This window comes from Paraburkholderia ginsengiterrae (assembly GCF_001645125.1).
Taxonomy (GTDB): domain Bacteria; phylum Pseudomonadota; class Gammaproteobacteria; order Burkholderiales; family Burkholderiaceae; genus Paraburkholderia; species Paraburkholderia ginsengiterrae.
Map to the genome: position 1 here is coordinate 1 of NZ_LXKA01000340.1, position 50,111 is coordinate 50,111.

Consider the following 50,111-nt stretch of genomic DNA (forward strand, 5'->3'; position numbering starts at 1 on the left):
CCCATACGCTGATTCGCGGCGCCGACCTCGTGGCGGCGCCGTGGAAGAACGGCGGCGGCGTGACGCGCGAAGTGGCGGCGTTTCCCGAAGGGGCCGGGCTCGACGCCTTCGTGTGGCGTGTGAGCATCGCCGACGTCGCGCAGGCGGGGCCGTTCTCGCGTTTCGCGGGCATCGACCGTACGTTGGTGTTGCTGTCCGGTGCGGGCATGCTGCTCGACGAAACACTCGACGAAACGGTTGCGGACGGCGCGCAGGGTGTAAAGACCCACGCGTTGACGCAACCGCTCGACATGGCGCGTTTCACCGGCGAGGCGCCGATCGACGCGCGCCTTGTGAACGGCGCGACGCGCGACTTCAACCTGATGGTGCGGCGTGGCGCGGCCACCGGCGAGGTGGCGGCGTGGCGCGTTGATACGCAATGCACCTTGTCCGCGGACGTAGTGCTGTTGTATTGCGCGCAGGGTTCGGTCGCGGTCGCACTCGGCGACGTTTCAACACAGCCGCTCGAAACCGGCGACACATTGCGCATCGACACGCCAGACGCGCTGTCTTGCACGGTGAAGGGCACCGGCGCCGTGCTCGCAATCACCATCCGCTACACCTGACGATGACGACGGTTAGCGTGCGCGTCCGTCCTTCGCGACGCGTCCGCTAACCACCACAGACAAGCAACGAGCTGCAAAGAGCACGCGATGAAGCAAACCGTCTGGCATCACCTGAAACTATGCCCTCAGGGCGATCCCCAACATACGCTGCCCGATGCCGCGATTGCCGTTGAAAACGGCACGATCGTGTGGCTCGGCGCGGCTGCCGCATTACCGGCTGAATACGCCGCGTGGCCGCGCGAAGATTTGCACGGCGCGTGGGTGACGCCGGGTCTCGTCGATTGCCATACGCATCTGGTGTATGGCGGTCAGCGCGCCGATGAATTCGCGCAGCGCCTCGCGGGCGTCAGCTATGAAGAAATCGCCCGGCAGGGCGGGGGCATCGTCTCCACGGTGCGCGCCACGCGCGCCGCGGACGAAGCCTCGCTGTTCGCGCAGTCGGCCGCGCGGCTCGAGCCGTTGCTCGCCGAAGGCGTGACGACGGTCGAAATCAAATCGGGCTACGGCCTCGATCTCGCCAGCGAACGCAAGATGCTGCGTGTGGCGCGGCAGTTGGGCGAGCGCTATCCGGTGACCGTCTATACGACGTTTCTCGGCGCGCACGCATTGCCGCCTGAATTCGCCGGCCGCGCCGATGCGTATATCGACGAAGTCTGCAACACGATGCTGCCCGCGCTCGCGGGCGAAGGCCTCGTCGACGCGGTCGACGTGTTCTGCGAACGCATCGGTTTTTCGCTGCAGCAAAGCGAGCGTGTTTTCGAGGCCGCCGAACGCCACGGGCTGCCAGTGAAAATGCACGCCGAGCAGCTCTCGAACGGTGGCGGCACGGCGCTCGCGGCGCGCCATCACGCGCTGTCCGCCGATCACCTCGAATTTCTCGACGAGGCCGGCGTCGCCGCGATGAAGGAAGCCGGCACGGTGGCGGTGTTGCTGCCGGGCGCGTACTACTTCATCCGCGAGACGCAGTTGCCGCCGCTGGAATTGCTGCGGCGCTATCAGGTGCCGATCGCGATTTCCACCGACAGCAATCCCGGCACATCGCCCACCACCTCGCTGCTGCTGATGATGAACATGGCGACCACGCTGTTCCGCATGACCGTGCCCGAAGTGCTGCAAGGCGTGACCACGCATGCGGCGCGCGCGCTCGGCAAAGCGGCGCTGCATGGCTCGCTGGAAGCCGGCCGCGCCGCGGATTTCGCGGTGTGGTCGGTCGATTCGCTGGCCGAGCTGGCTTACTGGATTGGACGTCCGTTGTGCGCGCGGGTCGTGCGCGCGGGCGAGACCGTTTATACACGGCGTGATTTGAGCTAGGGCCAGAGAGATGACGCAAACCCAGACGCAAACGCAGACGCAACTGAATACGCCACCCATGATGCAATCGAATCGATCGCTGTTCGCCGAGCACGCGTACCTGCCGGACGGCTGGCGCCGCAATGTGCTGCTGGAGTGGGACGCCAACGGCACACTGACTGCTGTCACACCCGACACGTCCACGCCGCCCGACGGCGTGCGCAAAGCCGCCGGTCCGGTATTGCCTGGCATGCCGAACCTTCACTCGCATGCGTTCCAGCGCGCGATGGCCGGCCTGACCGAATATCGCGCCTCGGGCGCGGGCGCAACGGATAACTTCTGGAGCTGGCGCGACCTGATGTATCGGTTCGCCGCACGCACCACGCCGGAAGGCCTGGCGAGCGTGGCGCACTGGCTGTACATCGAAATGCTGAAGGCGGGCTATACGTCGGTGTGCGAGTTCCACTACGTGCATCACATGCCTGACGGCAGCCGTTATGCGAATCAGGCGGAACTCGCGCAACGGGTGGTGGACGCGGCCTCGGCAAGCGGCATCGGCATGACCATGTTGCCGGTGCTGTATCAATACAGCGGCTTCGGCTCGCGCGCGCCGCGTGACGACCAGCGGCGCTTCATCAACACGCCGGAAAGCCTGCTCGATCTGCTCGGCACGCTGCGCGCGGCGCGCCCTGAAAACGACGCACTGCGCTACGGCGTGGCGCCGCATTCGCTGCGCGCAGTGTCGGCGGAGTCGTTGCATGCCGTGCTTGGCGGCCTCGATGCCACGGCGCCGGTGCATATCCATATTGCCGAACAGACGGCCGAAGTCGATGCGTGCCTCGAAACCGAAGGTGCGCGCCCGGTCCAATGGCTGCTGGATCGCTTCGACGTCGACAGCCGCTGGTGCCTCGTACATGCCACGCATGTCGACGCGAACGAAACGCTGGCGCTCGCGAAAAGCGGTGCGGTGGCCGGCTTGTGCCTGACCACCGAGGCCAATCTCGGCGACGGCATTTTCCCGGCGCAGGAATATCTCGATGCGCAAGGGCGCATCGGCGTCGGCTCGGATAGCCATATCGGCGTCGACTGGCGCGCGGAACTGCGTCTGCTCGAATACGGCCAGCGTCTCACGCGCCGGCAACGCAACGTGCTGGCCTCGCAGCAGGCCACGCGCGTCGCCGACCGTCTGTTCGACGCCGCGCTCGAAGGCGGCGCGCACGCCACGGGCCGCGCAGTCGGTGCCTTGCAGGCCGGCCGCCGCGCCGACTGGCTCGTGCTCGACCCGGATCATTCGAGCATCGCCGAGCATGCGCAGGACGCCTGGCTCTCCGGCGTTGTATTCTGCGAGCATGGCGAGACGCCGATTCGCGACGTCTACGCGGGTGGCGAGAAGGTCGTCGACAATCGCCGGCATCGCGACGAAGAGGGCGCATACGCGCGCTATCGCACGGCGCTCGCGGACCTGCTCAAATGAGGTGCGCGCTTGCGCCCTCAGCTGACTTGCCGAAACGCTACTTCGAATTCATCGAATCCGGACTGACATGACTGCTTCGAACACACCGCCGATTGTCTCCCTGCATCGAGGGAGTCTGCCGCTGCTTATTTCGATCCCGCATCTGGGCACGCAAATCCCGGCCGACATCGCCGCGACCATGACGCCCGTGGCGCTGCGCACGGACGATTGCGACTGGCATCTGGACCGTCTCTACGCGTTCGCGAAACGCATGGGCGCGTCGATTGTCGCGCCCACTTATGCGCGTTATGTGATCGATCTGAACCGTCCGCCCGATGGCGCGAACCTTTATCCGGGGCAGGACACCACCGGTCTGCTGCCGGTCGATACATTCGACAAGGAGCCGCTGTATCTCGACGGCCATCTGCCGACCGAGGCCGAAATCGCGCGCCGTCGCGACGCTTACTGGAAGCCGTATCACGAGGCGCTGGCGGGCGAACTCGCGGCGCTGAAAGCGCAACACGGCAAGGCGCTGCTATGGGAAGCGCACTCGATCCGCTCGCACGTGCCGCGTTTCTTCGAAGGACGGCTGCCCGATTTCAACTTCGGCACGTCGAACGGCGCCAGCGCGGTGGCGGGATTGGCCGAGGAACTGGCGGCTGTGGTCGGTCGGCACGGCGGCTATTCGGCGGTCGCCAACGGGCGCTTCAAGGGCGGCTACATCACGCGCGAATATGGGCAGCCGTCGCAAGGCGTGCATGCCGTGCAACTCGAACTGTCGCAGATTACGTATATGGAAGAGCAGATGCCGTATGCGTATGACGAATCGCTGGCCGCGAAGGTCGAGCCGTTGCTCGAAGCGCTGGTCGCGACAGCATTGGAGCGTGTCAAGGCCGCGTGAGACGCGCGTCGACGGCCGCCCATCTCCAACCCTCATCTCATCTTCTCCACGCGGTTCACGGGGCTGCGCAGCGCGCGCAGGCCCGTGTCCGCGCCGGCTCGCACCGCCAAGGTGTAACAGCATGTGTCCGCGATTGCATGCTGCCGTTTTCTCGCAGAACGTATAGGGCGCGTACAGCGCATTGCGTGACATCCGACCCCGGTTTCTCCTGCCGGGCAACAAGATGAAAGACCCTGCGATGGAAGATTCCGACGAATTGCTGCTCCCGGTCTGGCGAGCAAACCTGGTGCTGTTGACCCAAGAGGTCGGTGCGGCGACGCGTCTCGCGCGCATGATGACCTTCTCGGCGAGCTATCTGAAACTGATGTTGTCGGGGCAGCGTGAATTCAGCGAGGAGTTCGTGCGTGGCATCGAGGCGGTCACGGGCTTGCCGAACGGCTGGATGGACGTGCCGCACACCGGCGAGGACATACCGCCCAATGCGCGTGAGGCGATCGACAACGAACAGCCGCTCGCGCGATTTCGCGGCACCGCGCATCCGGTGCGAAAGAAGACGGTGCTGCGGCCGCCCGAGCCGATTTTCGGCCAGCCGGGACCGGCCAAACGGCTCGAGGAGGAAACCCTCGATGCCGAAGCGCACCGGCGTCAGGCGCACTTTCGCAAGGTTCGCGATCTGGCGGTCCAGGACGTGCGGCGCTTCGAGCGGCACCTGAGCCATGCGCCGGTCGAGCTGGCGGCGATGCGGGCCAAGGTGGAGGACGTGATCGCCGCCGCCGAGCTCGACGACCGGATCCAGGCCGACCTCGAGGGCCGCCTGGAGCAGATCGAAAAGCATCGCCATGTGCTGCTCAGGCATGTGGAGCGGCTGCAGGCTTTGCTGGGGCAACTCGGCGAAACCGAGTGACCGCGGGAGTGACAGCGCGAGCCCGGGAACCTGGCGCTTACATCGCCTGACACGACGCCTTGCGGCGGGCGTGAAACTCGGCCTCGAGTGTCCACGTCACGCCGTCCTGCGCGAGCGCTACGCCGCTCCAGTGGAACGAATCCCGCGTGATGTCCGTGAAATTCCAGCGGATCGGCGTGCCGTCGGCATGGGTGCCGATCTGCACGAGCTGCTCGCCGATGCGCCGGCCCACCAGCTCGTCACGCTGGCCGGTCCGCGGATTGACGTAAGTGACCCGCCACGCCCGTAGCGCCGGGTCCCAGACTCGCAGGGTCGTGCCGTACATCGCGTCGCCGGGCTCCGGCGCGCCGTGGTGCCCGGCGGGCGGCGGCATGATCCAGACATCCTGGATGGCGCGGCCTTCCAGCACCCAGCCGAAATGAATCTCGCCACGGCGGCGCGCGTTGCGCTGATCGACGCGGTAGTGCAAGACGTCCATCTCCCAGCTGCCGACCAGCCAGCCGTAGACATCGTCGGCGGCGTCGATGTCGGCGGCACGCGCCGGCGCGCTCAAAGCGGTGAGAAAGCCGTCGTGGAGAGTGTGTTCCAGTGCGTTCATCCTGTGGGCTCCTTCGGTTTCGAGTCGGATCGACATCGGCGTTGCCGGCCAAACCGCGCCGGCCGCCAATGTGCTAAAACCACAATACGGACTCTGCCGAGGTGCATCTTGGGGAAAATTGCCGTCACTCTGAAGCAGGCGCTCGCTCAACGCGAACAGGAGGGCGTGCCTGGCGGCACGTCGGCGCGTCCATTGGCCTCGGGCGCGGGCTGGGACGTCGCGGATGTGCTCTGCACCTTCGGCCCGCGTGACCGGCCGTTCGAGGAGCGGCACGACGGCGTTCGCATCGCGATGGTGGTGGCGGGGTCATTCGGCTATCGCGCGGCGCCGGGCCGCGAACTGCTCACGCCCGGTACGCTGCTGCTCGGCAACAACGGCGACTGCTTCGAATGCGGACACCGGCATGGCGCCGGCGACCGCTGCGTTGCGTTCCGCTATGCGCCCGCGTACTTCGAAAAACTGGCCGTGGATGCGGGCCTCGCGAGCGGCAGCTTCGACTTCAAACGCACGCGCGTACCGTCGCTGCGTGCGTTCTCGCCGCTGATCGCGCCGGCCTGCGCCGGCGCGAGCGGTTCAGATTCCACCGTGTGGGACGAGCTGGCGGTCGAGCTGGCCGCCGCGACGCTGCGGGCCGCCGGTGCGCCGCTGCGCGCCGAAGCGCCCGCCAGTGCCGCCGCCTGGTCGCGCGTCGCGCAAACGGTCGGTTTGATCGACGACACGCCCGGCGCGCCGCATACGCTCGCGAGCCTCGCTGCCGCAGCGGGTTTGAGCGAGTTCTACTTCTTGCGCACGTTCCAGCGCGTAACCGGCGTGACGCCGCATCAGTACCTGCTGCGCTCGCGTTTGCGTGCGGCGGCACAGCGCCTTCAGGACGGCGGCGCGAAGGTCGTCGATATCGCGCTCGATTGCGGCTTCAACGACCTGTCGAATTTCAATCACGCGTTTCGCGCGGAGTTCGCCGCGAGCCCGCGTGCCTGGCGCGCATGGGGCAGGGCGCGTCGCGCATGACGCGGGGCGGCGCGTTCGCACTGAGGCTCGCCGTCGGGGTGCTGCTGGGCGCGTGCGCGGCGGCCGCATGGGCTGACGACGACACGCCGGCCGCATCCGATGAGGATCGCGCGCCTTTCACCATCGAGCGCGATGTCCATCTCTTCACGATCCAGAAAGACGGCTCCGTGGAGGAGCACGACGACACGGTCGTGCGGGCCAACACGACGAGCGGCGTCGATGCGATCGCGCAGCGCTATGTATGGTTCAACAAGGACATCGAGCAGGTGCAGTTGCTGGCTGCTGAAACCATCGACCCGGACGGCGTCGCGCATCCGGTCGGGCCGGAGGCGATCCGCGACGTGCAGGAGCCGCGCTCGGCCGGCGCGCCGAATTTCAACGACGGCGTATTGCGCACGGTGATCTTTCCTGGCGTGGAGCCCGGCTCCCGTGTGCATCTGGCGTTTCGCAAGACCCGCACGAAGCCCTTGCAGGCCGGCACCTTCGCGTATCTGGTCGAACCGGCGCGCGATCCCGTCGAACTGCAACGCCTGATCTTCGATCTGCCCGCCGACGTGCCGCTGCATGCCGACGCGCGCGGCTATGTCGCGCTGCCGCCGGTCACGGCCAACGGCCGCACCCGCTACGAGTTCGCCTACCGGCACGGACCGTATGCGCCGCTCGAAGCGGGCGCGGTCGGCTACGCGAACTGGGGCGACCGCCTGATGGTGTCGACGGTGCCGGACTTCGCGAGTTTCGCCGCGCGCTATAGCGAGGCGGCAGCCGATCCGACGACGGACGATCCCGCGATCGTCCAGCTCGCGCAAACGCTGACGGCCGGCACCACCGATCCGCGCGAAAAAGCGCAACGGCTGTATGACTGGATGCGCTTCAATATTCGCTACGTGGCCCTGTTTCTGGGGGAGACGGCGGCGATCCCGCATAGGGCGATCGACATCCTGCACAACCGCTATGGCGACTGCAAGGATCACGTCGCGCTGTTCGGCGCGCTGCTGGCCGCGGCGGGCATCCGCAGCGAAGCGGTGCTGCTCGATCTCGGCCCGTACTACAGCTTGCCGGAGGTGCCCGGTTACGGCGTCAGCGCGATCAACCACGCAATGATCTGGATTCCTGAGTTGTCGCTGTACGCGGATACCACGGCGGGCGGCACCGGCTTTGGTTATCTGCCGCTGGGCGTGATGGACCGGCCGGCGCTGCTGGTCGGCGAAGGCGTGCTCGCGCGCACGCCGGCCACGCAGTTGCGCGAACGCGGCGCGCGTCTGCAGATCGACATCGATGAAAACGGGACCGCGAGCTACGCCTACCGTGCCGAAGACACCGGCTTTACCGCCGAGCTCGAACGCAATACGTTCCGTCGGTCGACGCGGCAAGTCACGCAGCAGATCGCCGCGAACCGCCTTCTGCTGACCGGCCTGCACGGCACCGCGCAATTGCGCACAGCGGATCTGAATGCGACGGAGGGACCGTTTGCCACGTCGATGCAAGGCAAGGTGGAGCACTTCGTCTGGACCGAGGGGACCACGGCCGTGCCGGCGCTGACGAGCTTGTCCGGCGGCATGGCCTCGCAGGTGCAGGGGTGGCTCGCGGAGCCGGCCAGAACGCAGCCGTGGGCGTGCATCGGCGGAACGTTCGACGAGACGCTGGAAATGACGCTGCCGCGCTTTGCCCGCGTGACCGATATGCCGGCCGATACGTCGGTGCAGGACCGTTATCTGACGTTCTCATCCCGCTACGTGTTCGATCCGGCAGCGCGCGTGCTGCAGGTCAGGCGGCAGTTGCGCGCCGCCTTCGGGCATCAGATGTGTTCCGCGGCTGAATTCGCCGACATGAAGGATGACCTCGTGCGGATCGAAAGGGATCTCGATGCCGAACTGGTGGTCAAGGCGGCGAACGTGAAACCGTAAGGGTGAGTGCCCCGGTGCGGGCATAACGTCATGCGTCACACGTTATGCGCCCGCGCCGGGTGAGACCGTACTTGGGTGTTAGCTCCCGCTCTTCGTCACGACAGGCACCCACGCCCCATTCTTGACCTGATAAAGCGTCGATGCGCCGCTCTTCAGCGCGCCGGTGTTGTCGAAGGAAATCTTCCCGGTCACGCCTTCGAAATCGATCGACTTGAGCACGGGCCGATACGTGGCCGGGGTGCTGGATTCAGCCTTCTGCATCGCCTTGATCACGGCCCACGCCCCGTCATACCCGAACGGCGCGTAAGACAGGATGTCCACGCCGAAGCGCTTCTTGAACTTCGCGGAGAAGTCCTTGCCGCCCGGCAGCTGAGCCAGCGGACGGCCGTATTCCCAGGCCATCGCGCCTTCGGATGAATCGCCCGCGAGCTTGATGAAGTCCTGGTCCATCACGCCGCCGCCGCCCACCAGCTGGGCGTTCAGGCCCAGTTGCTTCATCCGCTTGGCGAAGCCGGCCGCCTGCGTGTCCAGGCCGCCGAAGAACACCAGATCGGCGTTGGTCGATTTGATCTTGGTGATCTGCGTGCTGAAATCGACCGCCTTGTTGTCGGTGTACTCGCGGGTCACGATGTTGCCGCCGTGCGCTTTCACCGCCTTCTCGAACTCGTCGGCCTCGCCCTGGCCGAACGCGGTCCGGTCGTCGATGATCGCAATGCGTTTGGCCTTGGTCACTTCCACCGCGTAGATGCCCGCGTTGCCGGCGTTCTGCGCGTCGGTGGAGATCACCATGAAGGTGTTCGCGAAGCCGCGGCCGGTGATGATCGGATTGGTCGCGGCCGGGTCGATCACCGGAATGCCGGCCTGCTCATACACCTGCGAGGCCGGAATCGTGGTGCCCGAATTGAAGTGGCCCACCACGGCCGACACGCCCGAGTCGACCAGCTTTTGCGCGGCCTGCACGCCGATGCGCGGGTCGGCCTGGTCGTCTTCGGACACGAGCTGGAATTGCGCCACCTTGTCGCCGATCTTGATCTTCTGCGCGTTGGCTTCCTCGATCGCAAGCCGGACGCCGTTCTCCAGGTCCTTGCCATAGCCGGCGTTGGCGCCCGTCATCGGCGCGGCAAAACCGATCTTCACCGGTTGGTCGTCGGCGAAACTGGCCGCCGGAGCGACGGCAAACATGGCGCTAACAATGAGGGCAAGCGGTTTCAGCGTGTTGCGAAGACTCATGGTCTCTCTCTCCTTCTTCGACAGTTCAGGGTGTGAATGCGGCAAAGCAGTAACGCTGGATCGGTGCGGGACCATGAACTTCGCATGGCGCGCATCCGAAGACTACGGACGATCGGTCACCATAAACAATGCGGGAAAACGCCCGAAGACAGTCCCCGAGACTTGAGGGACGCACAGCCGGGTTCACACGCCGGTGGATCTGGCGCGAATATAGAAAGCCAATTTGCCGCCGTCTTGGCAGTTCAAGGCACTTTGAATGAGCATTTCGGCATAACCCGCGCAGCGCGTGGTCTGGCGGCGTGTCGATGGCGGTGCACGGATGCGGATTGCCGCACATGCTTAAGAAACTGGCGCGAGCGCGCCGGCCGTGAGGCTGGGGTGCGGCGGCGCTGCGGCGGGCGAGCACCCGCGCGCAGGCGACGCCGCGAAACCTGTGTTGCGGCTAGCGGCAGGCGCTCAACGTTCGCCCTGCTGGCGCAGCAACTCTTCGCGCAGGCGCAGGAGCGGCGCCTTGGTGTCCTCGTCGGCCCAGGTGTCGAGGTCGTCGATCGCGCGCTGGCAGCCGTCGAGCACGAGGTCGAGATCGACCGGCACGCCGTTGTTCAGCGCGAACTCGATGGTCTCGGCGAACTGCTGGCATTCGTCCTCGCCATACGAGATGTCGAGGTTGTCGGCGATCACTTCGGCGATGTTGCTGCGCGCGCGGTCGTCCGGCGTGACCATTTCGATGATGCCGCGCGCCACGGCCAGCGAGTAGTACAGCGCAATATCGAGCCACTGCGCGGGATCGAAGTCGGCCTGATCGAACTGGTTCTCGAAGAACTCGATCGCTTCCTGTTCGTGCGCTTCGTCGGCATCGACGCTGATGCACAACTCCTCAAAATATTCTTCCCGCTCACTGCGGATATAACCGTCCATCGATGCCTCGTCTGCTGAATGCCGGATGCCTGAAAAATGCCCTGTGGACGGGCGTAACCCCGTCCACGCGGCACGCATTATAGGACGGCCGGCTGACAGGCGCGGCGCTGTTGCGCGAATCGCGTGACTCGTTTCGTATCGGGAAGATTCATTGCAACGCGCACAACACTGCCTTGTTGACGCGGGGGATTATCTGAGGCGCCTTGCTCGTTAGACTGCAAGTGACCGTTCTGGTCGAGTCAAACGGAGAATCATGATGAAGGCAGTTTGGGTACCGCTGTGCGCGGGTGTGCTGGCCGCGCTGACCGTAATGTCCGCGCAAGCGGCGGAATTGACGCGGGCGCAAGTGCGCGCCGAATTCAACGACTATAAGGCAGTCGGCTACGACTTCAGCGAGGATGGCTACCCGCAGTCGGCGGTGGATGCCGGGCAGAAGGTTGCAGCGTTGCGTGCGCAGCGCGCGGCCGATGCGGCGAAAGTGGCCACCCAGCCGGTGGCGGGACAGGCAAGCCAGTAACGCATACGGATGCGACGAGGCAGGCTATGGAGCAGGGCCCTAGGCAGGCCATGGAGCGGGCGATGAAGCAGGCTTCGAGGCAGGTTAGAACCAGAGTCCTTACGCCGAATCCGCGACCCACGCGTCGAACCATTCACGCGGCTGCGCGATTTCGCTCTGTGCGGCCACCAGTTCGAGTTCATAGCGTCCGGCCTGCCAGGTCGTCTTGACCACCCCGTTCACGGCGGCGAGCGTGTGCTCGAAGGCCGCGCGAATCGAATCGCCCAGCAGCGTGCGCGCGACGAACACCGCGCTCGTCAGGTCGCCCACGCCCACCGGCTGTCGCGCGAACGGATAGAGCGGGCGCTGTCCCATCCATGCCTCGCGTTCGGTGACGACCAGCATGTTGAAGCGGTCGGCGGGGCTGTTGCGATCGAGCAGATGCTTGACCAGCACGAGCTTCGGTCCGCGCGCGATGAGTTCGCGGCACGCCTCCACGGCTTCTTCCAGCGTGTCGATTTCGCGGCCCACGAGGCGCTGCAATTCCGTATGGTTCGGCGCCATGGCGTCGGCCGCCTCGGGCATGGTGCGCACGAGAAATTCCTGAATGCCCGGCTCGACCTTGCAGCCGCTCGCCGCTCCCATGACCGGGTCGCAGAAATACCATGCGCGCGGATTGGCGGCCTTCACCGCCTTGACGATTTCCAACACCGCCGCGGCCTGCTCGGGTGTGCCCAGATAGCCGGAGAGCACGGCATCGCAGCGCGGCAGCATGCCGATCGCGCCGATGCCGTCGACCAGATCTTCGAGTTGCGCGGCGTCGACCGCGCTGCCGGTCCAATGGCCGTATTGGGTGTGGTTCGAGAACTGCACCGTGTTGAGCGGCCAGACGTTGACGCCGAGCCGGCGCATCGGAAACTCGGCCGCGCTGTTGCCGGCGTGTCCGAAAACGACATGTGACTGAATGCTCAGAACGCTTTTCGTCATGGTATGGCCCGCGCAAACGGTGATGCGCGATCGGTGAGAACGGGAAAGGGTGCGCCTCGGCAGCGATCCGGCAGGCGCCGGCCGCCTCGAACGGCAGGACTGCTTCAGATGGTGCAAGAAAACAGCACGCTATGCATCGTCAGGAAACAATACATGAGTTTCTCGCGCGCGAGTTGATCCGGCCCCGTGTTGTTGCGTCGATGTTGCATCGAACCATCAAACACAGGGTCGCTGAAAGCAGACTGGAAGCCGCCGCGCACAGGAGCGGTGCGCGGCGCACCGGTAATGCGAGGAGCCGTGCGGATTCAGGCGAGTTCGCGATATAGCGCCAGATAGCGTTCGGCCGACGCCCCCCAGCCGAAATCCTGCTGCATCGCCCGGCGCTGCGCCGCTTTCCATTCGGTGTGACGCCCGTAGAGAGCGAAGGCGCGGCGGATCGCGGCGCCAAGACCTTGCGGCTCGAAGCGGTCGAACACGAAGCCGGTGGCGAGGTCGTCGGCGAGATTTTCGAGCGATGCGTCCACCACGGTATCCGCGAGGCCGCCCACGCAATGCACGAGCGGCAGCGATCCGTAAGCGAGCGCATACAGCTGCGTCAGACCGCAGGGTTCGAAGCGCGACGGCACCGCGATCACGTCGCTGCCCGCGACGATCATGTGCGCGAGCGTTTCGTCGAAGCCGAGTTCCACCGCCACGGAGTCCGGATGCGCCTGCGCGACGCGCGTCAAACCGTTCTCCAATGCCGGGTCGCCGGTGCCGAACACGATCAGTTGTCCGCCGCGTTTGACAATCTCGGGCACCATCTCGAGCAGCAGATCGAGGCCTTTCTGCTCGGTCAGGCGGCTGACCACGCCGAACAGCAGCGCATCGCTTTTTTGCGCGAGGCCGAAGCGTTTTTGCAGCGCTTCCTTGCACGCCGATTTGCCGCCGAGTTTGGCGGCGCTGTAGTGGTTCGCGATCAGCGCGTCGCTGGCGGGATTCCAGACTGTGTAGTCGACCCCGTTCAGAATCCCGCTCAGATCGTGCGAGCGATGGCGCAGCAGTCCGTCGAGGCCGCCGCCCTGGGCGAGCGTCTGGATTTCGCGTGCATAGGTCGGGCTGACAGTCGTGATGCGGTCGCTGTAGTAAAGGCCGGCCTTGAGAAACGACAACTGCCCGTAGAACTCGATGCCGCGCATGCTGAAAAAATCGTCCGGCAGCGCGAGCTGACCGAACTGATGCGCCGGAAACACCCCTTGATACGCGAGGTTGTGCACCGTGAAGACGCTGCGCGCCAAGGGGCGGCCGTGCTGCCGCTCAGCCGCTTTCAGATAGGCGGGCGCGAGGCCCGCATGCCAGTCGTGCGCGTGGATGATCTGCGGCGCCCACGCCGGGTCGAGGTGCTGCGCCAGTTGCGCGGCGACCCAGCCGAGCAGCGCGAAGCGCTGCGCGTTGTCGCCATACGGCACGTGCTCTTCGTTCAGATACGGGTTGCCGGGCCGGTCGTACAGCGTGCCGGCGCGGATCATGTAGACGATCAGCCCGTTCGACGGCAACGTGCCCTGTTCGAGCGTCACGCCCGGCGCGTCGAAACGGCGCCCGAGTTGCGCGACCGGGCGCACGTCGGTCAAACCGGCGGCCACGGCCGGGAAGCCTGGCAGCAGCACGCGTACGTCGGCGCCGCGCTCGATCAGCGCGGGCGGCAACGCACCCGCGACGTCGGCAAGACCGCCTGTTTTGAGGAGGGGATACAGCTCGCTTGCGACGTGCAGGGCGCGAATCGTCATAGGCTGGCTTCTCTGTCCTGTGAGTACGGGTAGTGCGGTTGGGGCCTCGCCGGCTCGCGTGCCCGCGCGCCTGCGTGCGTTTATGCCTTGTTCCGCAACGCTTCCGGCGTGACCAGCACGACGCCGTCTTCGGTGCGGTAGAAGCGCTCGGCGTCGCGCACCGGATCTTCGCCGATCACCGTGCCGTCCGGAATCGCGCAACCGCGGTCTATCACCACTTTCTGCAGCCGGCAGCTTGCGCCGACGGTGACCTGCGGCAACAAGACTGCCTCATTGATGTTACAGAACGAACTCACTTTCACATTCGACGAGAGCACCGAGCGCGAAATCTGCGAACCGGAAATCACGCAGCCGCCGCAGACGATCAGATTATTGCCCGTGCCTTGCAAACCTTTCAGGTCGCGCACGAACTTGGCGGGCGGCAACTGTTCCTGATACGTCCAGATCGGCCAGCTCTGGTCGTACAGATCGAGTGTCGGAATCGTCGAGGCGAGGTCGAGATTGGCGGCCCAGTAGGCGTCGATCGTGCCGACATCGCGCCAGTACGGCTCCACCTTCGGGTCCGACGACACGCACGACATGCTGAACGGATGCGCGATCGCCATACCCTGGGTGACGACGCGCGGCAGAATGTCCTTGCCGAAGTCGTGATCCGTGTCGACGGTGGAGATGTTCTCTTCCAGCAGCTTGTAGAGATAATCCGCGTTGAACACGTAGATACCCATGCTGGCGAGCGCCGTATCGGGGCGACCGGGTATGGCGGGCGGGTCCGCCGGTTTTTCGACGAAGCCGGTGACGCGGCGGTTCGCATCCACGGCCATCACGCCGAACGCCACGGCGTCCATGCGCGGCACCTCGATACAGCCGACCGTGCAATCCGCGCCGCTGTCCGCGTGATCGGCGATCATGCGCGTGTAGTCCATCTTGTAGATGTGGTCGCCCGCCAGCACGACCACATACTTTGGCCGGATCGAGCGGATGATGTCGAGGTTCTGGAACACCGCGTCGGCGGTGCCGCGATACCAGTGCGCGCCTTCCACGCGCTGTTGCGCGGGCCACAGGTCGATGAATTCGCCGAATTCGCCGCGCAGGAAGCTCCAGCCGCGCTGCAGATGGCGCAATAGCGAATGCGCCTTGTACTGCGTGACGACCGCGATGCGGCGAATGCCGGAGTTCAGACAGTTGGACAGCGCGAAGTCGATGATCCGGTACTTGCCGCCGAAGTGGACCGCGGGCTTGACGCGTTTGTTGGTGAGCGGCCCGAGCCGCGTGCCTCGTCCGCCCGCAAGGACGATGGCAAGCGTGGTGCGTTGCAGGTCGTTCAGCCGTGCCGGAGTTTCCATGTCTGTCTCCTTTATCCCATGCTAATTGGTGTGCTCTGGATGGTTGGGCTGCTTGTTCTCCGGTGATGATTCGTGCTGCCAGGCGGCGCCGTCTTCGTACGATCTTCGCGTGGCCGTCTGCTAGTTCTAGCACCGAATTGCCGCGCGCGAGAAGTCTGTGAAATGTGCGAACGCAGCGAGAACTGCCGTCTTGCGCACAATCGACCCTGGCGAGGCAGCGCTCCGTGCGCCACGACACATAGGGCGTGAGGTGAAATGCGCAATATGCATGCCACCCCGGCGCGCGTGGGGCATACGCCGGGGTGCGCGATTCGCAGCACAGCCGCGCGGCACGCCGTAGAATCGTCCGCTCCCGGCCCGAGGGGCGGGCACCGGTATGCCGGTGCGCTCGCCTTGCCGGCTGCCCGTGCCGACACTTTGCAAACAATATCGATGAGTTTTCGCAGCTATTCCCTGCGCGCTGGATTGAGCGTTGCGCGCTTGCCGCGGCGTTTGCGTCCGCCGCTTTGACCTCTTTGAGCGCGTCAGCCGCCGCGACGGCTGACGCTGTCGCCACGAGCGAGGCCAGTCCGCCCGCTGCCGGCGATGCCGGCCCAGCTTACGGCCCGGAGTTGCAAGGCTTCGACTACCCGGCGCCGGTCAAGCAATACGACTTCGCTTCGCAGGGCGTGGCGCTGCACATGGCGTATATGGATGTCGAACCGGCCCACCCGAACGGCCGCACGGCGGTATTGCTGCATGGCAAGAATTTTTGTGCGGCGACCTGGGGCGAAACGATTCATCGGCTGAGCGATGCCGGTTATCGCGTGATTGCGCCGGACCAGATTGGCTTCTGCAAATCGAGCAAGCCGGAGCACTATCAGTACAGCTTTCAGCAACTCGCCCGCAACACGCATGCGTTGCTGCAATCGCTTGGTGTGAATGACGCCACCATGATCGGCCATTCGACCGGCGGCATGTTGGCGATCCGCTACGCGCTGATGTATCCGCGCGAGACGCAGCAACTGGTGCTGGTGAACCCGATTGGCCTCGAGGACTGGAAGGCGAAGGGCGTGCCCTCGCTTTCCGTGGACCAATGGTACGAGCGTGAACTGAAGACGACCGCCGGCAGCATCCGCAATTATGAACAGGCGAACTATTACGTGGGACAGTGGCGCGCGGACTATGAACCGTGGGTACAGATGCTGGGGGGGATGTACCGCGGTCCGGGCAAGCAGATCGTCGCGTGGAATTCCGCGCTGCTGGACGACATGATTTACACGCAACCGGTGGTGTACGAACTGGGGCAGCTGAGCATCCCGACGCTCTTGCTGATCGGCCAGAAGGACACCACGGCGATCGGCAAGGACGCCGCTTCTCCCGAGGTGCGCGCGAAGGTCGGGCATTATCCGGAACTCGGCAAGACCGCCGCCAAAGCGATTCCGCATGCGACGCTGGTCGAATTCGCAGATGCGGGGCACGCGCCGCAGATGCAGGACCCGCAGGCATTCCATCGGGCGCTGCTCGAGGGGATGGCGGCGGTGCAGGGGAGCCGCTAAGCGGACAGGTGACCGGACTGCGGATCGATACACAAAGGGCGGCCATGAGCCGCCCTTTTTTCGTCTGAACTTCGGCGTGCGTCGGCGCGCTTGTTTGTCGGCTTATTCGTCCGCTTACTTGCCGGCCATCAACTCCTCGCGCACCTGCGCCCCAATCTCGAACGAGCGCAGCCGCGCCTTGTGATCGTAGATTTGCGCGGTCAACATCAATTCATCCGCACCCGTCTGATCAATGATCGACTTCAGACCTTCGCGAACCGCATCGCGATCGCCGAGCACGGTACAGGCGAGCGAATGCGCCACGCCATTCATTTCCATCTCCGACGCCTCGATCCGTTCGACCGGCGGCTGCAACTGCCCCGGCGTGCCGCGCCGCAAATTGACGAATTGCTGCTGCAACGATGTAAAAAGTCGCTGCGCTTCTTCATGGGTCTCGGCGGCGAACAGATTCACACCGACCATCGCATACGGTTTGTCGAGCGTGGCCGACGGGCGGAACTGCTCGCGATAGACCTTCAGCGCGGTCAGCATGTAATCGGGCGCGAAATGCGAAGCGAACGCGAACGGCAACCCGAGCGCCGCCGCAAGCTGCGCGCTGAAAAGCGATGAGCCGAGCAGCCATAACGGCACGTTCAGCCCCGCGCCCGGCACCGCGCGAATGCGCTGGCCCGGCACGGGATCGGCGAAATAGCGCTGCAACTCGACGACGTCGTCGGGGAAAGACTCCGCGCTATTTTGCAGATCGCGGCGCAAGGCGCGCGCGGTGCTCTGATCGGTGCCGGGCGCGCGTCCCAGGCCCAGGTCGATCCGGCCGGGATAGAGCGACGCAAGCGTGCCGAACTGTTCCGCGATGACCAGCGGTGCGTGGTTGGGCAGCATGACGCCGCCCGAGCCGACCCGGATTGTCTGCGTGCCGCCCGCGACATAGCCGATCACCACCGAAGTCGCCGCGCTGGCGATGCCCGTCATGTTGTGGTGCTCCGCCAGCCAGAAGCGGCGGTAGTTCCAGCTTTCCGCATGCTGGGCGAGATCGAGCGTATTCCTGAATGCGTCGGCGGGCGTGGCGCCCGCGATAACCGGCGAGAGGTCGAGGACCGAGAAGGGGATCATTGTCTGTTCGTTTGCTGTTTCCGGCGCTTTCGCGCGACGAGGCATTCTCGCAAAGGTTGTGTTTTTCTGCTGACGGCGCCGGGATGTCCACGTTAGTGGAAGGGGGTTTGACCGGCGTGTCGCGTGGCGCGGAAATTGCACGTGCTTAGCAACGTTTTTAATGTCTGTACGTCGATCGGCAATCGCGTGTACGTTAGGAACATCGGTGCCGCATGGCGCTCTGTCTATCCGGATAGCGCCGGCCGCAGGCTCATGATCTCCTGCTGCGCCAACGACGTATTGCCGAATATCCGCCATGTCTCGAAGGAGTTTCCGAACCCATGAGTTCCGTTCAAGCGTTTCCGACCCGATCATTCGACGACGTGCGCGCGACCCTGCTCGCGCACGAGGAAATCGCACTCGTCGATGTGCGCGAGGAAGATCCGCACGCACGTAGCCATCCGCTGTTCGCGGCCAATCTGCCGCTCTCGCGGCTCGAACTCGACGCGCCGGTACGCTTGCCGCGCCTCGCGGTGCCGATTGTCGTCTTCGACGCCGGTGAAGGACTCGCCGAACGCGCCGCGCACCGCTTCGCCGAGCTGGGCTTTGCCAACGTCGCGCTGCTCGAAGGCGGCTTGCAAGGCTGGCGTGAGGCGGGTGGCGAGCTGTTCCAGGACGTCAACGTACCGAGCAAGGCGTTTGGCGAACTGGTGGAGAGCGAGCGCCACACACCGTCGCTGAGCGCGCAGCAGGTGCTCGCGCTGCTCGATCGCGAAGCCGACGTGGTAGTGCTCGACGCACGCCGCTTCGACGAGTATCAGACCATGAACATTCCCGGCAGCATCAGCGTGCCGGGCGCGGAACTGGTGCTCCGCGCCCGCCAGCTGGCGCCGGACCCGGCCACGCGGATCATCGTCAATTGCGCGGGGCGCACGCGCAGCATCATCGGCGCGCAGTCGCTGATCAATGCGGGCGTGCCCAATCCGGTGGCGGTGCTGCGCAACGGCACGATCGGCTGGACGCTCGCCGGCCAGGCGCTCGCGCACGGCAGCTCGCGCCGCTTCGAGCCGCTCGTCGACGACGCGCTGCGTCTGGCCGCCGCAGGCGCCGCGCGCGCCGTCGCGGATCGCGCCAGAGTGGGCCGCACCTCGCGCGACGAAGCCCGCCGCTGGTCGGACGAAGCGGTGCGCACCGTCTATCGCTTCGACGTGCGCACGCCGGAGGAATACGAAGTGGGCCACGTGCCCGGTTTTCGCAGTGCGCCGGGCGGCCAGCTCGTCCAGGAAACCGATGGGTTCGCGCCGGTGCGCGGCGCGCGCGTGATCCTCGCGGACAACGACGGCGTGCGGGCCAACATGAGCGCCTCGTGGCTCGCGCAGATGAATGTCGAGGTGTATGTGGTCGACGGTTTGACGGCGGCGGACTTCAGTGAGAAAGGCGCGGGGGGCGCCGCTCGTTATGCGCCCATCCCGCCCGACGTCGACGCAATCACGCCGGCCGAACTGGTGACGCTGCTGCAATCGTGCGGCACCGCGGTACTGGATTTCTCCGCCAGCGCGAACTATGTGAAACGGCATGTTCCCGGCGCGTGGTTCGTGATACGCAGCGAGCTGGAGAGGGCGTTGCTCCAGCTGCCGGACGCGCAGCGCTACGTCGTGACCAGCGGCCGCAGCGTGCTTGCGCGATTCGCCGCGCCCGAGCTCGCGGCGTTGACCGGCAAACCGGTGCAGGTGTTGAGCGGCGGCACGACGGCGTGGGTCGAGGCGGGTTTGCCGGTGGAAGGTGGCGAGACCCGCATGGCGTCGCCACGCATCGACCGTTATCGCCGTCCGTACGAGGGCACCGACAACCCGCGGGAAGCGATGAACGCGTATCTGGAGTGGGAGTATGGTCTCGTCGCGCAACTCGGGCGCGACGGCACGCACGGTTTCCGCGTGATCTGAGCGGCGCGCCTCAAGCCGTGCGCCGGGCGCGTGCCTCCTCGACTGGCCGCCATGGCCATGACGGCTTTGCATTTTTTCTTTGCATGCCGAACTATTCTGGGGAGCATTGCGTGCAGACGCCTGGCGTTGCCGCTCCGCTTGCCAGTGGCCCGGCAAGCGCGAGACCACCGTTTCGAGCCGCCGCAACGCAGCACGAATCGTCTGCCGATTCGGTGTAAACGCGCTCTCGCCCAAACCCGCCAATCCGTTTAGATTAGCTGCACTTGGAAGACTTATCGAGGGACCAGGGCGGCCACACAAGCGGCGGTTTGTCATCCCGGCGATGGCGCAAGGTGAGCGGCCAAGGTCGCTCATCGCTTCGTCCGGGACCAGACCGCTGCGCGTCGTCCACGGTGCTTCGTTCTCTGCGGCCGGCTGGCCGCTTTCACTTCCCGGTTGACCGTATCGACCGACCTGGCGACGCTTTGCACAGCGTCGCCTTTTTGCTTGTGGCGCCGCTTTTCGCGGACCTTCTCCCTCCCTCAACGTGTGCGACGCGCCACACCGGCGTGCCGGGCTCGCTCGCGGTTTTCCGCGCGCGCGGTTATCCTGTAGCGGACACTTCACAACGGGATGCGGGCCATCACGGGCCGCATCGGTACAGGAAACTTGCTGTGAGCCTCAAACTGCTTACTGTCGCCATGCTGGCCGCGTGCGTCTCGCTGACCGGCTGCGACGACCAACAGAGCGACCGCGCCGTGCAAAAACTCAAGGAACTCTTCAACGCCGTCAAGCCCGACGCGCTGTTACTCAAGGATATGACGCCAGGCATCACGACGGAGGCGCAGATCCGTGACCAGATGGGCAAGCCGGAAACCGAGCGCACCTTCACCGACGGGTCGAAGCGCTTCGAATATCCGCGCGGCCCGCAAGGCCTGAATACCTACATGGTCGACATCGACCGGGACGGCAAATTGCAGGCCATCACGCAGGTGCTGACCGCGGCCAACTTCGCGAAGATCCACATTGGCATGAGCGAGGACGAAGTGCGCCGCCTGCTCGGCAAGCCGGGCCAGGTTGCGGTGTTTCCGCTGAAGCCTGAAACCGTGTGGAGCTGGAAGTGGCGTGAGGGTGGTGTGACCGAAGAGGGTATTTTCAACGTGCACTTCGATCAGTTTCAGAAGGTGTACACGACCTCGCGCTCCGACGTGATTCGTGGGCGATAGGCGAGCAGAAGCGGGGAAAGCATGATACGTCGACGGCGGCACAGCCGTATTGGGCTGGTTTTGGGGGGCGGCGCCGCGCGCGGCTGGGCGCATATCGGTGCGATTCGCGCGCTGCACGACGCGGGCATTAAGCCCGACGTGGTGTGCGGCACGTCGATCGGCGCCCTGGTGGGCGCGGTGTACGCGAACGGCGATCTCGACTGGCTCGAAGAGTGGGTCGCGAAGCTCACGTGGCAGACGGTCGTGCGCCTGCTCGATCTGCGTTTTTCGGGCGGCCTGCTTGGCGGGCGCAAGGTGATCCAGCTATTCGCCGACAAATTCAACGGCCGCTCGATCGCCCAGCTGAACATGCCGTTCGCGGCAGTCGCCACCGAACTCGATACGGGCCGCGAAAGCTGGTTGCAGGACGGCAGCGTGGTCGACGCGGTGCGCGCTTCGATTGCGATTCCCGGCATTTTCACGCCGGTGTTGCACGAGGGGGTGTGGCTGGTGGACGGCGGCTTGAGCAATCCGGTGCCGGTGTCATTGGCGCGCGGCATGCGGGCGGACTGCGTGATCGCCGTCGATCTGAACAACGACATTCTGAACGGCCGCGATTTCGGCGGCGCGGCGGTCGATACGCCCGCCGTCGATCCGGCGGCTATATCCGCGACCACGCCGCCAGTCGCGCTGCGCCGCAACGGCAAGCCTTTTCCGAGCTGGCTCCAGCCCGGCGACGGGCGCGTCTCGGAAGACGTGCGCGTGCCGCCCGCGCCGAGTGCGCGCGTGCCCTCGATGCTGAGTTCGGTCGCGCAGAGCATCGACATCATGCAGGTGCGGATTTCGCGCAGCCGCCTGGCCGGCGAGCCGGCGGATATCCTGATCCAGCCGCGTCTGGGCGGAATGGGTATTTTCGACTTTCATAGCGCGGCGCCGGCCATCGAAGAAGGGCGCGCCGCGGTCGAACATATGCTGCCGGCGATTCGGGCGCGGCTGGGGATGGATTGAGGGCCATGAGAGGGCGGTGAGCGGGAGGTGGAGCGGAGCGGCGCGCGCTTCGGCCGCCGCCCCCGTCCTTCTGCGGGCCACGCCATCTATCGAAAAAGCGACCCGAAACTTGCTAAATCGCGGCGGCGCGTGCCGTGTGCCGCCGGCCTTACAAATTCCCACTCCCCGCCCAACCAAGCCCTGCAAGCCGCGCGCCGTGCCAAAGCGCCTCTTGTTGCAACGCAGCAAAACTCCCGCGCCCCTTTGAGAAATTCATTTTTGCTTGCGAGACTCCGCGCCATGCCGGACGAGTCAGGCGGGCACAAGCCGACACCGTCCGAGACATCCTCAAACAACCTGGATGGAGACACGCGTGTTCCTATACGGCTTTGGTCCGGTGCTGCTCGCCGGCACGATCCAGACGATCGAGCTGTCCGTCCTGTCGCTGGCGGCCGCCGTGCTGCTCGGCCTCGCGCGCGCGGCGGCGAAACTCTCGTTCAACCGCCCGCTGCGGGCCATCGCGACCGGCTATACGACGCTGATCCGCTCGGTGCCCGACCTCGTGCTGATGCTGCTGCTGTTCTACAGCATTCAGATTGCGGTCAACAATCTCACCGACGCGCTGAATCTGCCGCAATTCGATATCGATCCGTTCGTGGCCGGCGTGCTGACGCTCGGTTTCATTTACGGCGCGTATTTCACTGAGACCTTCCGCGGCGCGTTTCTCGCCGTGCCGCGCGGCCAGCTCGAAGCGGGCAGCGCATACGGCATGAGCGGCGCGCGCGTGTTCACGCGCATCCTGTTTCCGCAGATGATGCGCTTCGCGCTGCCGGGCATCGGCAACAACTGGCAGGTGCTGGTCAAGGCGACCGCGCTGGTGTCGATCATCGGTCTCGCGGATGTGGTCAAAGCCGCGCAGGACGCCGGCAAGAGCACCTTCAACATGTTCTTCTTCATTCTGATCGCCGCGCTGATCTATCTGGCGCTTACCACCGTGTCGAACCTCGTACTGATCTGGCTGGAAAAGCGCTACTCGATCGGCGTGCGGCACGCGGAGCTCTAAGACCATGATCGACATTCTGAATCAATTCTGGCGCGCGTTCCTGTACTGGGACGGCCAGCGCATGTCGGGGCTCGCGGTCACGCTGTGGCTGCTGGTGGCGTCGATCGGCATTGGCTTCGTGCTGGCGATTCCGCTGGCGGTGGCGCGCGTGTCGAAGAAGCGCTGGCTGTCCACGCCGGTGCGTTTCTACACTTACGTGTTTCGCGGCACGCCGCTGTACGTGCAACTACTGCTGATCTACACCGGCATGTACAGCCTCGAATTCGTGCGCTCGCACCAGCTGCTGGATGCGTTTTTCCGCAGCGGTTTTCACTGCGCGATTCTTGCCTTCGCGCTGAATACCTGTGCCTACACCACGGAAATTTTCGCGGGGGCGATCCGCTCGACCTCGCACGGTGAAGTGGAAGCGGCGCGCGCCTATGGCATGAGCTGGTTCACGATGTACCGGCGGATTGTGATACCGTCCGCGCTGCGCCGGGCCTTGCCGTTGTACAGTAACGAAGTGATCCTGATGCTGCACGCAACCACGGTCGCGTTTACGGCCACGGTGCCGGACATCCTGAAGGTGGCGCGCGACGCGAACTCGGCCACTTACCAGTCGTTCGACGCGTTCGGCCTCGCGGCGCTGATTTACCTCGTGGTGTCGTTTGCGCTGGTGGCGCTGTTCCGCCGCGCCGAGCGTCACTGGCTCGGTTACCTGGCGGTGCGTACGCATTGAACCGGCCGCGCCGGCCTTGAACGTGCGCGGCGGCGCCGCCACGCAGATTGATCCGTATTTTCAAAGGGAGAGCATCTTGCTCCACACGACTCAAACCGAAGCTTGCAAGCTCGCCGTACAGGACATTCACAAGCGCTACGGCGACAACGAAGTGCTCAAGGGCGTGTCGCTCAACGCGAACAAGGGCGACGTGATCAGCATTATCGGCGCGAGCGGATCGGGCAAGAGCACCTTCCTGCGCTGCATCAATTTTCTCGAGCGGCCCAACGCCGGGCAGATCGTCGTCGACGGCGAAGCGGTGAAGACCAAGACCGACCGCGCCGGCAATCTCGAAGTCGCCGATCACAAGCAGCTGCAGCGCATCCGCACGAAGCTCGCCATGGTGTTCCAGCACTTCAACCTGTGGGCGCACATGAACGTGATCGAGAACGTGGTCGAAGCGCCGATTCATGTGCTCGGCATGTCGCGCCGCGAAGCGGAAGAGCGCGCCCGCGAATATCTCGAGAAGGTCGGCCTCGCGCCGCGTCTGGAAAAGCAGTATCCGTCGCATCTGTCGGGCGGTCAGCAGCAGCGCGTGGCGATTGCCCGCGCGCTGGCGATGAACCCGGACGTGATGCTGTTCGACGAGCCGACCTCCGCGCTCGACCCCGAACTGGTCGGCGAAGTGCTGAAGGTCATGCAGAAGCTTGCCGAAGAAGGCCGCACGATGATCGTCGTGACGCACGAAATGGGTTTCGCACGCAACGTGTCGAACCACGTGATGTTCCTGCATCAAGGCCGCACCGAAGAGGAAGGCTTGCCCGCGGAAGTGCTGACCTCGCCGCGCAGCGAACGGCTCAAGCAGTTCCTTTCCGGCAGCCTGAAGTAACGCGCGGCTCGCGCCGCAGCGTTTGATTGCCTCAGCGATGGCTCGCACGTCCAACCCGGCTCGCACCACGCAGGTGGCGATCGTCGCCTTGCCGCCCGTGTCGATGTCGGGCGTCGGGCCGATCGTCGACGCGCTCAATCTCGCGAATGAAATCGACGGCCGCGCGTTGTACCGCGTGCAGGTCTGTTCGTGGGACGGCCGCGCGGTGCCGCTTTCGGGCGGCGCGCACTGGCCGGCCGACGCCGCCTTCGGCGACGCGATCTCGTGCGACTGGCTGATCCTCGTCAGCGAACGGTTTCAGCAATTCGCAGACTACCGCCTGTTTCTCGCCAGCCTGTCGCGTGTCGGCCAGCGCACGCCGCTCGTCACCGGCATTCATCACGGCGTCTGGTGGCTCGCCATGGCCGGACAGTTGTCCGGCTATCGCGTGAGCGTCAACTGGGAAACCTATCAGCAGTTCTCCGAGCAGTTCGAGCGCTCGATCGTCACCCAGCAGATCTTCGAAATCGACCGCGATCGCGCCACCTGCGCGGGCGGCCAGGCCACCGTCGACTTCATGCTGGCGATGATCGGCCGCGAGCACGGCCCCGAACTGGCGGACCGCATTGCGGACACGCTCGGCGTCGGCGTGCTGCGGGCCGGCGAAGAGCGGCAGCGCATTCCGTTCGTGACCGCGCCGGGCGAGCGTCATCCGCGCCTGAACGACGCCTTGCTGCTGATGGAAGCGAATATCGAAGACCCGCTCGCCACCGACGAGATCGCAGGGCTGGTCGGCGTATCGCGGCGACAATTGGAACGCCTGTTTCGCCAGTATCTCGGCTCGATGCCGTCCAAATACTATCTGGGGCTGCGGCTTTCCAAGGCGCGCACGCAATTGCAGCGCACCAGCAAGTCAGTGGTGCAGATCAGCCTGGCTTGCGGGTTTTCGTCGGCGGCGCACTTTTCGAATGCGTACCGCGAACGCTTTGGTGTCACACCACGCGAGGATCGTCGTAACTGGATCGACAAGCAGACCGGCGCGGGCGGCGCCGCGGCCAGCGAGCCGCGCCCGGGCGCGCTGATCGAGCGGCCGGATCAGGCGGACTGAAGCACGCACCGAGGCGCGGGCCGACGGATGCACCAAAACCCGCACCGAAGCCCGGACCGCAGCCCGCCCAGTGAGTACTGTCCGCCTGCCGATCGTTGAAACCTCATAGAAAGCGTCGCGTATGCGCAAGACGTATCCCGTGCGGTTTCCTACACTAGCTGTATTACCTCTCACCTGTAACGAGGATTTGCCATGAACGACCTGACAGTGACACGCCAGACCTTCGACGAAGTCATGGTGCCGGTGTTTTCGCCCGCCGCTTTCGTACCGGAACGCGGTCTCGGCTCACGCGTCTGGGATACGCAAGGCCGCGACTATATCGACTTCGCCGGCGGCATTGCCGTCACCGCGCTCGGTCATGCGCATCCCGAACTGCTGAAAGTGCTGGCCGAGCAGGGCGGCAAGCTGTGGCACATCGGCAATGGCTTCACCAACGAGCCGGTGCTGCGCCTTGCCAAACGCCTCGAAGACCTGACCTTCGCCGACCGCGCATTCTTCGCCAACTCGGGCGCGGAAGCGAACGAGGCCGCGCTGAAGCTGGCGCGCCGCGTGGCGTTCGAGCGTCACGGCGCGGACAAGTTCGAGATCATCTCGTTCACGCAGTCGTTCCATGGCCGCACGTTCTTCACGGTGAGCGTGGGTGGCCAGCCCAAGTATTCGGAAGGCTTCGGCCCGGTGCCGGCCGGCATCACCCACTTGCCGTACAACGACATCGAAGCGGCCAAAGCGGCCATCGGCGCGCAAACCTGCGCGGTGATCGTCGAGCCGATTCAGGGCGAAGGCGGTGTGATCCCGGCGGATCCCGCTTTCCTGAAGGCGCTGCGCGAAGCCTGCGACCAGCACGGCGCGCTGCTGATTTTCGACGAGGTGCAAACGGGTGTGGGCCGCAGCGGCTACTTCTATGCGTATCAGGAAACCGGCGTGACGCCGGACATCCTGACCACGGCCAAGGCGCTTGGCAATGGCTTTCCGATCGGTGCGATGCTGACCACCAACGAACTGGCCGCCCACTTCAAGGTCGGCGTGCACGGCACGACGTACGGCGGCAACCCGCTCGGCTCGGCGATTGCGGAGAAGGTGGTCGAACTGGTCAGCGATCCGAAGCTGCTGGAAGGCGTGCACACCCGCAGCGAAGCGCTGAAGGGGCAGCTTGCCAAGCTCAATGAGCGCTTCGGCCTGTTCAAGGAAGTGCGCGGCAAGGGTCTGCTGATCGGCGCGGAACTGACCGACGCGTTCAAGGGCCGTGCGAAAGACTTCGTTACTGCGGCGGGCAAGCATGGCGTGATCATGCTGATGGCCGGTCCGGACGTGTTGCGCTTCGTGCCGTCGCTGATCATTCCGCTGGACGACATGTACGAAGGTTTTGCGCGTCTGGCGAAGGCGATCGACGAAGTGGTCGGCGCCGCCGCTGAAGCGCCGGCCCGTTAATCAGGCCTCACTTTCAACAGGAACGACGATGCTCTTCGTACGCCCAGGCCGCCTCGCCGATCTCGACGCGCTCGAACATATGGCGCGCACCGCGCAACCGGTGCTGCATTCACTGCCGCACGACCGGCGAGCGCTCGAAGCGCGCGTCGCATTGTCGGAAGACTCGTTTCGCGCGGAAGTCGATTTTCCGGGCGAGGAGTTCTATCTGTTCGTGCTCGAAGACGCGCAAAGCGGCAAGCTGATGGGCACGGCGAGCATCGTTGCCGCGGCCGGTTACTCCGATCCGTTCTACGCGTTTCGCAATGACGCGCTGATTCATGCGTCGCGTGAGTTGCACGTGAACCGCAAGATTCACGCGCTGACCATGTCGCACGAATTGACTGGCAAGAGCCGGCTGGCCGGCTACTACATCGACCCGTCGCTGCGCGGCGATGCCGCCGCGCACCTGATGTCGCGCGCGCGGATGATGTACATCGCCGCCAATCGCAAGCGCTTCACGCCGGAGGTGTTTTCGCTGCTGCTCGGCGTCACCGACGACAACGGTGTGTCGCCGTTCTGGGAAGCGGTGGGGCGCAAGTTCTTCGGCCGCAACTTCGCCGACATCGAAATCGAGTCGGGCGGGCGCAGCCGCACCTTTATCGCCGAAGTCATGCCCACGTATCCCATCTATGTGCCGTTGCTGCCCGAAGCGGCGCAGCGCGTGCTCGGCGAGCCGGACTCGAAAGCCTTGCTGGCTTACGAGATTCACCTCGAAGAAGGTTTCGAGACGGACCGCTATATCGACATTTTCGATGCGGGCCCGGTGGTGACGGCGCAGGTGGATCGCAGCGCCTGTGTCACGCGCAACGAAACGCGCGTGGTGCGCGAATCGGCGGCCGCGGCGAATGGTGCGAACGGGGCGACGTATCTGATCGCGCATAACGGCGCCGACGGCGAGTTCCGTTGCGTGCTCGGCGATCTGGCAGCGGGCAAGGAAGCCGGCGCGTCGCTGCCGCACGCGGCGCGTGCCGCGCTCGGCGTGGAAGAGGGCGACACGGTGCGCTGCGTGCCGCTGCACCAGCCCCATCAGGATGAACAATCGGGAGACGCACAATGATCGTCGTTCGCGTTGTGCAACGAGGCGATGTGGACGCGCTCATGCGGCTCGCGCAGGAAACGGGCCCTGGCCTCACCACCTTCAAGCCGGATCGCGAAGCGCTCGCGGCACGCGTGGAACGCGCGCGCCGCACGATGGAAGACAAGGCCGAGCCGCATGAAGCAGGCTACTTCTTCGTGATGGAAGATACCGACACCGGCGACGTGGCCGGCGTGTGCGGCATCGAAACCTCGGTCGGCTTGCAACAGCCGTTCTACAACTACCGCGTGAGCACGGTGGTGCACGCGAGCCAGGACCTCGGCATCTGGACGCGCATGCGCGCGCTGAATATCTCGCATGACCTGACCGGTTACGCCGAGGTGTGCTCGCTGTTCCTGAGCCCGCGTTATCGCACGCACGGTGTGGGCGGCCTGCTGTCGCGTTCGCGCTTCATGTTCCTCGCGCAGTTCCGCGAGCGTTTTCCGCAGCGTCTGTGCGCGGAGCTGCGCGGCCATTTCGACGCCGAAGGCACGTCGCCGTTCTGGCGCGCGGTCGGTTCGCACTTCTATCAGATCGATTTCAATGCGGCGGACTATCTGAGTTCGCATGGCCGCAAGGCGTTTCTCGCCGAACTGATGCCGCGCTATCCGGTGTATGTCGAACTGTTGCCGCAAGAGGCGCAGGACTGTGTGGGCCTCACCCATAACGACACGATTCCGGCGCGCCGCATGCTCGAAGCGGAAGGGCTGCGTTACGAGAACCACGTCGATATCTTCGATGCGGGTCCGGTGCTCGAATGCCATATCGCCGACTTGCGCACCGTGCGCGAGAGCGTGCTGGTGCCGGTGGAGATCGGTGCGTCGAATGCGCCGCAGGATGGACCGAAGTCGATGGTGTCGAATACGTCGCTGGGCGACTTCCGCGTCGGCGTGGTGGCGGGCGCGCCGCAGGACGGCGTGTTCCGCCTGAGCGCGGACGAAGCCGCGGCACTAAGCGTCAAGGCAGGCGATCTGGTGCGCGTGCAGTTGCAGAAACACAAACAAGGATGATCATGAGCGAGCTTTTCATCGACGGCGAATGGGCCGCCGGCACAGGACCCGCATTCGCGTCGCGCAACCCGGGCACGGGCGCGACGGTTTGGGAAGGCAATAGCGCCTCGGCGGACGACGTCGACCGCGCGGTGCGCAGCGCACGCCGCGCCTTCGGCGCATGGTCGGCGTTGAGCCTCGACGAGCGTTGCGGCGTGGTGCGCCGCTTCGCCGCGCTCGTGACTGAACGCAAGGAAGCGCTGGCCGAAGCAATCGGCCGCGAAACCGGCAAGCCGCTGTGGGAAGCGCGTACCGAAGCCGCGTCGATGGCGGCGAAAGTCGAGATCTCGATTCAGGCCTATAACGAGCGTACCGGCGAGCGGCGCTCGGCGATGGCCGACGGCACGGCCGTGTTGCGGCATCGTCCGCATGGCGTGGTCGCGGTGTTCGGGCCGTATAACTTTCCTGGCCACCTGCCGAACGGTCACATCGTGCCGGCGCTGATCGCGGGCAATGCCGTCGTGTTCAAGCCGTCGGAACTCGCGCCCGGCGTGGCCGCGCTCACGGTGCAGATCTGGCACGACGCGGGCTTGCCCGCCGGCGCGCTGAATCTGGTGCAGGGCGAGAAGGACACGGGCATTGCGCTGGCGAACCACCGGCAGATCGACGGCCTGTTCTTCACCGGTAGTTCGGACACCGGAACATTGCTGCACAAGCAGTTCGGCGGCCGCCCGGAGATCGTGCTGGCGCTGGAAATGGGCGGCAACAATCCGCTCGTGATCGGACCGGTCGCGGATATCGACGCGGCCGTGCATCACACGATTCAATCGGCGTTCCTCTCGGCCGGGCAGCGCTGCACGTGCGCGCGCCGTATTTTTGTGCCGAATGACGCGTTCGGCGACCGCTTCATGGCGCGCTTTGCCGAAGTCACTTCGCAAATCGCCGTGGGTGAATATAACGCCGATCCGCAGCCATTCATGGGCGCCGTGATTTCGGCGCGTGCGGCCTCGCGGCTCGTCGCGGCGCAGGAACGCCTGCTGGCCGATGGCGCCACGGCGCTGCTGAAGATGGAGCAACGCGATCCGAATCTCGGCTTCGTCACGCCCGCCATTCTCGACGTGACCGGCGTGAAGAATCTGCCCGACGAGGAACACTTCGGACCGCTCGCTCAGGTGGTCCGCTACGGCAGCTTCGACGAGGCGCTCGAACAGGCCAACGATACCGAGTTCGGCCTCTCCGCGGGCCTGCTCGCCGACGACGAAGCGCTCTGGACGCATTTCCAGCGCACCATCCGCGCGGGCATCGTCAACTGGAACCGGCCGACCAATGGTGCGTCTTCAGGTGCGCCGTTCGGCGGGCCGGGCCGCTCGGGCAATCACCGGCCGAGCGCGTACTACGCCGCCGACTACTGCGCGTTCCCGATGGCTTCGGTCGAAAGCGCCCAACTGCAAATGCCCGCGAGCGTCTCGCCGGGCCTTCAATTCTAAGGATCGACGATGCAAGCCACTGAAGCCAATTTCGACGGCCTGGTCGGCCCGACCCACAACTACGCGGGGCTCTCGTTCGGCAACGTCGCATCGCAGAACAACGAGAAGTCGGTGGCCAATCCGAAAGCCGCCGCCCGCCAGGGTCTGCGCAAGATGAAGCAACTGGCGGACCTCGGGTTTCATCAGGGTGTGCTGCCGCCGCAGGAGCGTCCGTCGATGCGCCTGTTGCGCGAACTCGGCTTTTCCGGCGACGACGCCACGGTTATCGCGCGTGTGGCCAAGGACGCGCCCGAACTGCTGGCCGCGGCAAGTTCGGCTTCGGCCATGTGGACCGCGAATGCGGCAACGGTGAGCCCGTCCGCGGATACGCACGACGGCCGCGTGCATTTCACGCCGGCCAATCTGTGCAGCAAGCTGCATCGCGCGATCGAACACGAATCGACGCGCCGCACCTTGCGGGCGATTTTTAGCGACGACGGCCGCTTCGCGGTGCACGAGGCGCTGCCCGGCACGCCGGCACTCGGCGACGAAGGCGCGGCGAATCACACGCGCTTCTGCTCGGGATATGGCGCACAGGGTGTCGAATTCTTCGTGTATGGCCGCAGCGAGTATCGCCGCGGACCGGAGCCGAAGCGTTTCCCGGCCCGTCAGACGTTCGAGGCGAGCCGCGCGGTCGCGCATCGTCATGGACTGAAAGAAGCGGCCACGGTCTACGCGCTGCAAAACCCAGACGTGATCGACGCGGGCGTGTTCCATAACGACGTGATCGCAGTCGGCAATCGCAGCACGCTGTTTTGTCATCAACTGGCGTTCGTCGATCAGAACGCGGTGTACGACGAACTGCGTTCGAAGCTCACTGGCCTGAAAGCGGACTTCAACGTGATCGAAGTGCCGGACGCGCAGGTGAGCGTGGCCGATGCGGTGACCTCCTATCTGTTCAACAGCCAGCTGCTGACGCGCCCGGACGGCAAGCAGGTGCTGGTGGTGCCGCAGGAATGCCGCGAAAACGCGAGCGTGGCCGCGTACCTCGACGACCTGGCCTCGCGCACGGGCCCGATCGACGATGTGCTGGTGTTCGACCTGCGCGAGAGTATGAAGAACGGCGGCGGTCCGGCGTGCCTGCGTTTGCGCGTAGTGCTGGACGACGCGGAACGCGCGGCGGTGAATCAGGGCGTGTGGATCAACGACACGCTGTTCGGCCGTCTGGATGCGTGGATCGAAAAGCACTACCGCGACCGTCTCGCACCGGCCGACCTGGCCGACCCGCAACTGCTGAAGGAATCGCGCACCGCGCTCGACGAACTGACGCAGATTCTCGGTCTGGGCTCGCTGTATGACTTCCAGCGCTGAGCGCGGCATGCAGGCTTCGTTGCTGGGCGATTTCCTCGCCTATACGCTGGCGGGAGAGCGGCCCGCCGCGCATGAAAGCGAGGGCACGTGCGCCAGTGGCGTGCGCTGGTCGTGGCTCGCAGACGGCATCCTGCTCATGGAACCGGCGGTGCTGGAAGAGGGCGCGCGCAGTGTGCTCGCTTCCGCCGGCGTGCATGGCGACGAGACCGCGCCGATCGAACTGCTGTCCTATCTCGTGCGCGACATCGCGCAAGGCACGGCCGCGCTGACCTGCCGCCTGCTGGTGATTCTCGGCAACGTCGATGCCATGCGCGATGCTGCCCGCTATCGCGACGACGACCTGAACCGCCTCTTCAGCGGCCGTCATCTGCAACTGCCGGAAAGCGAGGAAGCGCCGCGTGCCGCCGCGCTGGAGCAGGCCGCGATGCGGTTCTTCGAGGACGCGTCGCACGAGCCCGGCGCGCGCTGGCATATCGACATGCACACCGCCATTCGCGCGTCCGCGTTCGAGCAGTTCGCGTTGCTGCCGCATACCGGCAAGCCGCATTCGCGCGCGATGTTCGAGTGGCTCGGCGAGGCGCGCATCAGCGCGATACTGTTGCACACCACCAAGGGCAATACGTACTCGCATTTCACCGCGCAGGCGTGCGGCGCCGTGGCGTGCACGCTGGAACTCGGCAAGGTGCGGCCGTTCGGTCAGAACGATCTGACGCGGTTTGCCGGCGCGGATCAGGCCGTGCGTCATCTGCTGGCCGGCACGCATGTCGAATCACAGGTGCAGATGCCGCGGGTGTTCACGGTGATCGATCAGATCACCAAACAAAGCGATGCGTTCGAATTGCTGGTCGCCGCCGATGTGGCGAATTTCACTCCATTCGCGCGAAACACGGTGCTCGCACGCGATGGTGAGTATCGCTACGTCGTGCATCACGACGAAGAGCGTCTCGTGTTTCCGAACGCGACGGTCAAACCCGGTTTGCGCGCGGGTTTGATGGTGATCGAGACTACGCAAGAGACGCTGGCGACACTCGCGTAGTCCACTTTCTCGCAGGACTTCGACGTTGCGCGCCAGAGCCGCGCGCGCAACGTTTCACATCAACGTGCCTTAATTTAAGCCGCGTTCGCCCTGATCAGACCTTCCGCCACCATTGCTTCACGCACTTTCGGCCGCACCGCGATGCGCTCGAGATACGCGCCCACGTTCGGATAAGCGCCGAGATCCATCGACAGCATCCGCGCCCAACTCACCACCGTGAACGCATACGCGTCGGCGACCGAATAGTCTTCACTCAGATAGTCACGCCCGGCGAGCACACGGTCGAGTTCGGCGAAACGCGTGGCGAGCTTCGCGCGGCAGTCGGCCTTCGTCGATTCGGCCGTGTCCTGATGCCAGAGCCAGGGGCTGAAAGTCTTGTGCAATTCCGTGCTGATATACGTGAGCCAGCCGAGCGTTTCGAGGCGCCTGGGTGTACCCACAGGCGGCAGCAAACCGGACTCGGGCGCAAGATCGGCGACGTATTGCAGCAGCGCCGCGCCTTCGGTATGGCGCGAGCCGTCGACGAATTCGAGCAGCGGGACATAGCCGCGTGGCGAGATCGCGTAGTAGTCGGCGCCGTTGGCAAGCTGATGCGTTTGCAGGTTGACCTTGATGCCTTCGAAGTCGAGACCGGCTTCGCGCAGCGCAATGTGAACCGCCAGCGAGCAGGCGCCCGGCGAATAATAGAGTTTCATGGTGTCACCGCTATAAACGAGTGTGGAGTTCCGGCGGATGCCGGTGGCAAGGCTCGTCGGCCGACAAGTCGATGTGGTAAAAGTAGCCCGGATCCGATTCGGAATAAACAGGCGGCTTGCCAAACCATGCGTGCAAAAACGCAATACGAACTGACCTCGGCGGATACGCAGACCATTCTCGCGCTGGTGCGCGCCGGCACGCTCGCGGACGCCGCGCAGCGTTTGGGCATTGATGCATCGACGATTTTTCGTTCGGTGCAGCGGATCGAACGCGGGCTCGGGCAGCGTCTGTTCGAGCGCTCGCGCAGCGGCTATCGCGCGACGCCGCTCGGCGCACAACTGGCGCGTCATGCCGAGCGGATCGAAAGCGAACTCGGGGCGGCGCGCGCCACGGTGCAGGCGAGCAGCGACCGCGTGCCAGGCAGCGTGCATGTCACCACCACCGACACGGTCCTGTACGGCCTGCTGATGCCCGCACTGCATGAATTCGCTGCGCTGCATCCGGCGTTGTCGTTCGAATTGACCGCCACCAACAGTCTCGCGAGCCTGACCAAACGCGACGCCGATATCGCGGTGCGCGCCACGCGCCGTGCGCCGGAGCATCTGGTCGGCAAGCATGTGGGCCCGCTGCGTATCGCGGTGTTTGCCGCGAAAAGCAGCGGCATCCACGCAAGCGATGCCGATGCGTTGTCGCGCTGCGACTGGGCGGCCCCGGATGCGTCGCTGGGCGATCATCCTTCGGTGCTGTGGCGCAAGCGCCATTGTCCGACGGTCGAGCCGCGCTACAAGACCAATAGCGTGATGACCGTGTTCGAACTGGTGCTGCGTGGCTTTGGCGTCGGCATCTTTCCGACCTTCCTCGCGCGCGGCCGCGACGATCTCGTGCAGTTGACGCCGCCGCTCGACGAAGCCGAGTCGCAGGTCTGGGTGCTCGCGCATCCGGAGTCGCGGCATTTGCCTCACGTGGCCGCGGTCTATGCGCATCTGTCGCAGAGGCTGAGCGGCGATTTCGCCAGCGGCGACGGCGCGCGCTGATGCGCCAGGCTTTGCCTGAGCGCGACATCTATTTACACCTTTGACGGTGTGCACACGGTGTGCACGCGGAGGCCACGCGCCGATGCGCCGCCAGACCCGCCCGCGGGCGTGCCCGGCGAAGCCTGTACAATCGCGGCCTCGCGGCTGCTGCACTGCACCACGCCGGCCGCACGAGTTTGAATCGCAATTTTGGCGCGGCAATCATGCTCGCCCGGATTCGGCTCCGTCTTATTCAATACCGTAGAGGAACACCCGTGATGAAGATGAATTGGCGAAACATGGCCGCGCTCGCGTTGTTTGCGATGACGACGGCAGGCACCGCGGCGGCAGCGGATATCAAGGAAGTGCATTTCGGCGTCGAGGCGTCGTATGCGCCGTTTGAATCGAAGTCGCCGTCGGGCGATCTGCAAGGTTTCGACATCGACGTCGGCAATGCCGTGTGCGCGAAGCTGAAAGCCAAATGCGTGTGGGTCGAGAACTCGTTCGACGGTTTGATCCCGGCTTTGCAGGCGCGCAAGTTCAACGCCATCAATTCCGACATGACGATCACGGATCAGCGCCGCCAGGCGATCGATTTCACGGATCCCATCTACACGATCCCGAATCAGATGATCGCGAAGAAGGGTAGCGGGCTGCTGCCGACGCCTGCATCGCTGAAGGGCAAGCACGTGGGCGTGCTGCAAGGCACGATCCAGGAGACGTATGCGAAGGCGCGCTGGGCGCCGGCTGGCGTCGACGTCGTGCCGTATCAGACGCAGGACCAGATCTACTCCGACCTCGCGTCGGGTCGCCTGGATGCCGCGTTCCAGGACGCGGAAGCCGCTTCGAAGGGCTTCCTGAAGAAGCCGCAGGGCGCGGGCTTCGAGTTCGCCGGCCCGGCCGTCACTGACGAAAAGCTGCTCGGCGCGGGCGTGGGCTTCGGCATCCGCAAGGGCGACAAGGCGTTGAAGGACGCGTTGAACCAGGCGCTCAAGGAACTGAAGGCGGACGGCACGATCGACCGCTTCGCCGCCAAATACTTCGACGTGAAGGTTGTGTTGAAGTAAGACAGCGATGCTGTGCGCGACGCGCGATTCTGATTGCGCATGAATCGTTGCGCACTGTTCAATGCAAACGGCCGCTTACGCGGCCGTTTGTCTATCACGCGGCATGAAACGATGATGCTTGCCGTTCAGCGCACGTTCGCTTCCGGCTGATCGAGGTAATCGAACACCACCTCGCCGAGACCGAGCGTCAGGTCGGCGAGCAGATGGCGTGCCTCGACAATCTCCAGCACCGGCAATTCCGCGATCGGCGCGAGCGCGTGGTGCGCCAGTTCGAGCGAGGCCGGCCCGCTCCACGCGCCTTTCAGATCGATGTCCTGCAGGTAGTACCGCACCAGTTCGCAGATGCGCGGCGTGCCGTCCACATGCGGAATCACCTTGAGCAGGAAGTTCGGCGCTTCGAGGCGTTTTTTCTGCTGCGCGAGGTCGAGCTGCCGGTGTTTGTAGCCCATCGTGCCGGTGGCGATGCGCACCGGGCCGTAGTCGAGCGTGCCGACCAGGGTGTCCGTGTGGGTGGCGAGCACGGGGTTCGCGAGTTTCTTCGGAAAACCCCACAACTCGCGGCCGCCGGCGATGGGCGGATGGTCGTCCAGATACATGGCGAGCGTGTAGCCGCCCGCGACGCCTTTGTACGACACCGGGATGACCTGGCCGCTTTCCGTGTAGTCGCCGAAGCCGGTCGAATCCGGCATGCGAATGAATTCGTAATGCACCAGCGGTTCACCGATCTCGAGCGGCTCGGGCACCACGGCACGCAGTTTGTCCGGGTCGGTGCGGTAGGTGATGATCAGAAATTCGCGATTGACGAATCGATACGGGCCCATGGGGAATGCCGGGCTCGTAATCGGCATCGCGAAGGCATTTGACAGCACGCTTTTGACGTCCATGTTTTTCCTTGGTAGTTAAAACGCGGGGGGAAAGCTTCTGCACTGCACAAGAGTATCGTCTTTTTCTCCGGAGGGGATTCGGACCGGTCTCCAAATATTTCAAGATATTGCGTCACGGACATGTCCGGGCATGGCGCCCTGCGCTAAAATCGCCGGGCACACCATGGGCGCCGCGGGCTTCAGGCCTTGGGCCGCGCGCTTTCGGTGCGGCGAAAACCAAAATACAGCAGTCGGCGCCGGGGCGGCGCGTCGCGGGGGAAGTGCAATGACCACCATCGCAATCGAAAATCGGGGCCACACGGGCACCGCGGACGATGCGCAATTCAATATCAGCTTCGCGCGCCAGCCGATTCTGAATCGTGACGGCATGCTGTGTGGCTACGAGCTCAAGGTGCGCGCGCCGCAACCGCCGGCTGTCGATGCGCCGGCCGCGAACGCGCATACCGGCGCGGATGCCGAAGCATCGGCGGACGAGGCATCCGATCCGGCTCGACAGCTGGCGCGAGCGGTGCTTGACGGACTGAACCAGGGGCAAGTGCGTGGCGCGCTTACCGGGCATCCGGCGTATGTGGACGTCAGCCGCGAGATGCTGCTCGACGACGCGATCCTGCAACTGCCCGCCGAGCGGTTCATGTTCGAACTGCCGCCGTCGATCGAGGCCGACGATGCGCTGGTCTTGCGCATCGTCCAGTTGCATGGACGCCGCTATCGCTTCGTGCTCGACGAAGTCAGCCAGCCCAATGAAACGTTTGCGAAGTTGCTGCCTTATGCGGAAGTCGTCAAGATCGACTTCCCGCGCGCGCCTCGCGCATTGCTGCCGAAGCTGGCGAGCGTGCTCAAGTCGGCGGGCAAACTGCTGATCGCGGCGGGGATCGACTTGCAAGCCGATTTCGACACCGCGCATGGGCTCGGCTTCGATCGTTTCCAGGGCTACTATTTCGCGCGCGCGCAGGCCTCGACAACGCGCCGCGTCAGCGCGCCGCGCCATGCGCTGCTGAATCTGCTGCAATTGCTGGCGGGCGAGCCGACGGTGTCGCAGCTCGAAGCCGAACTTAAGCTCAATCCGGTGCTGGTCATGCATCTGATGAAGCTCGCCAATTCGAGCGGCCTCGCGGTCGGCCACAAGGTGACGACGTTGCGCGATGCGATCAATGCCACGGGCACCGATCGCATCGCCCGCTGGACGCAGTTGCTGCTGTATGCCGACGGCCGCAAGGTTGCCCTCGAAGACGATCCCTTGCTGCAACTCGCGGCAACCCGCGCGCGTTTCATGGAACTGGCAATCGAGCGCTTGCCCGAAGCCGGCCGCGACGAAATCGACGCGGCGTTTCTGACCGGCGTGTTTTCATTTGTCGACGCGGTGTTCGGCGGTTCGCTCGAAAGCACGTTGAACGTGCTGACGCTGTCGCGTCCTCTTCAGGCCGCGATTCTGCGCCGCGAAGGCGTGCTGGGCTTGCTGCTGAGCGCGGTCGACGCGCTGGAGCGCGGCGCGTGGGATGAGCTCGCGGCGCTGTGCGAACGCCTGCAGCCGTTGACCGTGGAAGAGCTTGCGCAGATGGGGCTCGCGGCAGGCGCGTGGGCCGGCGTCGCGGACCGCAGCGCGCAGGGGCTGGAAAGAATCGAGGACTGAAGCGAGGACTGAAGCGGCGACGTCGATCCGGAGGCTGCGGCATGCCGCGCATGCCGGCTCCGGTCAATACGGCGTGAATTCAACGTGGTTCTGCGTAGCTGAACGTGGCGTCGGGCAAATGCAAAAGTGGTGAGAGTGAAGCGCCGTGATCAACGATCACGCCAGGTCTTCACATCGTCTCCATTTCCCGCATCTGCCCCAGGCCAAAAAAACGGCCGAGTTCCTTGGCCAGTTCATTCAACACGCTCATCTCTTTCTGTGAGATGCGTCTCGGCTCCTGCGAATGGGACCAGTCGCCATAGAGCAGCGCGACCGTCGAGTCCGTATCGTCGACCACCGGCAACAGCACGAACGCGCGGGTGTCGTCGAATGAGCGGCGGAACCACTCCGGCAGCCGCGCGATCATCTTCGGGTCGCGCGCATTCTCGATGAAGATGCCCACCGAATTCGCGATCGCGAGATGAAACACGTCGGGCTCGAACGCGGTATTGAACGTCAGGCGGGGCAGGGCGGCGTCGATCTTCGGACCGAGCCCGAGACGCGCCTTGAAGGTGCCGTTGCTGTGCTTGACGAATACCACTGTGCGCGCGAAGCCGAGACCCGCCAGCAGCGTTTCCGCGGCCATGGCGAGAGCCGGCGCAAGCGGGCTTCCGTCGGGCAGGCCGCGCAGATCCTCGACCCCCACGGCGATGCGCGCCTCGGGGTTGAGCGCTTCGCGTGCAATCGCATCCGCATTCGCGCGCAGCTCGACGATCTCGCGCATCACGCCGTCGCCGCCTTCTTCGCGGGCGAGCGCCACGCTCATCTCGAGCAGCACTTCCGGATCGGTGTTGAGCGCGCCGCTATATTCCTGAGCCAGCTCGCCGATGCGCGCCTCGCGCTCCCAGTCCGGCATGTTCTGCTGGGTGAGCACGTCGGCGACCGCGGTCGAGTAGTTGGTGATGGCGCGCAGCCACTGCACCTGGCGCGGCTGCGTCACGTCCTGCGGATCGAACTCGCCCATGCCTGAGCGGATCATGTCGGGCAGGCGCCAGCGCACGGCGGCTTCGGCGCCGCTCTCGTCGAACGTCACGCCGAGCACCAGCACGCAGGCATCGGCTTCGAGCGTGCCGTCGTCGATATGACCGCGAATCTGGTCCCACTCGGCGTCGAGATAGAACACCACCAGCAGCTTGCCGATCTGCCGCATCAGCGTGCAGACCACGGCTTCCTCGCCGGCGCGCAGATCGCCGCGCTCGGTCAGCTTGCGCGCGACGCAGCCCGACAGCAGCGTGCGGTTCAGTTCGAGTTTCGCGTCGATGCGGCGCGGCGCGCTGTGGTGAAAGTGATCGACGATTTTCAGTCCGACCACCAGATGGCCGACCGCATCCATGCCGAGCACCATCAGCGCGCGCGACACGGTCGTGATGTTGCCGCCGAACGCCATGTACATGGCCGAGTTGGCGAGCCGCAACACTTTTTGCGTGAGGGCGAAATCCGACAGCACCACCTGCACGAGGCCGGTGAAGTCGAGGTCGTCATTGTTCATCGCCGCCATGGTGGTGCGCAGCGATTGCGACAGCATGGGGAAATCGCCGCGCTCGCTCATTCGCGTCCAGAGCCGGTCGAGCACCGCCGCCTTTACCATGTGAGTCCCGCCAAAGCCATACATGTTCCAATGAATGCCACGCCGGCACGAGTCCGGCTTGTTCCGCTGCGTGATCCGTTACATGCGCGCTTTGCCTGCATTGTTACGCGGTATGCAGGTGAAGCGTGCGCGCTTCGAAGCGCCGCGCGATCTCGTCGGAGGGCAACGCCTTGCAGACGAGCCACCCCTGAATGTGATCGCAGCCCATCTCCGTGAGCAGTGCGCGCTGCGCTTCCGTTTCGACACCTTCGGCAACCAGTTCGAGATCCAGGGTCTGCGCGAGACCGACCACGGCGCTAACGATGGCCTGATCGTTCCGGGAGGTTAACAGATTCTCGACAAAACTCCTGTCGATCTTGAGCTTGGCGAGCGGAAAGCGTTGCAGATAAGCCAGACTCGAATAGCCGGTGCCGAAGTCGTCGATCGCGAAACGGATGCCCATGGCCGTCAGATCTTCGAGCAGTCCCTTGGCGTGCGCGGGGTCGTGCATCAGCAGGCTTTCGGTGATCTCGAACACCAGCCGGCGCGGGTCGATGCCCGTCAGGTCGATCGCCTCGCGCACCGCGCTCTTGAAGCGCGGATCGCGGAACTGCTGCGGCGACACGTTCACCGCCACATATTGCAGGACGATGCCCTTGGCGTCCCACTGGATCAGTTGCATGCAGGCAACCTTCAACACCCAGTTGCCAAGGAAGTTGATCAGGCCGATCGACTCCGCGAGCGGGATGAACATGGACGGCGGCACGAGGCCATGCACCGGGTGCGCCCAGCGGATCAGGGCTTCGACGCCGACCACGCCGTGCGTGCGGCTGCTCGTGATCGGCTGGAAGTGCAGCGAGAACTCGCCGTTGCGCACGCCGTCGTACAGGTCGGCTTCGAGCTTCAGACGCTCGGCGTCCGCGGGGTTGTCGTCCGGCACATAGAAGGCGAGCGTGTTGCCGCCCGCCGCCTTGGCCTGCAGCAGGGCATGGTCGGCCCAGCGCAGCAGGTGGGTGTCGTGGCCGGCGGTGTCGTTGGCGTGGCGCACGTCGGGATAGAGCGCAATGCCGATGCTCGCCGACAGGTGCACCTGCTGGCCGTTGCACACGTACGGCTGCTGGATCGCGGTCAGCAGGCGCCGCGCCAGCGCTTCGGCGGCGGCTGCGGCGTCGGTGCGGTTGGCCGCGGGCTTGACCAGAATCGCGAACTCGTCACTGGCCACGCGCGCCACGGTCTCGCTCGGGCTCGTCATGTTCAGGATACGGCGCGAGGTCTCGCGCAGCATTTCGTCGCCGGCGTCGTAGCCGAGCGCGCGGTTCACCCGCTGATAATCGTCGAGATCGAGCAGCAGCAGGGCGGCCGGCGTACCGTGCGCGTCGGCCTGATGCTGGGCGTCGAGCAGCGCCGGGAGCAGCGCCGACTGGTTGGCCAGATTGGTCAGGCGGTCCAGATGCAGCGCCTGGGTCAAACGTTCTTCAGTGGCGCGCCAGACCGATACGTCGAAGCCGGCGATCGCATAGCCATCGGTGCCGTCGTGGCTGCTGCGCACCACGCGCAGCTCGACCGTGATCGGGTAAGTCAGCGACTTGATGAGGCCGAGGGTGGCCTTCTCGACGTTGCCGGAGACGGCGGCCCGCGTAAGCAGCGCGTCGAGGCGCGGCACGTCGGCCGGCGCCACCAGATCGTGCAGCGTGATGGTCTCGAGATATTCGCGGTGGTAGCCGATGAAGCGCAGGCTCGCGTCGGAGACATAGACGAAGCGCAGCGCGTCGTCGACGTGCGCCAGCAGGTCGACGGCGCAGACCACCTGTTCCAGTTGCGCGGCGCGGCTGTTGACCGCCTGCGGCTTGCCGTCCGCGCGCCGGCCGAACGCACGAAGCCGGTCGATGACCGTGCGCAAGGAGCCCCGGCGGGGCGCGGTGATCCTGTTCGCTTCCATGTTTGTCGCTGGCAACCCGTATTCGTCTGCACGTGAGGCGGCACGCTGCCCGCCGGTTGGGGCGGTCAAGAGGTATCAGGCCGCCCCATCAGAACGAGATAACGACCGGCGCCGGAGAATCTTTAGCGGCGACTGCAAAAAACATCCCGTAAGGCAGCGTGGGCGCGCCTCGGCACCAGCCGTGGCGCGAATCGGTTAAAGTGCGGCGGCTCGACGTCCGTTAACACGCCCAGGCTAACGATGCAGCATCGACAGTGAGGTCGCTGCTGCGCAGCTTTTCTGAACACTTGCACCGGTGCTCCATGTCTGAACGCCATCTAGGGGCTACTGCCCGGCACATCGAGGTGCTCGACGCCATTGCCGGCGGCGCCGATCCGTTGGCGGCCGCGCAGTACGTCTACCTGGGACGCCAGCCGATCCTCGATCGCGACGGCGCGCTCCACGCTTACGAGTTGCTGTTTCGAGCCGGCGCGCATAACTACGCCGAGGTCACCGACGACGCCCAGGCGACCGCGCAGGTGGTGGCGCGCGCCATCGGCGGGATCGGCGTGGCCGCGGTGCTGGGGCAACACCGCGGGTTCGTCAATATTGACCGCGCGCTGCTCTTTAACGACATCGTCCATGTGATGCCGCCCGAGCGCTTCGTGCTCGAAATTCTCGAGACCGTGAAGTTCGACGCGCCGCTCGCCCGCCGGGTGAGCGAGCTGCGCCGCGCCGGCTTCCAGGTGGCGCTCGACGACGTCAGCGAGTTGTCCGACGAACTGATCGCCGCCTTGCCGCATGCCGATATCGTCAAGATCGACTTTCTGCAGACCGAGCGCGCCTTGCTTCCGAAGCTGGCGTCCATCGTGCGCGGGCATGGCAAGACGCTGATTGCCGAGAAGGTCGAGACGCGCGAAGACTTCGCGCTCGCGCGCGAGCTCGGTTTCGATTTGTTCCAGGGCTACTTTTTCGCGCGGCCGCAGGTGCTGACCGCGCCGCGCAATCGCTCGCCGCGTCCTGGCCTGCTGCGTCTGCTGGCGCTGCTGTCGCGCGACGCCGGCATTGTCGAGCTCGAAGCGGAGCTCAAGCTGAACCCGAGCGTCGTGGTGCAACTGCTGCGCCTCGTCAACTCCAGCGCGTTCGGCTTGGGGCGCAATATCGCTTCGCTGCGCGAGGCGATTATCGCCGCGGGTACGCGGCAGATTGCGCGCTGGGCGCAACTGCTGCTCTACGCATACAGCGGCGATCTGCCGTGGCGTGCCGACCCGCTGGTGCAGCTGGCGGGCACACGCTCGCGTTTCATGGAACTGGCCGCGGCGCGCCTGCGCCCGAACGACGACGAGTTCTCCGACGCCGCGTTCATGACCGGCATTTTCTCGCTGGTTCACGTGGTGATGGGCAGCACGCCGGATGCGGTGCTGGAGAAGCTCAGCCTCGCGCTGCCGATCCGCGAGGCGGTGGTGTCGCGCCGCGGTGCGCTCGGCATGTTGCTGCGGCTCGCTGAGGCAGCCGGCGAGGGTGCCGATGCGGCATCCATCGCGGCGGCGTCCGATGCGCCGGCCGGCTTTGCCGCGTTCACGCCCGAGGTGCTGGCCGAGCTCAATCTCGCGGCGGCGGCATGGTTCGGCGCGCATAGCGCGGAAGCGGCGGCCTGAGCGGAACGCGTGCGCCTCGTGATCAGTTGGCGCGCGTATCTGCATTCTTCAGCACGGTTCACACGTAGTTCGCGCGTACGTGGTCCAATAGCGTATGGATGTGGACGCGGTTCCACCGGACCCGCGGCTCGTCGTTCATTCGATTCATTCGTTTCATTCATGAAAAACGCGTGCATCAACGCCTTGGAGGAACACGCAAATGAACAGAAAATGGGCACCGTTAGTGCTGGCCATGGTTGTGTCGGTAGGATTTGCCGTTCATTCGCTGACGGCATCCGCAACGCTCAAACCGGGCGATGCCGCTCCGCAGTTCACGACGCAAGCTTCACTGGGCGGCAAGACTTACACTTATACGCTGGCCGATGCGTTGAAGAAAGGGCCGGTGGTGCTGTATTTCTATCCGGCCGCATTCACCAAAGGCTGCACGATCGAGGCACACGAATTTGCCGATGCCGTCGACGAGTACAAGAAATACGGCGCGACGGTAATCGGCGTGTCGCACGACAATATCGACACGTTGGCGAAGTTCTCGGTGAGCGAATGCCGCAGCAAGTTCCCGGTAGCCGCCGACGCCGATGCGAAGGTGATCGGCGAATACGATGCCGGCTTGCCGATGCATAACTCGATGGCCAATCGCGTGTCGTACGTGATCGCGCCGGACGGCAAGATCATTTATGAATACACGAGCCTGTCGCCTGAGAAGCATGTCGAGAACACGCTGAAGGCGGTGAAGGACTGGGCGGCTACGCATAAGCAGCCGTAACGGCGGCGCCTGGCCGGCGCCTGGCCGGCGCCTGACTGAGGCCTGGTGCTTGCCGATCTGTTGCAATCGTTGTTTGCGGGCAGATTAGAGCGTCGCACGTGCCAGGCTGAGTTCTTTTGACCTCGTGAGCTTGCAATGCCGATTGTCGTTGCGTTATTAGCGCTGATCGCGCTGGTGTATGGCACGGTGCGTGCGTTCGAAGCCTTGCAGGCGGCCTTCGGGTTTGCCGTTGCGGTAGGCGTGGCCGTGCTGGTGGCGGTATTGCTGATTGCCGCGCTGATGATCTGGTTGCGGCGCCGGCAGGAAGTAGCGCCGAATGTTCACGACGGAGACTGGACCCATGAGCTCAAGGGGAGCTGGGGTTCGATCCGGCTCGCCGCCGGCAAGCGGTTCTGTGAGATTCGTCTCGGCGACGAAAAGGGCGCCTATATCTTTGCTGATCTGCTTGGCGCGGAGTTACAAAGCCGCGATGCCCAGGCGGAGCTTGCGTTGAAAGTCAAAGATGCGAGACGTGAAGTCTGGCTGTTGCCCATGGCGAGTGAGCGGCAGGCCAAGCAATGGCAGCGGATTTTTTCGCTTGCAAGGGAGCAGAAGCTTTAAGTCACAGCTGTGCGGCTGTCTGGCACGTTGGATCGATCGCGGCGAGCGGATTGGGTATTGTGCTGCGAAGCCAGTGACCGGATCACCGCCCACACGGAGTTGGGCCAGGGAGCTTCAATGGGCGGCTTCGCCACCTGCCGCATCTTTATAGAACTGTGGACCGAGTTCAAGCGTCACCACGTAACGCTCCTGACCCGGCTGCATTTGGGTCGAAAAGCAGCGAACATCGAGCGTGACCTGGTACTTGTCTCCGCCGTTCCAGACCGACATCGGGTCTTTGCACGCTTCAATAGCGCGCCGGGTGACAGGTGTGTTTTCAATGGGGCGCCAATAACTATATTGGAACGCTCGCCAGCCTGAGCGCCGCAACTGACCCTGCATATCCATCACAATTGCGATCGCTTCATCCAGTGGCAATGCTTTCAGTTGCGGTGAAAGCTGCACGGAGGCGACATTCGAATTCTCCGAGTCGTCAAAACCCATTTGAGAAAATACAGCCGCCGGGGTCGTGAAGCCGTATACCGGATCATCAAAACAAAACGTCGCGATCACAGAGGCCATAGAAATCGAACCCGTTCCCCTTGGAGGCAAACTGGATCGAGAACGCTGACGCATCTGCTCATAAGGCTCGCCAAGTTTCAGAACCACCTCGTCTGTCCGCTCTCGTCTTGCATGAATCTGCCACACAAGCGCCGTCATCAGCACCATGAGCGCCAGGGCAAGTATGAGCAGCCCTCGTCTTGTTCCTCGTTGCATCTTTACCTCGGATGAGCGAGCACGTAGAGGGAGTTTTCCACGTCATATTTTTGCAGCGGATTGTGCAGCAGCTCATCAAACCGGGCAGCAGCGCGCATGACAAAGGCCATGCGCTGCCCCGGATCAGCAAGATTCGCGAGAGGCTCCTGGCTGAAGTGCAAAATCTCAGCGTTCGCCCCCGTCACGGTACATTTGTTGGCAAGCGTCAACTGAATTTCTCTGGCTGATCCTGTGGGAATGTTCAATGCCCACGCAAACTGATTGCCTCGCATCAGCGTGACGAACGTGTCCTCCTCGACCTTTCTTCTGGCGGCTTCTTCTTCCTCTTTCCAGTTGGGATAACACACCGGGCAACGGGGGTTATCACACTTCTCTCGTTGGGACGCCATCTCGTTTGGAACCCTCGTCGGAATGCGATCCAACAAGATACGAGGCAGCGTTCATCGAACTATGGAAATGTGTGTCAGGACGGAGCAATACCCGTTCGTCGCGCCTTCCTCGACTCCCATCTCACCCGAATCCGGTCCATGTAGAGATACACGACCGGCGTCGTATAAAGCGTGAGCATCTGACTCACGATCAACCCGCCGACAATCGCGATCCCGAGCGGCGCGCGAAGCTCCGCGCCTTCGCCGCTGCCGAAGGCGAGCGGCAAAGCCCCGAGCAGCGCGGCACAGGTGGTCATCATGATCGGCCGGAAGCGCAGCAGGCAGGCCTGATAGATCGCATCGCGCGAGGACAGTCCCTGCCGCGACGCTTCGATCGCGAAGTCCACCATCATGATGGCGTTCTTCTTCACGATACCGATCAGCAGGATCACGCCGATCAACGCGATGATGCTGAATTCCGTCTTGAAGAGCAGCAGCGCGAGCAGCGCGCCGACGCCCGCCGAGGGCAGCGTGGACAGAATCGTCAGCGGATGGATATAGCTCTCGTACAGCATGCCCAGCACGATATACACCGCCGCCAATGCCGCCAGAATCAGAATCGGCTGGTCGGACATGGACTGCTGGAACGCCTGTGCCGTGCCCTGGAAACTGCCGTGGATGGTGCCCGGCACGCCGATCTGCGCCATCGTGTCGTAGATCGCCTGGGTCGCGGTGGATAAGGACACGCCCGGCGGCAGATTGAACGAGATCGTCGAGGCCACGAACTGGCTCTGGTGATTGACCGACAGGGGCGTATTGCCCGGACCGAAACTCGCGATCGCCGACAGCGGCACCATCGTCTCCTTCGAGGTCGACACGGCCGCACCCGACGAAGCACTCGACTTGCCGCTCGCCGCAATCGAATTGATCGCCTGGTTGCGCGCGGAGTCGGCGGCGATGCTTGCCGCGCTCGATGCGCTGGTGCCCGCCGTGCCACCCGCCGCCGCACTGGTCGACGCAGTGAGCGCCTTTGATGTCACCGTTCCCGCCGGCGCGTTGGTGGTCTGCGCGCCGCTCGCGCTGCCGCCCGAGGTGCTGACGTAGATCTGCTTCAGCATGTCCGGGCTCTGCCAGTACTTCGGCGCGACTTCCATCACGACGTGATACTGGTTCAGCGGGTTGTAGATCGTCGAGACCTGGCGCTGGCCGAACGCGTCGTACAGCGTGTTGTCGATCTGAGCCGGCTTGATGCCGAGGCGCGAGGCGGTGGCGCGGTCGATCGTCACCATGGCTTCGAGGCCGCCTTGCTGTTGGTCGGAATTCACGTCCGCGATTTCGGGGCGCGCCTGCAGCGCCTCGGTGAGCCGCGGCCCCCACAGATAGAGGTCGGGCGTCGAATCGGCCAGCAGCGTGAACTGGTACTGCGCGTTCGACTGGCGTCCGCCGACGCGAATGTCCTGCACCGCCTGCAGGAAAGTCCGCGCGCCGGCCACTTCGCCGAGCGGCTCGCGCAGTTGCTGGATCACCTGATCGGCGGACAGCTTGCGTTGGCTCTTCGGCTTCAGCGAGACGAACATGAAGCCGGAGTTGGTCTGCCGCCCGCCGGTGAAGCCGGCCACGCTGTCCACCGCCGGATTCTTGCCGACGATCTCCATCATCTGCGCGAACTTGCCTTTCATGGCCTGGAACGAGGTGGCCTGGTCAGCCTGAATGCCGCCGATCAGCCGCCCGGTGTCCTGCTGCGGAAAGAAGCCCTTCGGCACGATGATGTACAGCGCGACATTCAGGACGATGGTCAGCAGCAGAATCGTCACGATCAGGAGCGGGTGCCGCAGCGCCCAGCCGAGCGTGCGTTCGTAGCCGCTCTGCATCGAATTGAAGCCGCGTTCGAGCCAGCGGCCAAAACGGCTGTCTTCTTCCTTCTCGTGCGGCTCGCGCAGCAGACGCGAACACATCATCGGCGTGAGGGTGAGGGAGACGATCAGCGAGACGCCGATTGCGAGCGAGAGCGTCAGCGCGAACTCGCGGAACAGCCGGCCGACAATGCCGCCCATCAGCAGGATCGGCAGGAACACGGCGACCAGCGAGATGCTGATCGACAGCACGGTGAAGCCGACTTCACGCGCGCCGAGGAACGCGGCCTTCATGCGCGGCACGCCGTTCTCGATATGCCGCGAGATGTTCTCCAGCACCACGATGGCATCGTCGACCACGAAGCCGGTCGCGATCGTCAACGCCATCAGCGAGAGGTTGTCGATCGAGAAACCGAGCAGGTACATCGCGCCGAATGTGCCGATGATCGAGATCGGCACGGCCACGCTCGGAATCAGCGTGGCGCGCCAGTTGCGCAGGAACAGGAACACCACCATCACCACCAGCGCCACCGCGATCATCAGCGTGCGCTCGGTGTCTTTAAGCGACGCGCGGATCGTCGTGGAGCGGTCGGCGGCCGGTGCGATGTCGACGTCGGCGGGCAGCGAGGCGTGCAGCTGCGGCAGCATCGCCATCACACGGTCGATGGTGTCGATGATGTTGGCGCCCGGCTGGCGGTACAGGATCACCAGCACCGAACGCTTGCCGTTGAAGAGGCCGAGGTTGCGCAGGTCCTCGACCGAATCGACCACCTCGGCGACGTCGGAAAGCTTGACTGCCGCGCCGTTGCGATACGCGATGACCAGATCCTTGTATTGCGACGCCTTGCTGGCCTGGTCGTTGGTATAGATCTGCACGCGGTTCGGGCCGAACTCGATCGAGCCTTTCGGGCTGTTCGCGTTGGCGGAGGCAAGCGCGGCGCGCACGTCCTCGAGACCGATGCCGTAGTGCGAGAGCGCGTTCGGTTCCAGTTCGACGCGCACAGCCGGGTTGGCCGAGCCGCTCACATCCACTTCGCCCACGCCATCCACCTGTGAGAGCGACTGCTGCAACACCGTGGCCGCGGAGTCGTACAACTGGCCGGCCGTGAGCGTTTTCGAGGTGAGCGCCAGAATCAGAATGGGCGCGTCGGCCGGATTGACCTTGTGATAAGTCGGGTTGCTGCGCAGGCTCGCCGGCAGATCGGCGCGCGCCGCGTTGATGGCGGCCTGCACGTCGCGCGCGGCGCCGTCGATGTCGCGGTTCAGGCCGAACTGCATCGTGATGCGCGTCGAGCCGACCGAGCTCGACGAGGTCATTTCGGTCACGTCGGCAATCGAGCCGAGGTGCCGTTCGAGCGGACTGGCCACGCTGGTCGCCACGGTGTCCGGGCTGGCGCCTGGCAGCGTGGCCTGCACCGAAATGGTCGGAAAATCGACCTGCGGCAAGGGCGCAACCGGCAGTTTGGTGAACGCGAACACGCCGGACAGCGCGATGCCGATCGCCAGCAGCGTGGTGGCGACTGGGCGGGAAATAAACGGACGCGACAGGTTCATCGCTCAGTTCCCTGCGTCGGTGGCGGGCGGCGTGGCGCCATGGGACGGCCCGCCGCGATTGAAACGCTCCCGCGCGCGGCGGCCCAGCGAGTCGAACGCGAGGTAGATGACCGGCGTGGTGAACAGCGTGAGCAACTGGCTGACGATCAGACCGCCCGCAATCGCGATACCGAGCGGCCGGCGCAGCTCCGACCCGGCGCCGGTGCCGAGCATCAGCGGCAGCGCGCCGAGCAGGGCGGCGAGCGTGGTCATCAGGATCGGCCGGAAGCGCAGCAGGCACGCCTGGTAGATCGCTTCGCGCGGCGCCTTGCCTTCCTCGCGCTCGGCCTAGAGCGCCAAGTCCATCCTCATGCTCGCGTTCTTCTTCACGATACCGCTCAGCAGCACGATGCCCATGATGCCGATGATGTCCAGGTCGTGCCCGGTGATCAGCAAACCCAGCAACGCACCCAGCCCGCCCT

General features: G+C 64.8%; 42 protein-coding genes and 1 pseudogene. 28 read left to right on the forward strand and 15 right to left on the reverse strand.

Annotated elements, in window-relative coordinates; translation table 11 throughout:
- Positions 1–8: 8 nt before the first annotated feature.
- From A6V37_RS28265 to A6V37_RS28285, 5 genes are all read left to right on the forward strand, one after another.
- Positions 9–605, forward strand: a complete 597-nt coding sequence (locus A6V37_RS28265; RefSeq protein WP_064286546.1) for a HutD family protein — start codon at positions 9–11, stop codon at positions 603–605.
- Positions 606–692: 87 nt separating this feature from the next.
- The gene (gene hutI, locus A6V37_RS28270; protein ID WP_064269618.1) at positions 693–1,916 is read left to right on the forward strand and encodes an imidazolonepropionase; all 1,224 of its coding nucleotides are present in this window, start codon (positions 693–695) and stop codon (positions 1,914–1,916) included.
- A gap of 58 nt (positions 1,917–1,974) precedes the next feature.
- Positions 1,975–3,369, forward strand: a complete 1,395-nt coding sequence (locus A6V37_RS28275; RefSeq protein ID WP_064286547.1) for a formimidoylglutamate deiminase — start codon at positions 1,975–1,977, stop codon at positions 3,367–3,369.
- 67 nt (positions 3,370–3,436) lie between these two features.
- Complete coding sequence (hutG, locus tag A6V37_RS28280; RefSeq protein ID WP_064269619.1) at positions 3,437–4,249, forward strand: N-formylglutamate deformylase; 813 nt, start codon at positions 3,437–3,439, stop codon at positions 4,247–4,249.
- Between the two features lie 238 nt (positions 4,250–4,487).
- Positions 4,488–5,153: a hypothetical protein gene (locus A6V37_RS28285; RefSeq protein WP_064269620.1), complete on the forward strand. Its 666-nt coding sequence runs from the start codon at positions 4,488–4,490 to the stop codon at positions 5,151–5,153.
- 37 nt (positions 5,154–5,190) lie between these two features.
- On the opposite strand, the gene A6V37_RS28290 is transcribed toward A6V37_RS28285, so the two are convergent.
- Positions 5,191–5,751, reverse strand: a complete 561-nt coding sequence (locus A6V37_RS28290) for a hypothetical protein (RefSeq protein WP_064269621.1) — start codon at positions 5,749–5,751, stop codon at positions 5,191–5,193.
- A 108-nt stretch (positions 5,752–5,859) separates the two neighbouring features.
- Between A6V37_RS28290 and A6V37_RS28295 the strand changes: the two genes are divergently transcribed.
- Together A6V37_RS28295 and A6V37_RS28300 are read left to right on the forward strand one after the other, a co-directional pair.
- Positions 5,860–6,759 carry a helix-turn-helix transcriptional regulator gene (locus tag A6V37_RS28295; protein ID WP_064286534.1) on the forward strand — a complete coding sequence of 300 codons (900 nt, stop codon included), beginning with the start codon at positions 5,860–5,862 and terminating at the stop codon, positions 6,757–6,759.
- Entirely contained in the window at positions 6,756–8,663 is a 1,908-nt protein-coding gene (locus A6V37_RS28300) for a DUF3857 domain-containing transglutaminase family protein (RefSeq protein ID WP_064269946.1), read from the forward strand. The genes A6V37_RS28295 and A6V37_RS28300 overlap by 4 nt, the downstream gene beginning before the upstream one ends.
- 78 nt (positions 8,664–8,741) lie before the next feature.
- Here the strand turns inward: A6V37_RS28300 and A6V37_RS28305 are convergent, their stop codons facing one another.
- Entirely contained in the window at positions 8,742–9,893 is a 1,152-nt protein-coding gene (locus A6V37_RS28305) for a branched-chain amino acid ABC transporter substrate-binding protein (RefSeq protein ID WP_064269623.1), read from the reverse strand.
- Between the two features lie 456 nt (positions 9,894–10,349).
- Complete coding sequence (locus A6V37_RS28310; RefSeq protein ID WP_064269624.1) at positions 10,350–10,811, reverse strand: hypothetical protein; 462 nt, start codon at positions 10,809–10,811, stop codon at positions 10,350–10,352.
- Between the two features lie 253 nt (positions 10,812–11,064).
- Between A6V37_RS28310 and A6V37_RS28315 the strand changes: the two genes are divergently transcribed.
- Positions 11,065–11,328, forward strand: a complete 264-nt coding sequence (locus tag A6V37_RS28315; RefSeq protein WP_075643572.1) for a DUF4148 domain-containing protein — start codon at positions 11,065–11,067, stop codon at positions 11,326–11,328.
- 99 nt (positions 11,329–11,427) lie between these two features.
- Here the strand turns inward: A6V37_RS28315 and pdxY are convergent, their stop codons facing one another.
- From pdxY to glgC, 3 genes are all read right to left on the reverse strand, one after another.
- Entirely contained in the window at positions 11,428–12,294 is an 867-nt protein-coding gene (gene pdxY / locus A6V37_RS28320; protein ID WP_064269626.1) for a pyridoxal kinase PdxY, read from the reverse strand.
- 305 nt (positions 12,295–12,599) lie between these two features.
- On the reverse strand, positions 12,600–14,060 hold the full coding sequence (gene glgA / locus A6V37_RS28325) for a glycogen synthase GlgA (RefSeq protein ID WP_064269627.1): 1,461 nt from the start codon (positions 14,058–14,060) through the stop codon (positions 12,600–12,602).
- A gap of 80 nt (positions 14,061–14,140) precedes the next feature.
- On the reverse strand, positions 14,141–15,403 hold the full coding sequence (gene glgC / locus A6V37_RS28330; RefSeq protein WP_064269628.1) for a glucose-1-phosphate adenylyltransferase: 1,263 nt from the start codon (positions 15,401–15,403) through the stop codon (positions 14,141–14,143).
- Positions 15,404–15,918: 515 nt separating this feature from the next.
- Between glgC and A6V37_RS28335 the strand changes: the two genes are divergently transcribed.
- A complete protein-coding gene (locus A6V37_RS28335) occupies positions 15,919–16,941 on the forward strand; it encodes an alpha/beta fold hydrolase (protein WP_423213136.1) in 1,023 nt (340 codons plus the stop codon).
- A 114-nt stretch (positions 16,942–17,055) separates the two neighbouring features.
- Here A6V37_RS28335 and A6V37_RS28340 read toward each other — a convergent pair whose 3' ends face one another.
- Positions 17,056–18,051: an LLM class flavin-dependent oxidoreductase gene (locus tag A6V37_RS28340; RefSeq protein WP_064269629.1), complete on the reverse strand. Its 996-nt coding sequence runs from the start codon at positions 18,049–18,051 to the stop codon at positions 17,056–17,058.
- A 320-nt stretch (positions 18,052–18,371) separates the two neighbouring features.
- Here A6V37_RS28340 and A6V37_RS28345 point away from each other — a divergent pair, with 320 nt between their 5' ends.
- From A6V37_RS28345 to astE, 13 genes are all read left to right on the forward strand, one after another.
- Positions 18,372–19,973, forward strand: coding sequence for a rhodanese-related sulfurtransferase (locus tag A6V37_RS28345; protein WP_064286535.1), 1,602 nt, complete (start codon positions 18,372–18,374; stop codon positions 19,971–19,973).
- A gap of 653 nt (positions 19,974–20,626) precedes the next feature.
- Positions 20,627–21,178 (forward strand): hypothetical protein, encoded by a 552-nt coding sequence (locus A6V37_RS28350; protein WP_064269631.1) that lies wholly within the window; start codon positions 20,627–20,629, stop codon positions 21,176–21,178.
- A 21-nt stretch (positions 21,179–21,199) separates the two neighbouring features.
- Positions 21,200–22,165 (forward strand): patatin-like phospholipase family protein, encoded by a 966-nt coding sequence (locus A6V37_RS28355; protein WP_064286536.1) that lies wholly within the window; start codon positions 21,200–21,202, stop codon positions 22,163–22,165.
- Between the two features lie 352 nt (positions 22,166–22,517).
- Complete coding sequence (locus tag A6V37_RS28360; protein ID WP_064286537.1) at positions 22,518–23,207, forward strand: ABC transporter permease; 690 nt, start codon at positions 22,518–22,520, stop codon at positions 23,205–23,207.
- A 4-nt stretch (positions 23,208–23,211) separates the two neighbouring features.
- Positions 23,212–23,925 carry an ABC transporter permease gene (locus A6V37_RS28365; protein WP_064269634.1) on the forward strand — a complete coding sequence of 238 codons (714 nt, stop codon included), beginning with the start codon at positions 23,212–23,214 and terminating at the stop codon, positions 23,923–23,925.
- 76 nt (positions 23,926–24,001) lie between these two features.
- Positions 24,002–24,793, forward strand: coding sequence for an ABC transporter ATP-binding protein (locus tag A6V37_RS28370; protein ID WP_064269947.1), 792 nt, complete (start codon positions 24,002–24,004; stop codon positions 24,791–24,793).
- A gap of 37 nt (positions 24,794–24,830) precedes the next feature.
- Entirely contained in the window at positions 24,831–25,880 is a 1,050-nt protein-coding gene (locus A6V37_RS28375; RefSeq protein ID WP_064286538.1) for a GlxA family transcriptional regulator, read from the forward strand.
- 192 nt (positions 25,881–26,072) lie between these two features.
- Positions 26,073–27,308 (forward strand): aspartate aminotransferase family protein, encoded by a 1,236-nt coding sequence (locus A6V37_RS28380; protein WP_064269636.1) that lies wholly within the window; start codon positions 26,073–26,075, stop codon positions 27,306–27,308.
- A gap of 28 nt (positions 27,309–27,336) precedes the next feature.
- A complete protein-coding gene (aruF, locus tag A6V37_RS28385) occupies positions 27,337–28,404 on the forward strand; it encodes an arginine/ornithine succinyltransferase subunit alpha (RefSeq protein WP_064269637.1) in 1,068 nt (355 codons plus the stop codon).
- Positions 28,401–29,432 (forward strand): arginine N-succinyltransferase, encoded by a 1,032-nt coding sequence (gene astA / locus A6V37_RS28390; protein WP_064269638.1) that lies wholly within the window; start codon positions 28,401–28,403, stop codon positions 29,430–29,432. The genes aruF and astA overlap by 4 nt, the downstream gene beginning before the upstream one ends.
- Before the next feature lie 2 nt (positions 29,433–29,434).
- Positions 29,435–30,898 (forward strand): succinylglutamate-semialdehyde dehydrogenase, encoded by a 1,464-nt coding sequence (gene astD / locus A6V37_RS28395; protein WP_064269639.1) that lies wholly within the window; start codon positions 29,435–29,437, stop codon positions 30,896–30,898.
- 9 nt (positions 30,899–30,907) lie between these two features.
- A complete protein-coding gene (gene astB, locus A6V37_RS28400) occupies positions 30,908–32,248 on the forward strand; it encodes an N-succinylarginine dihydrolase (protein ID WP_064286539.1) in 1,341 nt (446 codons plus the stop codon).
- Positions 32,232–33,284, forward strand: a complete 1,053-nt coding sequence (gene astE / locus A6V37_RS28405; RefSeq protein WP_242665859.1) for a succinylglutamate desuccinylase — start codon at positions 32,232–32,234, stop codon at positions 33,282–33,284. The genes astB and astE overlap by 17 nt, the downstream gene beginning before the upstream one ends.
- 74 nt (positions 33,285–33,358) lie before the next feature.
- Here the strand turns inward: astE and gstA are convergent, their stop codons facing one another.
- The gene (gene gstA / locus A6V37_RS28410) at positions 33,359–33,979 is read right to left on the reverse strand and encodes a glutathione transferase GstA (RefSeq protein WP_064269642.1); all 621 of its coding nucleotides are present in this window, start codon (positions 33,977–33,979) and stop codon (positions 33,359–33,361) included.
- Positions 33,980–34,105: 126 nt separating this feature from the next.
- Here gstA and A6V37_RS28415 point away from each other — a divergent pair, with 126 nt between their 5' ends.
- Positions 34,106–35,014 (forward strand): LysR family transcriptional regulator, encoded by a 909-nt coding sequence (locus A6V37_RS28415; protein ID WP_064269643.1) that lies wholly within the window; start codon positions 34,106–34,108, stop codon positions 35,012–35,014.
- Positions 35,015–35,271: 257 nt separating this feature from the next.
- Positions 35,272–36,060, forward strand: a complete 789-nt coding sequence (locus A6V37_RS28420; protein ID WP_064269644.1) for an ABC transporter substrate-binding protein — start codon at positions 35,272–35,274, stop codon at positions 36,058–36,060.
- A gap of 125 nt (positions 36,061–36,185) precedes the next feature.
- On the opposite strand, the gene A6V37_RS28425 is transcribed toward A6V37_RS28420, so the two are convergent.
- Positions 36,186–36,944, reverse strand: coding sequence for an acetoacetate decarboxylase (locus A6V37_RS28425; protein WP_064269645.1), 759 nt, complete (start codon positions 36,942–36,944; stop codon positions 36,186–36,188).
- A 265-nt stretch (positions 36,945–37,209) separates the two neighbouring features.
- On the opposite strand from A6V37_RS28425, the gene A6V37_RS28430 reads away from it, so the two are divergent.
- On the forward strand, positions 37,210–38,574 hold the full coding sequence (locus A6V37_RS28430; protein WP_064286540.1) for an EAL and HDOD domain-containing protein: 1,365 nt from the start codon (positions 37,210–37,212) through the stop codon (positions 38,572–38,574).
- Between the two features lie 169 nt (positions 38,575–38,743).
- Here the strand turns inward: A6V37_RS28430 and A6V37_RS28435 are convergent, their stop codons facing one another.
- Both A6V37_RS28435 and A6V37_RS28440 read right to left on the reverse strand, forming a co-directional pair.
- Positions 38,744–40,201, reverse strand: coding sequence for an HDOD domain-containing protein (locus A6V37_RS28435; protein ID WP_064286541.1), 1,458 nt, complete (start codon positions 40,199–40,201; stop codon positions 38,744–38,746).
- 103 nt (positions 40,202–40,304) lie between these two features.
- On the reverse strand, positions 40,305–42,119 hold the full coding sequence (locus A6V37_RS28440; protein WP_064286542.1) for a putative bifunctional diguanylate cyclase/phosphodiesterase: 1,815 nt from the start codon (positions 42,117–42,119) through the stop codon (positions 40,305–40,307).
- Between the two features lie 302 nt (positions 42,120–42,421).
- Between A6V37_RS28440 and A6V37_RS28445 the strand changes: the two genes are divergently transcribed.
- The 3 genes from A6V37_RS28445 to A6V37_RS28455 all read left to right on the forward strand — a co-directional run bounded on the left by A6V37_RS28445 (position 42,422) and on the right by A6V37_RS28455 (position 45,119).
- Positions 42,422–43,756: an EAL and HDOD domain-containing protein gene (locus tag A6V37_RS28445; protein WP_064269649.1), complete on the forward strand. Its 1,335-nt coding sequence runs from the start codon at positions 42,422–42,424 to the stop codon at positions 43,754–43,756.
- Between the two features lie 199 nt (positions 43,757–43,955).
- Entirely contained in the window at positions 43,956–44,519 is a 564-nt protein-coding gene (locus A6V37_RS28450) for a peroxiredoxin (protein WP_064269650.1), read from the forward strand.
- A gap of 135 nt (positions 44,520–44,654) precedes the next feature.
- A complete protein-coding gene (locus A6V37_RS28455) occupies positions 44,655–45,119 on the forward strand; it encodes a hypothetical protein (protein ID WP_064269651.1) in 465 nt (154 codons plus the stop codon).
- A 114-nt stretch (positions 45,120–45,233) separates the two neighbouring features.
- On the opposite strand, the gene A6V37_RS28460 is transcribed toward A6V37_RS28455, so the two are convergent.
- The 4 genes and pseudogenes from A6V37_RS28460 to A6V37_RS39540 form a co-directional block, all read right to left on the reverse strand.
- On the reverse strand, positions 45,234–45,875 hold the full coding sequence (locus A6V37_RS28460; protein ID WP_064269652.1) for a hypothetical protein: 642 nt from the start codon (positions 45,873–45,875) through the stop codon (positions 45,234–45,236).
- 2 nt (positions 45,876–45,877) lie between these two features.
- Complete coding sequence (locus tag A6V37_RS28465; RefSeq protein ID WP_064286543.1) at positions 45,878–46,264, reverse strand: DUF2515 family protein; 387 nt, start codon at positions 46,262–46,264, stop codon at positions 45,878–45,880.
- A 74-nt stretch (positions 46,265–46,338) separates the two neighbouring features.
- On the reverse strand, positions 46,339–49,650 hold the full coding sequence (locus A6V37_RS28470; RefSeq protein ID WP_064286544.1) for an efflux RND transporter permease subunit: 3,312 nt from the start codon (positions 49,648–49,650) through the stop codon (positions 46,339–46,341).
- A gap of 3 nt (positions 49,651–49,653) precedes the next feature.
- Positions 49,654–50,111: pseudogene (locus A6V37_RS39540) on the reverse strand (efflux RND transporter permease subunit); the annotation flags it as partial.

What these genes read in the sequence shown, in the direction of transcription:
- A6V37_RS28300 (WP_064269946.1), top strand. Translation starts at nt 6,756, where the DNA reads ATGACGCGGGGCGGCGCGTTCGCACTGAGGCTCGCCGTCGGGGTGCTG.
- A6V37_RS28365 (WP_064269634.1), top strand. Translation starts at nt 23,212, where the DNA reads ATGATCGACATTCTGAATCAATTCTGGCGCGCGTTCCTGTACTGGGAC.
- A6V37_RS28290 (WP_064269621.1), bottom strand. Translation starts at nt 5,751, where the DNA reads ATGAACGCACTGGAACACACTCTCCACGACGGCTTTCTCACCGCTTTG.
- astE (WP_242665859.1), top strand. Translation starts at nt 32,232, where the DNA reads ATGACTTCCAGCGCTGAGCGCGGCATGCAGGCTTCGTTGCTGGGCGAT.
- A6V37_RS28310 (WP_064269624.1), bottom strand. Translation starts at nt 10,811, where the DNA reads ATGGACGGTTATATCCGCAGTGAGCGGGAAGAATATTTTGAGGAGTTG.
- A6V37_RS28420 (WP_064269644.1), top strand. Translation starts at nt 35,272, where the DNA reads ATGAAGATGAATTGGCGAAACATGGCCGCGCTCGCGTTGTTTGCGATG.
- A6V37_RS28380 (WP_064269636.1), top strand. Translation starts at nt 26,073, where the DNA reads ATGAACGACCTGACAGTGACACGCCAGACCTTCGACGAAGTCATGGTG.
- A6V37_RS28450 (WP_064269650.1), top strand. Translation starts at nt 43,956, where the DNA reads ATGAACAGAAAATGGGCACCGTTAGTGCTGGCCATGGTTGTGTCGGTA.
- A6V37_RS28375 (WP_064286538.1), top strand. Translation starts at nt 24,831, where the DNA reads ATGGCTCGCACGTCCAACCCGGCTCGCACCACGCAGGTGGCGATCGTC.
- A6V37_RS28435 (WP_064286541.1), bottom strand. Translation starts at nt 40,201, where the DNA reads ATGGTAAAGGCGGCGGTGCTCGACCGGCTCTGGACGCGAATGAGCGAG.
- A6V37_RS28285 (WP_064269620.1), top strand. Translation starts at nt 4,488, where the DNA reads ATGGAAGATTCCGACGAATTGCTGCTCCCGGTCTGGCGAGCAAACCTG.
- A6V37_RS28440 (WP_064286542.1), bottom strand. Translation starts at nt 42,119, where the DNA reads ATGGAAGCGAACAGGATCACCGCGCCCCGCCGGGGCTCCTTGCGCACG.
- A6V37_RS28340 (WP_064269629.1), bottom strand. Translation starts at nt 18,051, where the DNA reads ATGATCCCCTTCTCGGTCCTCGACCTCTCGCCGGTTATCGCGGGCGCC.
- A6V37_RS28465 (WP_064286543.1), bottom strand. Translation starts at nt 46,264, where the DNA reads ATGGCGTCCCAACGAGAGAAGTGTGATAACCCCCGTTGCCCGGTGTGT.
- A6V37_RS28415 (WP_064269643.1), top strand. Translation starts at nt 34,106, where the DNA reads ATGCGTGCAAAAACGCAATACGAACTGACCTCGGCGGATACGCAGACC.
- glgA (WP_064269627.1), bottom strand. Translation starts at nt 14,060, where the DNA reads ATGACGATTCGCGCCCTGCACGTCGCAAGCGAGCTGTATCCCCTCCTC.
- A6V37_RS28425 (WP_064269645.1), bottom strand. Translation starts at nt 36,944, where the DNA reads ATGGACGTCAAAAGCGTGCTGTCAAATGCCTTCGCGATGCCGATTACG.
- A6V37_RS28460 (WP_064269652.1), bottom strand. Translation starts at nt 45,875, where the DNA reads ATGCAACGAGGAACAAGACGAGGGCTGCTCATACTTGCCCTGGCGCTC.
- A6V37_RS28445 (WP_064269649.1), top strand. Translation starts at nt 42,422, where the DNA reads ATGTCTGAACGCCATCTAGGGGCTACTGCCCGGCACATCGAGGTGCTC.
- astB (WP_064286539.1), top strand. Translation starts at nt 30,908, where the DNA reads ATGCAAGCCACTGAAGCCAATTTCGACGGCCTGGTCGGCCCGACCCAC.
- pdxY (WP_064269626.1), bottom strand. Translation starts at nt 12,294, where the DNA reads ATGACGAAAAGCGTTCTGAGCATTCAGTCACATGTCGTTTTCGGACAC.
- A6V37_RS28430 (WP_064286540.1), top strand. Translation starts at nt 37,210, where the DNA reads ATGACCACCATCGCAATCGAAAATCGGGGCCACACGGGCACCGCGGAC.
- gstA (WP_064269642.1), bottom strand. Translation starts at nt 33,979, where the DNA reads ATGAAACTCTATTATTCGCCGGGCGCCTGCTCGCTGGCGGTTCACATT.
- aruF (WP_064269637.1), top strand. Translation starts at nt 27,337, where the DNA reads ATGCTCTTCGTACGCCCAGGCCGCCTCGCCGATCTCGACGCGCTCGAA.
- hutG (WP_064269619.1), top strand. Translation starts at nt 3,437, where the DNA reads ATGACTGCTTCGAACACACCGCCGATTGTCTCCCTGCATCGAGGGAGT.
- astA (WP_064269638.1), top strand. Translation starts at nt 28,401, where the DNA reads ATGATCGTCGTTCGCGTTGTGCAACGAGGCGATGTGGACGCGCTCATG.
- A6V37_RS28345 (WP_064286535.1), top strand. Translation starts at nt 18,372, where the DNA reads ATGAGTTCCGTTCAAGCGTTTCCGACCCGATCATTCGACGACGTGCGC.
- A6V37_RS28455 (WP_064269651.1), top strand. Translation starts at nt 44,655, where the DNA reads ATGCCGATTGTCGTTGCGTTATTAGCGCTGATCGCGCTGGTGTATGGC.
- hutI (WP_064269618.1), top strand. Translation starts at nt 693, where the DNA reads ATGAAGCAAACCGTCTGGCATCACCTGAAACTATGCCCTCAGGGCGAT.
- A6V37_RS28305 (WP_064269623.1), bottom strand. Translation starts at nt 9,893, where the DNA reads ATGAGTCTTCGCAACACGCTGAAACCGCTTGCCCTCATTGTTAGCGCC.
- A6V37_RS28470 (WP_064286544.1), bottom strand. Translation starts at nt 49,650, where the DNA reads ATGAACCTGTCGCGTCCGTTTATTTCCCGCCCAGTCGCCACCACGCTG.
- A6V37_RS28275 (WP_064286547.1), top strand. Translation starts at nt 1,975, where the DNA reads ATGATGCAATCGAATCGATCGCTGTTCGCCGAGCACGCGTACCTGCCG.
- astD (WP_064269639.1), top strand. Translation starts at nt 29,435, where the DNA reads ATGAGCGAGCTTTTCATCGACGGCGAATGGGCCGCCGGCACAGGACCC.
- glgC (WP_064269628.1), bottom strand. Translation starts at nt 15,403, where the DNA reads ATGGAAACTCCGGCACGGCTGAACGACCTGCAACGCACCACGCTTGCC.
- A6V37_RS28315 (WP_075643572.1), top strand. Translation starts at nt 11,065, where the DNA reads ATGATGAAGGCAGTTTGGGTACCGCTGTGCGCGGGTGTGCTGGCCGCG.
- A6V37_RS28355 (WP_064286536.1), top strand. Translation starts at nt 21,200, where the DNA reads ATGATACGTCGACGGCGGCACAGCCGTATTGGGCTGGTTTTGGGGGGC.